This is a genomic window from Sphingomonas abaci (genome assembly GCF_014199625.1).
GTDB lineage: Bacteria > Pseudomonadota > Alphaproteobacteria > Sphingomonadales > Sphingomonadaceae > Sphingomonas > Sphingomonas abaci.
Window position 1 is genome coordinate 112659 of the sequence record NZ_JACHNY010000003.1, and the last position, 57020, is coordinate 169678.

At 69.4% G+C, this 57020-nt stretch carries 47 protein-coding genes (2 of these 47 cut by a window edge); 21 read left to right on the plus strand and 26 right to left on the minus strand.

All coding sequences use genetic code 11. The features are described 5' to 3' along the window. The 3 genes from GGQ96_RS08135 to GGQ96_RS08145 all read right to left on the minus strand — a co-directional run. Positions 1–31 carry the 5' portion of a hypothetical protein gene (locus tag GGQ96_RS08135; protein ID WP_184113443.1) on the minus strand. It extends 179 nt beyond the left edge of the window, so the window shows 31 of its 210 coding nt (coding positions 1–31); its start codon is at positions 29–31; the stop codon falls past the left edge of the window. Between the two features lie 100 nt (positions 32–131). Beyond that, positions 132–527: a response regulator gene (locus GGQ96_RS08140; RefSeq protein WP_184113445.1), complete on the minus strand. Its 396-nt coding sequence runs from the start codon at positions 525–527 to the stop codon at positions 132–134. Between the two features lie 136 nt (positions 528–663). Further along, complete coding sequence (locus GGQ96_RS08145; RefSeq protein WP_184113447.1) at positions 664–999, minus strand: glycine zipper 2TM domain-containing protein; 336 nt, start codon at positions 997–999, stop codon at positions 664–666. Positions 1000–1149: 150 nt separating this feature from the next. Between GGQ96_RS08145 and GGQ96_RS08150 the strand changes: the two genes are divergently transcribed. Beyond that, complete coding sequence (locus GGQ96_RS08150) at positions 1150–2133, plus strand: esterase-like activity of phytase family protein (RefSeq protein WP_184113449.1); 984 nt, start codon at positions 1150–1152, stop codon at positions 2131–2133. Positions 2134–2334: 201 nt separating this feature from the next. On the opposite strand, the gene rpmB is transcribed toward GGQ96_RS08150, so the two are convergent. Then, on the minus strand, positions 2335–2637 hold the full coding sequence (rpmB, locus tag GGQ96_RS08155; protein WP_184113451.1) for a 50S ribosomal protein L28: 303 nt from the start codon (positions 2635–2637) through the stop codon (positions 2335–2337). 178 nt (positions 2638–2815) lie between these two features. Between rpmB and GGQ96_RS08160 the strand changes: the two genes are divergently transcribed. Together GGQ96_RS08160 and GGQ96_RS08165 are read left to right on the plus strand one after the other, a co-directional pair. Then, positions 2816–3034, plus strand: coding sequence for a hypothetical protein (locus GGQ96_RS08160; RefSeq protein WP_184113453.1), 219 nt, complete (start codon positions 2816–2818; stop codon positions 3032–3034). 75 nt (positions 3035–3109) lie between these two features. After that, entirely contained in the window at positions 3110–3538 is a 429-nt protein-coding gene (locus GGQ96_RS08165; protein WP_184114161.1) for a nucleoside deaminase, read from the plus strand. 16 nt (positions 3539–3554) lie between these two features. On the opposite strand, the gene GGQ96_RS08170 is transcribed toward GGQ96_RS08165, so the two are convergent. Then, the gene (locus GGQ96_RS08170) at positions 3555–6158 is read right to left on the minus strand and encodes a TonB-dependent receptor (protein WP_184113455.1); all 2604 of its coding nucleotides are present in this window, start codon (positions 6156–6158) and stop codon (positions 3555–3557) included. A gap of 33 nt (positions 6159–6191) precedes the next feature. Continuing rightward, entirely contained in the window at positions 6192–7301 is a 1110-nt protein-coding gene (locus GGQ96_RS08175) for a YihY/virulence factor BrkB family protein (protein WP_184113457.1), read from the minus strand. A 180-nt stretch (positions 7302–7481) separates the two neighbouring features. Here GGQ96_RS08175 and GGQ96_RS08180 point away from each other — a divergent pair, with 180 nt between their 5' ends. Next, entirely contained in the window at positions 7482–7691 is a 210-nt protein-coding gene (locus GGQ96_RS08180; RefSeq protein WP_184113459.1) for a hypothetical protein, read from the plus strand. Between the two features lie 12 nt (positions 7692–7703). On the opposite strand, the gene GGQ96_RS08185 is transcribed toward GGQ96_RS08180, so the two are convergent. The 8 genes from GGQ96_RS08185 to GGQ96_RS08220 form a co-directional block, all read right to left on the minus strand. Continuing rightward, a complete protein-coding gene (locus GGQ96_RS08185; RefSeq protein ID WP_184113461.1) occupies positions 7704–9620 on the minus strand; it encodes an alpha-L-fucosidase in 1917 nt (638 codons plus the stop codon). Next, a complete protein-coding gene (locus GGQ96_RS08190) occupies positions 9617–11845 on the minus strand; it encodes an amidase (protein WP_184113463.1) in 2229 nt (742 codons plus the stop codon). The genes GGQ96_RS08185 and GGQ96_RS08190 overlap by 4 nt, the downstream gene beginning before the upstream one ends. A 180-nt stretch (positions 11846–12025) precedes the next feature. Next, positions 12026–14350, minus strand: a complete 2325-nt coding sequence (locus tag GGQ96_RS08195; protein ID WP_184113465.1) for a GH92 family glycosyl hydrolase — start codon at positions 14348–14350, stop codon at positions 12026–12028. Further along, positions 14347–15774: a glycoside hydrolase family 125 protein gene (locus tag GGQ96_RS08200; RefSeq protein ID WP_184113467.1), complete on the minus strand. Its 1428-nt coding sequence runs from the start codon at positions 15772–15774 to the stop codon at positions 14347–14349. Before GGQ96_RS08200 ends, GGQ96_RS08195 begins: the two co-directional genes overlap by 4 nt. After that, entirely contained in the window at positions 15771–18311 is a 2541-nt protein-coding gene (locus GGQ96_RS08205) for a glycoside hydrolase family 3 C-terminal domain-containing protein (RefSeq protein ID WP_343058967.1), read from the minus strand. Before GGQ96_RS08205 ends, GGQ96_RS08200 begins: the two co-directional genes overlap by 4 nt. Continuing rightward, entirely contained in the window at positions 18308–20896 is a 2589-nt protein-coding gene (locus GGQ96_RS08210) for a beta-mannosidase (protein ID WP_425506692.1), read from the minus strand. Before GGQ96_RS08210 ends, GGQ96_RS08205 begins: the two co-directional genes overlap by 4 nt. Beyond that, positions 20893–23211, minus strand: coding sequence for a beta-N-acetylhexosaminidase (locus GGQ96_RS08215; RefSeq protein ID WP_184113469.1), 2319 nt, complete (start codon positions 23209–23211; stop codon positions 20893–20895). Before GGQ96_RS08215 ends, GGQ96_RS08210 begins: the two co-directional genes overlap by 4 nt. Before the next feature lie 170 nt (positions 23212–23381). Then, positions 23382–26144: a TonB-dependent receptor gene (locus GGQ96_RS08220; protein WP_184113471.1), complete on the minus strand. Its 2763-nt coding sequence runs from the start codon at positions 26142–26144 to the stop codon at positions 23382–23384. A gap of 489 nt (positions 26145–26633) precedes the next feature. On the opposite strand from GGQ96_RS08220, the gene GGQ96_RS08225 reads away from it, so the two are divergent. Together GGQ96_RS08225 and galA are read left to right on the plus strand one after the other, a co-directional pair. Beyond that, the gene (locus GGQ96_RS08225; protein WP_184113473.1) at positions 26634–27371 is read left to right on the plus strand and encodes a GntR family transcriptional regulator; all 738 of its coding nucleotides are present in this window, start codon (positions 26634–26636) and stop codon (positions 27369–27371) included. A 26-nt stretch (positions 27372–27397) separates the two neighbouring features. Continuing rightward, entirely contained in the window at positions 27398–30298 is a 2901-nt protein-coding gene (gene galA / locus GGQ96_RS08230; RefSeq protein ID WP_184113475.1) for a beta-galactosidase GalA, read from the plus strand. Positions 30299–30506: 208 nt separating this feature from the next. Here galA and GGQ96_RS08235 read toward each other — a convergent pair whose 3' ends face one another. Beyond that, a complete protein-coding gene (locus GGQ96_RS08235) occupies positions 30507–32675 on the minus strand; it encodes a primosomal protein N' (protein WP_184113477.1) in 2169 nt (722 codons plus the stop codon). 95 nt (positions 32676–32770) lie between these two features. On the opposite strand from GGQ96_RS08235, the gene GGQ96_RS08240 reads away from it, so the two are divergent. Next, positions 32771–33664 (plus strand): tyrosine-type recombinase/integrase, encoded by an 894-nt coding sequence (locus GGQ96_RS08240; protein ID WP_184114167.1) that lies wholly within the window; start codon positions 32771–32773, stop codon positions 33662–33664. Between the two features lie 165 nt (positions 33665–33829). Here the strand turns inward: GGQ96_RS08240 and GGQ96_RS08245 are convergent, their stop codons facing one another. From GGQ96_RS08245 to GGQ96_RS08255, 3 genes are all read right to left on the minus strand, one after another. Beyond that, the gene (locus GGQ96_RS08245) at positions 33830–34432 is read right to left on the minus strand and encodes a DedA family protein (protein WP_184113479.1); all 603 of its coding nucleotides are present in this window, start codon (positions 34430–34432) and stop codon (positions 33830–33832) included. Between the two features lie 7 nt (positions 34433–34439). Continuing rightward, positions 34440–35396: a glutathione synthase gene (gene gshB, locus GGQ96_RS08250; RefSeq protein ID WP_184113481.1), complete on the minus strand. Its 957-nt coding sequence runs from the start codon at positions 35394–35396 to the stop codon at positions 34440–34442. A 70-nt stretch (positions 35397–35466) separates the two neighbouring features. Then, positions 35467–35850 (minus strand): YraN family protein, encoded by a 384-nt coding sequence (locus tag GGQ96_RS08255; protein WP_184113483.1) that lies wholly within the window; start codon positions 35848–35850, stop codon positions 35467–35469. Positions 35851–36151: 301 nt separating this feature from the next. Here GGQ96_RS08255 and GGQ96_RS08260 point away from each other — a divergent pair, with 301 nt between their 5' ends. Further along, positions 36152–37675 carry a GGDEF domain-containing protein gene (locus GGQ96_RS08260; protein WP_184113493.1) on the plus strand — a complete coding sequence of 508 codons (1524 nt, stop codon included), beginning with the start codon at positions 36152–36154 and terminating at the stop codon, positions 37673–37675. Between the two features lie 47 nt (positions 37676–37722). Here the strand turns inward: GGQ96_RS08260 and rsmI are convergent, their stop codons facing one another. Next, the gene (gene rsmI, locus GGQ96_RS08265) at positions 37723–38565 is read right to left on the minus strand and encodes a 16S rRNA (cytidine(1402)-2'-O)-methyltransferase (RefSeq protein WP_184113495.1); all 843 of its coding nucleotides are present in this window, start codon (positions 38563–38565) and stop codon (positions 37723–37725) included. A gap of 4 nt (positions 38566–38569) precedes the next feature. Between rsmI and GGQ96_RS08270 the strand changes: the two genes are divergently transcribed. Next, positions 38570–39775 carry a penicillin-binding protein activator gene (locus GGQ96_RS08270; protein ID WP_184113497.1) on the plus strand — a complete coding sequence of 402 codons (1206 nt, stop codon included), beginning with the start codon at positions 38570–38572 and terminating at the stop codon, positions 39773–39775. Positions 39776–39796: 21 nt separating this feature from the next. Here the strand turns inward: GGQ96_RS08270 and hemW are convergent, their stop codons facing one another. Further along, positions 39797–40960, minus strand: coding sequence for a radical SAM family heme chaperone HemW (gene hemW, locus GGQ96_RS08275; RefSeq protein WP_246360337.1), 1164 nt, complete (start codon positions 40958–40960; stop codon positions 39797–39799). A gap of 58 nt (positions 40961–41018) precedes the next feature. Here hemW and GGQ96_RS08280 point away from each other — a divergent pair, with 58 nt between their 5' ends. Together GGQ96_RS08280 and GGQ96_RS08285 are read left to right on the plus strand one after the other, a co-directional pair. After that, complete coding sequence (locus GGQ96_RS08280; protein WP_184113499.1) at positions 41019–41564, plus strand: CAP domain-containing protein; 546 nt, start codon at positions 41019–41021, stop codon at positions 41562–41564. Positions 41565–41702: 138 nt separating this feature from the next. Then, positions 41703–42815 (plus strand): hypothetical protein, encoded by a 1113-nt coding sequence (locus tag GGQ96_RS08285; RefSeq protein ID WP_184113501.1) that lies wholly within the window; start codon positions 41703–41705, stop codon positions 42813–42815. A gap of 9 nt (positions 42816–42824) precedes the next feature. Here the strand turns inward: GGQ96_RS08285 and GGQ96_RS08290 are convergent, their stop codons facing one another. Beyond that, positions 42825–43214, minus strand: coding sequence for a MerR family transcriptional regulator (locus tag GGQ96_RS08290; RefSeq protein WP_184113503.1), 390 nt, complete (start codon positions 43212–43214; stop codon positions 42825–42827). Positions 43215–43291: 77 nt separating this feature from the next. Between GGQ96_RS08290 and GGQ96_RS08295 the strand changes: the two genes are divergently transcribed. Together GGQ96_RS08295 and GGQ96_RS08300 are read left to right on the plus strand one after the other, a co-directional pair. Then, positions 43292–44047, plus strand: a complete 756-nt coding sequence (locus GGQ96_RS08295; RefSeq protein ID WP_425506696.1) for a MauE/DoxX family redox-associated membrane protein — start codon at positions 43292–43294, stop codon at positions 44045–44047. 40 nt (positions 44048–44087) lie between these two features. Next, positions 44088–44921, plus strand: a complete 834-nt coding sequence (locus GGQ96_RS08300; RefSeq protein ID WP_184113513.1) for a TraB/GumN family protein — start codon at positions 44088–44090, stop codon at positions 44919–44921. A 632-nt stretch (positions 44922–45553) separates the two neighbouring features. Here the strand turns inward: GGQ96_RS08300 and GGQ96_RS08305 are convergent. Further along, positions 45554–47824: a CDC48 family AAA ATPase gene (locus tag GGQ96_RS08305; RefSeq protein ID WP_184113514.1), complete on the minus strand. Its 2271-nt coding sequence runs from the start codon at positions 47822–47824 to the stop codon at positions 45554–45556. A 248-nt stretch (positions 47825–48072) separates the two neighbouring features. Here GGQ96_RS08305 and GGQ96_RS08310 point away from each other — a divergent pair, with 248 nt between their 5' ends. From GGQ96_RS08310 to GGQ96_RS08325, 5 genes are all read left to right on the plus strand, one after another. After that, on the plus strand, positions 48073–48957 hold the full coding sequence (locus tag GGQ96_RS08310; RefSeq protein WP_184113516.1) for a LysR substrate-binding domain-containing protein: 885 nt from the start codon (positions 48073–48075) through the stop codon (positions 48955–48957). Positions 48958–48964: 7 nt separating this feature from the next. Beyond that, positions 48965–49105: a hypothetical protein gene (locus tag GGQ96_RS21160; RefSeq protein ID WP_221239875.1), complete on the plus strand. Its 141-nt coding sequence runs from the start codon at positions 48965–48967 to the stop codon at positions 49103–49105. A 9-nt stretch (positions 49106–49114) separates the two neighbouring features. Then, complete coding sequence (locus GGQ96_RS08315) at positions 49115–49474, plus strand: GNAT family N-acetyltransferase (protein ID WP_221239876.1); 360 nt, start codon at positions 49115–49117, stop codon at positions 49472–49474. 235 nt (positions 49475–49709) lie between these two features. Next, positions 49710–51662, plus strand: coding sequence for a CocE/NonD family hydrolase (locus GGQ96_RS08320; RefSeq protein WP_184113518.1), 1953 nt, complete (start codon positions 49710–49712; stop codon positions 51660–51662). Between the two features lie 122 nt (positions 51663–51784). Continuing rightward, complete coding sequence (locus GGQ96_RS08325) at positions 51785–52270, plus strand: PilZ domain-containing protein (RefSeq protein WP_184113520.1); 486 nt, start codon at positions 51785–51787, stop codon at positions 52268–52270. 187 nt (positions 52271–52457) lie between these two features. On the opposite strand, the gene GGQ96_RS08330 is transcribed toward GGQ96_RS08325, so the two are convergent. Beyond that, positions 52458–52925 (minus strand): retropepsin-like aspartic protease family protein, encoded by a 468-nt coding sequence (locus tag GGQ96_RS08330; RefSeq protein ID WP_184113521.1) that lies wholly within the window; start codon positions 52923–52925, stop codon positions 52458–52460. 299 nt (positions 52926–53224) lie between these two features. On the opposite strand from GGQ96_RS08330, the gene xrtV reads away from it, so the two are divergent. Further along, the gene (gene xrtV, locus GGQ96_RS08335; RefSeq protein WP_184113524.1) at positions 53225–54181 is read left to right on the plus strand and encodes an exosortase V; all 957 of its coding nucleotides are present in this window, start codon (positions 53225–53227) and stop codon (positions 54179–54181) included. Beyond that, the gene (gene epsI / locus GGQ96_RS08340; RefSeq protein ID WP_184113526.1) at positions 54178–54915 is read left to right on the plus strand and encodes an exosortase-associated protein EpsI, V-type; all 738 of its coding nucleotides are present in this window, start codon (positions 54178–54180) and stop codon (positions 54913–54915) included. The genes xrtV and epsI overlap by 4 nt, the downstream gene beginning before the upstream one ends. A gap of 43 nt (positions 54916–54958) precedes the next feature. On the opposite strand, the gene GGQ96_RS08345 is transcribed toward epsI, so the two are convergent. After that, positions 54959–55201, minus strand: coding sequence for an XrtV sorting system accessory protein (locus tag GGQ96_RS08345; RefSeq protein ID WP_125992841.1), 243 nt, complete (start codon positions 55199–55201; stop codon positions 54959–54961). 106 nt (positions 55202–55307) lie between these two features. Between GGQ96_RS08345 and GGQ96_RS08350 the strand changes: the two genes are divergently transcribed. Then, on the plus strand, positions 55308–56147 hold the full coding sequence (locus tag GGQ96_RS08350) for an EpsD family peptidyl-prolyl cis-trans isomerase (protein WP_184113528.1): 840 nt from the start codon (positions 55308–55310) through the stop codon (positions 56145–56147). A gap of 58 nt (positions 56148–56205) precedes the next feature. On the opposite strand, the gene GGQ96_RS08355 is transcribed toward GGQ96_RS08350, so the two are convergent. Next, positions 56206–56949, minus strand: a complete 744-nt coding sequence (locus GGQ96_RS08355) for a WecB/TagA/CpsF family glycosyltransferase (RefSeq protein WP_184113530.1) — start codon at positions 56947–56949, stop codon at positions 56206–56208. Continuing rightward, positions 56946–57020, minus strand: the 3' end of a protein-coding gene (locus GGQ96_RS08360) for a tetratricopeptide repeat protein (RefSeq protein WP_184113532.1). Its footprint extends 1587 nt past the window's final position; only the last 75 of its 1662 coding nucleotides appear in the window; its start codon lies beyond the right edge, outside the window; its stop codon occupies positions 56946–56948. Before GGQ96_RS08360 ends, GGQ96_RS08355 begins: the two co-directional genes overlap by 4 nt.

The window sequence follows — 57020 nt, forward strand, 5'->3', positions numbered from 1 at the left end:
GGCAGGGGATGGCGGCACCGGGCCCGTTCACATCCCTGCCTTGGCGGGGTGGGCGAGCATCGCGCGAAGTCAATTGATAGACATGCGATGGTCCCGGCGCGGGCCAGGAATGCAATTGCCGGTTACAGGCGTCAAAAGGCCGGTTGCAGGGCCCGGCGCATATCGGCGGTGGTATAGGGTTTGGGCACGAAGATGCCGCCCTCCGGCAGGTCACCGTCACCGATCTCGCGCGTACCCGAGGTGATCACCATGCGCATGTCGGGTCGCGCCTGCCGCAGGGTAGCTGCCAGGTTCAGCCCGCAACGCTCGCCCGGCAGATCGATATCGGTGAACAGAGCAGCAATATCCGGACGGGCAGCGGCGGTTTCCAGCGCGCTCTTCGCGTCGCTGACGCCGATCACCTCATAACCCTCGTCCTCCAGCGTCATCGTCGCATGAAGCAGGATGAGTTGATCGTCCTCGACGACCAGCAGGACGGGTTTAGCTGCCATGCCCGTTGTAACAGGTGGCATTTTGACAGGTTCCAAATCTTAACCTTGTTTGTTCAACGCTTGGCCGCGGGGTTGGTTCAGCCGGCGAAGCGGCGCATGAACAAGGGGGCCGGCATCCGTCGACACCGGCCCCCCGCCCTCGATACGCTACGCGAGGGAACTCGTCAGTCGATCAGCGGCGGCAATAGCCGGGCCGGTCGGACCGGTCGATCGCCCGGCCCGCCAGCGCACCCGCGCCTGCGCCGACCAGCGTGCCGACGGTGCGGTCGCCGCGCGTGTCGATGGTCCGGCCAAGCAGGCCGCCGGCGATCGCACCGATGATCGCACCGCCCGTGCCGTCCTTGCACTTACGCTGGGCGCGATAGTCGCGCTCGCCATTATAATAGCCGCGCTCATAGGCATCGCCGCGATAGTGGCGATAGCGCTGAGCGTCCGCCGCGCTGACCGGAACCAGGGCCGACGCGCTCATCGCCAAGGCCGCTGCGGCGAGGGAAAAGGTCTTCATCATCGTTCGTCTCCCGATTACGTGGCGCGGCGGGCCGGGACCCGTCGTCCGATGACCCTCAACTGCCTGATTCGGCTTGACCGGACTCTGAATGCGGCCGTTATCGACGGTTCAGGCTTCTCGCCGCCGCCGCCTTGCGCCACAGGGGCGGCGATGACCCGCCCGCGCACTCTCGCCGTCCTGGCCGGCCTGTCGCTGTTCGTGAGCTGGTCGGGCGAGAATGGGATCGAGCGGGTCCGCCCCGCCGCGCGGGTCAGCGCCACGCCGGTGCCGCTGGCCGAATCCGGGCCCGGCCGACGGCGGGTCGGGGCGCTTGCCTATCTGGGCGGCGTCCGGCTGACCGCCGACGATCCGGCGTTCGGCGGCTATTCCTCGCTGATGGTCCAGGGCGACCGGTTCACCCTGCTGAGCGACCTGGGCGACGTGCTGCACTTCACCCTGGGGGCGGGCTGGCGGCCCCGCGCCGTGCGATTCGCCGACCTGCCGGCGGGGCCCCGCACCGGCTGGACCAAGCGCGACCGGGATAGCGAGTCGATGACGGTCGATCCGGCGACGGGCCGGGTCTGGGTCGGGTTCGAGCAGTTCAACCAGATCTGGCGCTATGGACCGGGCTTCGCGCCCCCGGCGCAGGGCGTCGCTCCGGTCGCCATGGCGGGGTGGAAGGACAATGGCGGCGCCGAATCGATGGTCCGCCTGCGCGATGGCCGCTTCGTGGCGATCAGCGAGACGACGCGCCCGCCGGGCGGGGGGACGGGGCGCGACGCGCTGCTGTGGTCCGGCGATCCGGTGGCGCAGCCGGTGCCGGCTTTCCGTTTCGTCTATCATCCCGCGCCGGGCTTCGACCCGTCAGACATGACGCAGTTGCCCGATGGTCGGCTGCTGGTGCTGGAGCGCCGCTTCCAGTTGCCGTTCCGCTGGTCGAATCGGCTGGTGCTGGTCGACCCGGCCGCGATCCGGCCGGGGGCGGCGGTGACGGGCCAAGCGGTCGCGACGCTCAAGGCGCCGCTCATCCACGACAATTTCGAGGGCGTCGCGGCGGTGCGCGAGGGCGAGGCGACGATCCTGTGGCTGGTGTCCGACGACAACCAGCTGCCGATCCAGCGGACCTTGCTGCTGAAGTTCCGGCTGGAGGCGTAAGGTCGGGGTTTGCGATCCGCCCGGCGGCGGGTGAATCCGGTCGAACGATCACCCATGCCCCTGCCCGCGCGGGTGCTTGCGCAGGAACGCCGCCGCCAACGTCGTTCCCCACCGCTTCGCGTGCTCGCGGCAGGCCTCAAACGCGAAAAGCCCGCCGGGCCATGCGGCCGGGCGGGCGATTCGATCGGTTCGGGCGAACCCTTAGGCCGCAGCGGCCTCGGTCGACGCGCGCTTCTTGATGATGTCGCGCTTCAGACGGCGGCAGCGCAGCGACAGCTTGTCGTCGCTGGTCTTGACCAGCCAGTTGTCGAGACCGCCATTATGCTCGACCGAGCGCAGGCCGTGCGTCGAGACGCGCAGCTTCACGCCGGTTTCGAGGGCGTCGGAGAGCAGCGTGACATTCTGCAGGTTGGGCAGGAAGGTACGCTTGGTCTTGTTGTTGGCGTGCGAAACGTTGTTTCCCACCTGCCGGCCCTTGCCGGTCAGCTCGCAGATGCGCGACATGATCGAATATCCTGGTTTCGGGGTTGCCCGGAAAGGCCGCGCGATTACGGGACGGCGGCGGATGAGTCAACCGAAAGGTGAATTCCACCCCGGCGATGACGGCCGACCGGTCATGCAACGCTTGGTCTTCCGGCGGCGTTGTTACGCGTACGATACCGATCACGAAAGGGTTTTCCGAATGCGCGCGTTGCTGGTCCTGGTTGCCCTGGTCGCGCTGATCGTCGCGGCGCTGATGTATTTCGGCATCATCTCGATCGACCAGACGCGCCCCGCCGTCGTCCAGGCGCCGGCCTTCCAGGCGGATGTCGCCAAGGTCACCGTCGGCACGGAGAACAAGACGGTCGCGGTGCCGACGATCAATGTCGAGAAGCCAGCGAACAGCCAGGCGCCCAACTAAGCCGCGAACCGCCACGGCTTTACGCGTCGCGGCGGACTGGGGCAGGGGGGCCGCATGATCCCCTTGCCCGAGCCGATGCGTCAGGCGCTCGCCGCCGCCGCCGCCGCCGCCGAGGCCGGCGAAGTGCCCGTCGGCGCGGTCGTCATGCGGGGCGGCGAAACGATCGCCGTGTCCGCCAATGCGCCGCGAGCGCTGCACGACCCGACCGCCCATGCCGAAATGCGGGTGATCCGCGACGCGGCGGCGCGACTGGGGCGCGAGCGGCTGGAGGAGTGCGACCTGTGGGTGACGCTGGAGCCCTGCGCGATGTGCGCGGGCGCGATCGCCCATGCGCGGATCGGCCGGCTCTATTATGCCGCCGCCGATCCCAAGGGGGGCGCGGTGGAGCATGGCCCCCGCCTGTTCGGCCAGCCGACCTGCCATCACCGGCCCGAGGTCTATGCCGGGATCGGCGAGGCCGCCGCCGCCGCCTTGCTGCGCGACTTCTTCGCGGCGCGGCGGTAGCGGCGGTCTCGGCGCGTCAGAAGAACAGCTTGCGCACCGACAGCCGCACCGAACGGCCCAGCGGGTCGAGATAGCCGGGCTGGTAGCTGACCGGCGTCACCCCGTCAGCGTCGCGCACCCGCTGGCGCTGGTTGAACAGGTTGGTGACCGCCAGCGACACGCGCGCCCCGCGCATCCAGGGATGCGCCCGCACCCAGTCCAGCCGCCCGCCCAGATCGGCGAACAGCCGCAGGTCGAGCGTGGTCAGGTCGGAAAAGGCCAGCGTCTCCGCCGAAGTCAGGCCGTTGACCCGGGTCGGGCTCTGGTAATTGACCGACAGGCGCGCACCCAGGCCGTTGTTGACATAGCCGGCCTGGCCCTCGACCTCGTGCCGCGACTGGCCGCCCGAGGCGCTGATCGCGTCGCCGTTCAACAGGTCGAGCGACGGGCCGCCATTGGCCACCAGCAGGCGATTGGTGAAGTTCCAGGTGTGATAGACCGCGAATTGCAGCCGCCCGCCGCCCTGGCCGCGCCCGCCGAAACCACCGCCACGGAAGCCGCCGCCACCTCGGAAACCGCCGCCGCCGCCGCGCGCGTCGGGAGGTGGCCCGTCGGGGCTGCCGGGGGGCGGGGGTGGCGGCGCATCGCCGCCGGGACGCGCGCCGCCGGGCGGGCGCAGGCCGGCGAACGGATTGGGGCCGGTGCCGGCGCGATATGCCTCCAGATCGCGCTGGATCTTCGACTTGATCGGCCTGGAGAAGTTGATCCCCCAGCGTAGCTGGCTGCTCTGCGCCCGCGCGAAATTGACCGGCCGCGTGTCGATGCGCAGCAGGTCGCCATCGGCATCGCGGGTGAAGCGATCGGGAAAGGCCGCCTCGATCGCGGCGGTGGCGACCGGGAAGCTGCGGATCGGATTGTCGGTGCGGGTCTCGACATAATTGGCGGTCAGCGTCAGGTCGGTCGCCGCCCAGGGCTTCACGGTCACGCCGACCTTCTTCACATGCCGCTCGTCGGAGACCAGCGCCGGGTTGCCCCCGGTCACCGTCGTCACCGTGGCGGTGGTGCCGCGCACATAGTCGAACACGCGCACGCCCGGCGTGGCGATGGTCGGGTTGCCCAGTTGCTGCGCGCTCGGCGCCTCGTCCTGGTCGGTGGCGGAGGCGATGATCCGCACCGCCGGGATGGGCGCCCAGTTGACGCCGTAGCCGGTGGTCACGAGCGTGCCGAAGTCGGACAGGTGGTTGACCGCCAGATTGCCGTTGAGCGAGAGGGTGCCGATCGCGCCCAGCACGCCGCGCGCCTTGCTGGCGATCGGCAGGTCGATATTGGCCTGGCCATTGGCGCTGTCGCGCGACACGCCGCCGCTGCTCGCCACGCCGCCCCGGAAGCTGGCGGCGCTGAAGTCGCTGGTGCTGGCGCCGGCGCGCAGGCTGGTCGTCACGTCGCCCGCCGGCAGCCGGAACGGGCTGCCGGTGACGAGCAGGTCGCCGCCGCCCTGGCTGGAGACGGAGCGGGCGCGATTGGCGGCCAGTACGTTCAGGTCGCCGGGCAGGAACGGGCCGTCGACGCCCACCATCCCCGCGTCCAGCCGGGCCTGGAAGCCGCCGGGATCGAGGCCGGTGTCGGTCAGCGTGGTGGTCGCCACGCGGTCGTAATTGCCGGTGAACGACCAATTCCATCCCGCCCCCAGCACGCCGTTCAGCGTGCTGCCCAGATGGGTGGTCCCGCTGCTCGTCCGCTGCGCCAGCGGCAGCACGCTGCCGTCGTCGGGATAGCGGGTCACCGCCGTGCCGTCCGGCGCGGTCAGCGTCACGCCGGGCAGACCGAACTGGCTGGTCGAGTCGCTCAGCTCGTAGCGGCCATTGAGCGTCGCCGAGACCCCCAGCACCGGCCGCGCGACGATGCCGTTGACGCTGAAGTCGCGGGTCGAGGGCAGCAGCGTGCGATAGGGCGTCTGGTTGAAATTGCTCGCGCCCGGATCGTCGCTCGCGCGTGGATCGATGCCGCGCTCCGCCTCGGTCAGCGATGTCGCGCGCTCATATTCCAGGTGCAGGTTGGTGCGCGTGTCGCGGCGGATCGCCAGCAGGTCGGCCTCGCCCTGCGCGTCGTTGCGGCCGCCGGCGGTCGGCACCCGGTCGGCCGCCTCCAGCGTCGCGGCGCGGAAGCGGCGGCGCAGGACGATGTTCACCACCTTCTGGTCGGCGGTATAGCCATATTTCAGCGACACCTCCTCGGGCAGGATCTCGACGCGCTGGATCGCCTCGGTCGGGATGTCGCGGATTTCCTGAAAGCCGGAAATGCGCCGGCCGTTGAGCAGCACCACCGGCGCGCCACCCTGGCCGCGCCCGCTGGTCGTCTGCGGCGACAATTCGTTGAGCAGGTCGGCTACCGAGTTGACGCCGTAGGAGCGGATGTCCGCTGCACCCAGGGTCTGGTCGGGCGGGATGTCGCCGATCACCGATCCGGGCAGCTTGCGCGAACCGGTGACCACGATGTCCTCGCCGGCGTCGTCGGCTTCCGGCTCGGCCGGCTCCGCCGCGGCGGCGGGCGTGGACGGACTCGCCGGCGGCGCGGCCTGTTGCGCGCGGACCGGATCGGAAATTGCGAGGATCGCGAGGGATGCTGCCCACCATCTGTTCATGGCCGCGCCCGCTAGCGGATAATTGTCGCAGGATTATGCCGAACCGCGATCCCGCTTCGTCCAGGCCGCCGCCGCGCCCGCCAGCACCAGCGCCCAGCCCCAGCCGCGCCCCCGGCGGAGCGCGCCCAGGCCCCCCGCGGTCGCGATCGAGGCGAGCAGCCCGGCCCGCCCGGCGATCCGATCCGCCGCGACGAAGCCGCCCAGGCCGGTCGCGTGCGGCCCCGGTGACGGGGCGGGGGCTTGCGGCGTGCCCAGCCCGCTGGCCTTCGGCGCGCCGGTGACGCTCCGCTCCAACCCGGCGATCAGCTCCGCGCCGAGCAGCACGACATAGGCTGACAGCCACAGCCAGGTCAGCATCACCACGATCGCCCCCAGCGAGCCATAGGTGGCGTCATAGCTGCCGAAATTCGCGACATAGAGGCCGAAGCCGACCGTCATCGCCAGCCAGCAGAGCGTCGCGACCACCGATCCCGGCGTCAGCCACGCCCAGTGCGCGGCGTGCCGATCCGGGCCGAAGCGATAGAGCGTCGTCGCCCCGCCGACCGCCAGCCCGGCCAACACCGCATAGGATGCCAGGGTGAGCAGGTGCGGCACGACGCTGGGGGCCCAGGGCGCGAGCGTGCCCAGCCAGGTCGCCAGCGCGATCGTCGCCATCGCGCCCAGCATCAGCACCACCGCGCCCGCCGTGATCGCCAAGGCCAGCGCATATTGGCGGATGATGCCGCGCGTCTCCGGCACCTCGAACGCAACGTTGAGCGCGGCGATCACCGCGCCCGCGCCCTTCATCGCGCCGTAGAGCGCCAGGCCCAGCGCGAGGATCAGGCCGAAGCCCTTCTTGCCGCCTGACGCCTCGACCACGGTCAGCAACTGCTCGCCGACCAGCCGGGCGACCTCGCGCGGCATCACGTCGGTCAGCGCGGCGATGCTCTTGCCCACGGTCTGCGGATCGGCGGCCAGGCCATAGGTCAGCACCACCGCGCCGAGCAGCGGCACGATCGACAGGAAGGCGTAGAAGGCGACGCCGGCCGCGATCAGCGAGATGTTGTCGCGACCCGATGCCGCCCAGACCTGCTTGAGCACATCCCACCAGCCCCCCGGCGGCCGCGCCCAGAGCGCGGCGATCCGCGACGTCGCGCGATCCATTGCTTTCCTCCCGAATCGTCCTGACGTTGCCCGACCAAACCGGCGGGAGGCCGAGAGCGTTCCGGCCCGGTTGCGTATACCGGCCATAGGGCGCATACCGGCCGCCACGTCAGTCGCTTGCCGACGGGAGCGTCAGTCCTGTGCGCCCCTGCCTCTCCCCTCTCGATCCGGAGCCTGACCATGGCCGACGATGCCCAATTCTACCGTGCCCGCGCCGAGCAGGAGCGCGCCAACGCCCAGGCCGCGCGGCTCGACAATGTCCGCGAGCGCTGCGACCGCGCCGCCACCACCTGGGAGGCGATGGCGGTCCGCGCCGAGCAGACCCAGGTCCGCCGCGCCGCCCGCGAAGCCGCCACCGCCGAAGCGCGGGCGGCGGCCCTGCAGGACTAGGCGGGGACACCCCTATCCCGCGAAAGCGCCGATGTCGGCGATCGCCAGCTTCGCGGCCGGCACGGCGGTCGCGGTGAAGGCGAAGCGCAGGTAGCGAAGGCGGCGCGGGGCGGGGAAGGGAATGCGCTGCGTTGCCAGCGCATAGGCGATGTTGGGAAATTCGCCCTCGCCCGCCGCCGTCCAGGCCTTGCCGTCCAGGCTGGTCTCCACCCGGTAATTGCGTGGTGGGGCGGCGTCGGGGCTGGGGTTGCGCTGGGGCGTCAGCGAGAAGCCGGCAAGGTCGCGCGGCTGTCCGAGGTCGAGCGTCAGCGTGGCGGGCGCGGCGGTGGTCGGCGCGGGGAGCGTCCAGGCGGTGGCGACGTCGTTGTCCAGCACCGCTGCGGCACCAGGCGCGGAGGCGGCGACCACGGTCCAGCCTTGGCCGGTCAGCAGCTGGTCCTCGCGCGTCGCCGGCGGCGCGACGGGCACTGGCGCGACCGCGCGGAACAGCGCCACCTCGCTGATCGCTGGGCAGACGGGCGCTTCCAGCACCATGACGCGCAGGCGGCGCGCGGTGACCGGCCGGGGCAGGCGGATGATGCGTTGCGCGCCGATGCACTCGTGTTCGGCCAGCCGCTGCCAGCGTCCGTCCGTCTCGGCCTCCACGGCGAAGCGCGTCACGCGTACGCCGAGTGGGAGATATTCACGCAGGCGGATCAGGTCGAAGGAGCGGTTCGGCGGCAGGTCGAGCGTCAGCGTCGGCGTGGTCACGCCATCGGGCGTCGACCAATAGCGGTCGTCGCGGCCATCGAGCACATTGGCGGGCGCGAAGGCGGGGCCGCGCACATGGCTGGCGCTCGCCACCGCGTCCCGGGCCAAGTCGGTCGCGAAGCTGGCCCGCTGTGCATCGCCAAAGGACTTCAGCACCGCCACGTCATGCTCGGCGAGCTGCCCGCGACGGTCGGGCGGCAGGTTGAGGTTGAGGTTGGTGCCGCGCCCGACTGACTCGTCGAACAGCGTCACCAGCCGCTCGGGGCTCTTCACCTTGGCGTCCTCGTCGGCATGGTAGAACCAGCCGGGCCGGATCGACACGTCGGTCTCCGCCGGCCACCAGAGCGCCGCGCCGCGCACGCCGCTATTGCCCTCCGCCTGGACGTAAGGGTGGTCGGGCATGGTCGGCCAGCAGGGATCGCCCGCCACGCCATTCTCGTTGCCGACCCAGCGGATGTCCGCGCCCAGGGGATCGAAGGTGCAGGCGTCGGGCTGATAGCGGTGGACGAGCGCGATCGTCCGGGGCCAGTCGTAATAGCGCGGCGCGTCGATCTTCCGTGTCTCGCGCGCGCCGCCATAATAGCCGTCGCCGCCATTGGCGCCGTCGAACCAGAATTCGAACAATTTGCCGTAGCGGGTGCAGAGCTCGACGATCTGCTTGCGGAAATAGTCGACATAGGCGGGCCGGCCATAATCGGCATGGTTGCGATCCCAGGGCGACAGGTACAGTCCGAAGGACAGGCCGGCGCGGCGGGTGGCGCGCTCCATCTCGCCGACCACGTCGCCCTTGCCGTTCTTGTACGGGCTGTTGCGGATGCAGTGTTCGGTCAGCATCGTCGGCCACAGGCAGAAGCCGTCATGATGCTTGGCGGTCAGGATGATGCCGGTCAGCCCGCCCGCCTTGGCCGCCGCGACGATCTGGTCGGGGTCGAAGTCGGTCGGGTTGAACAGCGCCGGGCTTTCGTCGCCCATCCCCCACTCGCGACCCGTGAAGGTGTTGATGGAGAAATGCACGAAGGCATATTGCTGGCGCTTGTGCCAGAGGAGCTGGCGCGGCGAGGGCGTAGCCCCCCAGGGACGCGGCGCGCCGGCGGCGGCGGCGGCGGGGCCGGCCAGGCTGGCGGCCATGCCGGTCGCCATGCCGGAGGCGATCAGGGAACGGCGGGACAGGTCGGTCATCGGGGTGCTCCGGCGTGGGAGGGGGAAGGAAGGGGGTCGGGGATCAACCAAGTCTCGGCGACCTGATGGCCGCGCCCGCTGCCGCCCAGGCCCGGCGGCCGCGTCCAGGCAAGGTCGAGCGTGCCGCCAGCGGTGGCGGCGGGCGGGATCGCGACCTCGACGGTCATCGGGTTGCTGGTGCGGTTGAAGGCGGACTGGAGCGTGAAGCGGCCGTTGGCGGTCAGCGTCATCGGCAGGGTATAGTCCTCGCCCGCATAGGTCGCGACCAGACGATAGCGACGATGCGGGTCGAGGCCGGTGTATCGGAGCCGGATTGGCCGGTCATAGAGCGTCTCCGCATAGTCGAGTGCGGGCAGCGGCCAGCCATCCTCGGCCGTGCGGTCGGCGATGCCGTCGATTGCCGTCTCGTACATCTGCGGATCGGCGGCGAAGCCGGCCCCGCGCACCAGATGCGGTTCGGCATCGGGGCGGCCGAGATCGTCGTAGAGCGCGCCCTCCGCCCGGCGGCTGCGGTCCGGCAGGGGAAAGCCCTTGGCGAGTTGCGCCAGGATTGCCCGGCGGCCGGTCAGGTCGATATCGGCCCGGTCCAGGTTCGCGCCGCGCTCGATCGTGGTCGCGCCGTAGCGCTGGACGCTCAGTTGCAACCGGGCTTGGCGCCATAGCCGTTCGGCGAGCGCGAACAGCCGGGCGCGAAGCGCCGCGACCGCCGGACCGTCCGGCTGGTCGAGCGCGATGCGGGCGGTGGCGGCGGCGGGTGCGGCCTGAACCGCTGCGATGCGCTGGCGGGCGGCGATGCTGCGGTGACGGACCAGCGCGTCATAGACCGAACGGTAGCGCAGGCTGTCGAGCCGCCAGTCGGCGAAGCGCGCGGGGCGGATGCGATCGGTTAGCGCCAGCGTGCGGTCGATGCCCGCGTTCTTCGCCGGATCGCCGACCCAGTTTCCCTCCAGCGCGAAGGGCAGGGCGGCGGCGGCGGGGTCGCCGATGAACATCCGTGCATATTGTCGCGCCATGGCCTGCGGATCGGTGGCGAGCGACCAGCCGAGCTGGAACCAGAGCAGCTGGTTGAAGTCGTCGTTGATCCCTTCCGAATAGGTCACGAACCCCTGGGTCAGCGGCAGGAAGCGGCGGGCGATCAGCGTATAGGCCGCCGGGCGCGGGTTGATCGGCTCGCGCCCCTCGGTCAGCGCGAATTCGGGCCACCAGCGCGGCACCGGGAACTGCGCGTGCATGGTATGCGCGATGTCGGGGTAGAGGATCAGCGGATAGCGTGCGGGGATGCGCCGGCGCTGCACCGGCAGCGGATCGCGCGTCTGCGGCCCCACGAAGACGCCCGCCAGCCAGTCCGGCTGCCGGTCGAGCTGGCGGTAGAAGGCGGCCAGCCCGGCGGCGTCGAAGCCTTGGGTGGAGAGGTAGACCGGCGCGCCCGGGTTCCGCTGGTGCAGCACCGCGGCTTGCCGCGCGACCAGCGGGAAGAGATGGTCGGGATCGGTGTGGCCGGGGTCGCCCCCGGGCACGTAGAGCGCGTCGACGTGCGGCAGGTCGGCGAGCACCCGAGCAAAGGCGCGCACCTCCGCCGCGACCTGCCCCGGCTTGGTATAGTCGCCGAGTTCGGGATAGTAGAGCGCGACGTCGAGGCCCAGCCGGTGCGTGATGCGCGCGATCCCCGCCAGCGTCTCGCGCGGCGGCGCGGGGAAGAGCGGGCCGGTCGCGTCGTCGTCGGAGACGGGCGCGATGATCTGCACGCCGCTCGCGCCCCAGAGCGCGAAATCCTCGATCCGCCGCTCGAACATCGGCAGCGTCCAGGCATCGTAGCTGTTGTTCTTGGGCCGATAGCCGATCTGGGTCAGCCGGGTGTCGAAGCGGGGGGAAAGGGTGACGTTGGCGGCGGCCGCGAGGCGGGGCGTGCCGTTCACGACGTCGAGATGGCGCAGCAGCCAGCCCACGCCGTACACCAGCCCGCGCGTGTCGCGGGCGGTGACGACGATGCTGGCGCCCACCGTCCGAACCGCATAGCTTTCGCGGCCAAGCGCGGGGACGCGCCAGCGGCGACGCCGGGCGACGGGCAGCGCGGCGCGGACACGGGGCGCGGGGGCGACCAGCACGTGCAGCCCGCCGCACCGGTCGATCCGCTCGGCCAGCCGGCGTTCGAGCAGCGCCGCCGCGACTTCGCCGCCAGGGGTGGAGGAGACGCAGGTGGTAGCGAGGGCCAGGGCGGTCAGCATGGCTGAGCGCTCAACCCCAAGCCCTTCCCCGGCGAAGGCCGGGGTCCAGTTGGGACGGCTTGGGTGACGGAGCGCCGTCCGTCGTCACTGTCGTCTCCCGATTGGGCCCCGGCCTTCGCCGGGAAACAGTTGGGGGTAAGCGCCCCCGCGCCCGGCATCATCGCGGCCCCCCAGCCCATGTCAGACGGCCATGCGGCCGTTGGACGGTGGCCGGTCGGCCTTGGCGCGACCGAAGGCACGATTGGGCTGCGCACCCATCAGGAAGCTCAGCGTGCCGCCCTGGGCCAGATCGGCATGGCGGATCCAGCTCTTGGTCCACGGCTTGCCGTTCCAGCGGACGGCGCGGATGTAGGGCGTCTCCGGCCCGTTGCCGGGCGCCTCGACCGTGAGCGTGCGCCCGCCGCCCAGCCGTACGCTCGCCCGCTCGAACAGGGGCGAGCCGAACACGTAGACCGCCTCGACCGGATCGACGGGGTAGAAGCCGAGCGCCGACAGCACGAACCAGGCGCTCATCTGCCCGCAATCGTCATTGCCGATGATCCCGTCGGGATCGTTCCGGTACATCTCGGTGCACAGCCGTCGCACCATCGCCTGGGTCTTCCACGGCGCGCCGACATAGGCGTAGAGATAGGGGGCGTGCTGGTCCGGCTCGTTGCCATGCGCATATTGCCCGACCAGCCCGCTGATGTCAGGCGGCGCATTGGCGGGCAGGGTCGAGGGCGCGGTGAACAGGGCGTCGAGCTTGGCCTCGAACTTCGCGTCGCCGCCCATCTGCGCGATCAGGCCGTACACATCGTGCTGGTTCAGGAAGGTCGCCTGCCAGCCATTGGCCTCGGTATAGTCGCGCCACCAGGGCTTGGGCATATGGCCGAGCTGGATCGGGTCATAGGGCGTCCACCAGCTTCCGTCGGCGAAGCGGGGGCGCGCGAAGCCGATCTTGCCGTCGATGACGTTGCGCCAGTTGCCCGACCGCTGGAACAGCCGGTCGGCCGCCGCGCCTTGCCCGGCGGCGCGGGCGAGATGCGCGGCCGCCCAGTCGTCATAGGCATATTCCTGCGTCCGGCTGACGCTTTCGAACCATTTGTCGGCGGGCACATAGCCCATCCGGTCATAGAGGTCGCGGCCCTTGCTGTTGTCGAGGTCGGGCGCGGACCAGTCGAAGCTGCGCCGGGCGATGGCGGGCCAGGCGGCGGCATAGTCGCCGGGAATGCCCTTGGCCTGCGCCTCCGCCAGAATCGGCACCGAATGCCAGCCGATCATGGTCCCCGTCTCCACCCCCTGGAGCGGCCAGACCGGCGGGCCATAGGCGCTTTGCTGGGTTTGGCGGATCAGGTCGCCGACCAGGCTCCGGACGCGGTCGGGCGCGACCAGGGTGAGGAGCGGGTGCAGCGCGCGGTACGTGTCCCAGGTCGAATAGGTCGAATAGGCGCGCTCGCCGGCGGCAAGCTGGTGGACCTTGCGGTCCAGTCCGACGTAGCGGCCGTCGACATCGGAGAAGAGCGTCGGGGCGAGCTGCGCGTGATACAGGGCGGAGGCCATGATCGTGCGCTGGTCGAGGGTGCCGCCGGTCACCTGCACGGCGTCCAGATGGCTGGCCCAAAGGTCTTGGGCCGCGCGGCGGGTGCGGTCGAAATCCCAATGCGGCGCCTCGGCGGCCAGGTTCCGGCGTGCGCCGGCCACGTCGACGCCGGAGATGCCGCAGCGGAGCAGGATCGGCGCCGCGCCGGCATCGTCATAATGCAGCACCGCCTTCAGCCGCTTGCCGGCCACGCCGCGCGATCCCGCCGGCTGCTGGGCATCGTCGTCGCCGTACAGGGTGATGCGATCCGGCGCGCGCGACGCCTGCATGGCGAAGAAGATGCGCCGTCCCTTGGCCCAGCGATGGACGGTGCGGCCGCCGCTCAAGCTGCCGTCGGCCCCGACCGTCAGCGTGGCATCGGTGACGAGCGGCGGATTGTCGGAACTGTCGTGGATCAGGTGCGACAGGTCGACCAGGATATGGCCCGGTCCCTTGGGGAAATGGTGGCGATGCCAGCCGGTCCGCTCGGTCACGGTCAGCTCGGACCGGACGCCCGATTCCAGCGTGACGGCATAATAGCCCGGCTCCGCCACTTCGTCCGAGAAGCGCTGGCGATAGCCGGTCTCCGGCGCGGCGAGCGTGCCGGGCAGCAGCTTCACCGGTCCCCGGGTCGGCACCACCAGCACGTCGAGCATGTCGCCGATGCCGGTGCCCGACAGATGGGTGTGGCTGAACCCCATGATCGACGTGTCGGTGCGGTGATAGCCCGAACAGGCGTCCCACCGCTCGACATCGGTGTCGGGGCCGAGCTGCACCATGCCGAAGGGCAGGGTCGGGCCAGGATAGGTATGGCCATGGCCGCCGGTGCCGATGAACAGGTTCGCCTTCGCCGGACCCTGCGCCGGCTTCGCGAAGGCGGGCAGCGGCAGGGCGCAGGCGGCGAGCGCCGACGAGGACAGGAGCGAGCGGCGCGACAACTGGGTCATGCGAAATCCTGGAGCAGGTGCGGTCGGGTGCGGGCGAGGGTGACGATCAGCTCGCCGAACAGGCCATTGGCCCAGGCGAACCAGTGGCGCGTGAATTTGGCGGGATCGTCCTGGTCGAAAGCCTCGTGGATGAAGCCGGTGCCGGCGTCGGTGTCGCGAAGCGTCTGAAGGCAGGCGCGGATCGTCCGGTCGTCGGTGGCGGACAGCGCGCGGACGATCAGCGACATCGGCCAGATCCAGCGCAGGCCGACATGCGGGCCGCCAATGCCTTCGCCCGCGCGGCCGCGGAAGAAATAGGGATTGGCTTCGCTCCATGCCGCCGCCTGCGTCCGTCGCCAGAGCGGATCGTCCAACGCGACGCAGCCCAGATAGGCCAGGCCCGACAGCGAGGGGACATTGGCGTCGTCCATGAACATCGCGTTGCCATAGCCGTCGACCTCATAGGCCCAGACCGGCGCGCCGTCCGGCAGCCGCATCGTGCCATGCTGGCGCAGCGCCGCCTCTACCTCGGCGGCCAGTGCGGTGGCGTCGCCGGCGAGCGCGGTATCGTGGCGCGCCTCGGCCGCGACCGCCGCCAGCTCGCGGAGCGTCGTCACCGCGAACAGGTTGGAGGGGATCAGATAGGGATATTGGCAGGCGTCGTCCGACGGGCGGAAGCCCGATTGGATCAGGCCGTTGGGCCGCGCCGGATTGCCCCAGCCGGACAACGGCATGGTCTCGGTGTTGCGGTTCGAGGTGCGCAGGAAGCTGTAGGGGCCGGGGCCGTCCTTCCTCTGCTGCTCGCGGAAGGTGCGCAGGATCGCCCGCGCCGCCGCCGCCCAGGTCGCGTCGAACGGCGTGGCGTCGCCGACCGCGCGCCAATATCCATAGGCCAGCCGCATCGCGTAGCAGAGCGAATCCACTTCCCATTTCCGCTCGGCGACGCCGGGCTTCATCTCGGTCGTGTCCTTCAGCGACCATTCGAGATTGGTCGGGGCGCTGGGGTCCTCCATGAAGGCGTTGGCGTACGGGTCGATCAGGATCGAGCGCGACTGGCGCGCGATCAGCCCCTGGAACAGCCGGCGCAGATCGGCATCGCCCTTGGCTAGATGCAGATACGGCTTCACCTGCGCGGCGGAATCGCGCAGCCACAGGCAGGGGATGTCGCCGGTGATGACGAAGGCATCGGGCCGTCCGTCCGCCATCCCCATCCTGACCGTGGTGTCGAGCGTGTTGGGATAGCAGTTGCCGAACATCCAGCGCAGCTTGGCGTCGCCGATCCGGGCGGATACCCGCGCCAGCTCCCGCTCCACCGCGCGACTGGTGAAGCGGCGGTCGGCGGGGGCGGGGCGCTTGCTGGCGAAGTCCGGCTGCGACGTCGCGAGCGCGGGCGTGGCGGCGAGCGCGGCGGTGCCGGCGATCAGCGAGCGACGCGAGACGATCATTTCGGCAGGTCCTGATCGGTGCCGGTCACCGCGAAGTCGAGCCACTGACCCGGCCCATCGCCCGGCTGGCCACCGCCGACCCACAGCCGGTACGCGCCCGGCGCGACATGGCGGCGGCCGTCGCGCTCGACGATGCTCATGCCGCGGGGATCGATGGTGAAGCGCACCCTGGTCCGCGCACCCTGGCCCAGCGACACGCGGCGGAAACCGACGAGCTGGCGTTGCAGCACCGGATCGGTCAGGCCGGGCGTGCCGGCGGCGGCGGGCGGCACCAGATAGGCCTGCACCACTTCGTCGCCACCGCGCGCGCCCGTGGCGGACACCTCGGTCTCGACGGTCAGGTCCTGCCCGGCGGCGATGCTGGCGGGCGCGCTCGGTCGGCCGTAGCCGAACGTCGCATAGCTCAGGCCGTGGCCAAAGCCCCAGAGCGGCGTGCCGGTGAAGTAGCGATAGGTCCGCTCCTTCATGCCGTAATCGACAAAGGCGGGCAGGTCGGAGGTCTGGCGATAGATCGTCACCGGCAGCCGTCCCGACGGGCTGACCACGCCGGAGAGGGCGTCCGCCAGCGCGGTGCCGCCGGATTCGCCGGGATACCAGAGCGACAGGATCGCATCGGCGCTATTCGGGTCGACCGACACCGCGCTGCCGCTCGCCAGCACCAGCACGATCGGCTTGCCCGTCGCCTTCAGCGCGGCAAGCAGCCGCTGTTGCGGCAGCGGCAGGGCGATGTCGGTGCGGTCGCCGCCCACGAAGCCGGGGACGGAGACGGACAGCGCCTCGCCCTCCAGATCGGGCGACAGGCCGGCGACCACCACCGCGACATCGGCCTGCTTCGCCGCCGCCACCGCCTCGGCGATCAGCGGCTCGGCCGGGGGCAGCCAGAGCAGGCGGAAGCTTTCATCCTCCGATTGATGATTCAGCTCGATCGTGAAGGGCTGGGCCATGCCGTCGCTGTCGACGGTCAGTTCCACCCGGCCCTTGGGCAGCGGGCCGTCGTGGAGCGTCTTGCCGCCCAGCGTCACGCGCGCGGTGTCGTGGGTCTTGCAGTCCTTCCAGCATTGCGCCTGGTCGAGCACCAACCGGTATTGGCCGGGGCCGGGGGCCACGAACTCGCCGCTCCAGCGCGCGACATAGCCGGTCGCGGGCAGGCCGGGCGCGGGCGCGGTACGGTTGATGTTGACGTCGATGCGCCGCTCCTGCCGGGTCAGCACCGTCTTGCCGCCGACGCTGTAGCTGGCGGCGAGGCCCGGCTGGCCGTTGGCGCGCAGCGCCGTCTCCGGCAGCACGACCGGCGCGCCGTCCGCCAGCACCGATCCTTGCGCATAGCGCACCGCGCCGAATCTGGCGCGCAGGCCCGCCAGCGGCGTGACGGGGGTGACGGCGGTGCCGTGGTAATTGCCCTCCAGCACGCCCAGGTCGTCCGCATCCGCGCCGATCACGGCGAGCTTTGTGGCGGGCCGGAGCGGCAGGCGGTTGTCCCGGTTCTGGAGCAGCACGATCGACTTGCGCGCCGCTTCCAGCGCCAGCGCGCGGTTGGCGGGAGTGGCGACCGCGCTCGGCTTGATGCGGCTCCACGGGCTGGTCGCGCCGAATGCGATGCCCAGTTGCTGGCGCGCGCGCAGCGTGCGGACCAGCGCCGTGTCGACCTCGGCCTGCGTCACCAGCCCGCGCCGCAGCGCCTCAGGCAACGCGGCATAGGTGGTGCCGCAGTTCAGGTCGTTGCCGCCCCGGATCGCGGCGGCGGCGGCGGCGGCGGCGTCCAGCTTGTAATGGTGGAACAGGTGGATGTTGGCGACCGCGTCGCAGTCCGACACCACGAAGCCCTTGAAGCCCCAGGCGCCGCGCACCCGATCGTTGAGCAGCGGCCCGTCCGCGCAGGCCGGGGTGCCGTGGATCGAGTTGTAGGCGCACATCAGCGACAGCGCCTTGCCCTCGGTCAGCGTGCGGCGGAAGGCGGGCAGATAGGTCGCCTCCACGTCGCGCGGCGAGGGATCGACGTCGAAGCTGTCGCGCCCCGCCTCCGGCCCGCTATGCACCGCCAGATGCTTGGGCGTGGCGATGACGCGCGGATGCGTCGGGTCCGGCCCCTGCAGGCCCTGGATGAAGCCGACGCCGAGCGAGCCGGTCAGATACGGGTCCTCGCCATAGGTTTCCTGACCCCGACCCCAGCGCGGATCGCGGAAGATGTTGATGTTGGGCGACCAGATCGTCAGCCCCTCATAGATGCGCCGGTCCGCGTTCGCCGGCCGGGCGTTGAACCTGGCGCGCGCCTCGGTCGAGACGACGGTGCCGACCCGCTGCATCAGGTCCACGTCCCAGGTCGCCGCCAGTCCGATCGCCTGGGGGAAGACGGTCGCCTGGCCGTTGCGGGCCAGGCCGTGCAGTCCCTCGTTCCACCAGTCATAGGCGGGCAGGCCGGCGGCGGCGTCGGCGGGCGCGGTGCTTTGCAGCTGCGCGGCCTTTTGTTCGGGCGTCATCGCCGCGACGGCGGCGGCGACGGGATCGGCGGAGCCGAGCAGCAGGGCGAGCATCATCATCGGGCAAGGGTCCGGATCGTCAGGGTTTTACGCGCGGCGGCGGGCAGGCGGACGGTGACGCTCTCGCCCGGCAGCAGGTCGAATCCATTGTCGGAGGGCTGGCCGCCGGTGAAGGCGCCGACATCCAGCATCACGCCCCGCGCCAGGTTGCGCGCAGTCAGCGTCACCTGGTCGCCCGACCAGGTCGTGGTGATGCCGGGATCGGGCAGCGCCATGTCCTTGGGGACCAGCCGGTCGACCAGCACGCGGCTGACGCGACGGTCGCCGACGAACAGCTCGGCGACCGCATAGCTGTGCGCCGGCGCGGCGCTGCCGAACAGCGTCGCGTCGGGAAGCGTCGCGACGGTGGCGGCGGACAGCGGGGCGAGCGTCGTTGCCGCCTCGTGCGTCGACAGCACGGCGCCGGCCATGTCGCGCACGCTCAGCCGCCAGCGGGCGGGTGTCGGCGTGGTGGCGTCGGAGACCAGGGTGACGCGGGTCGCGCCGTCCCTGTGTTCGGCGACGATGGTCTGGGCGGCGAAGAAGCGGCGCGCGGCATAATGGAGCAGCTTCCACCGCCCGTCATAGTCGACGCTGGCCCAGCTGATCGAGGGCCAGACGTCGTTGAGCTGCCAGTAGAGTGAGCCCATGGTCACCGGGCGGCAGGCGCGGTGGTGGCGGGCGGCGAGGTCGATCGCCTGCGCCTGGTTGACCTGGGTCAGGTAGACGAAGTCGGCGAAGTCCTTGGCCGGGCGCAGCCGCTGGTCGATGTAGAATTGCAGTCGGGCATTGCCCTCGCCGGCCAGGAATTTCTGGTGCGCCTTCATCACCGCGCTGTCGGCGGCGAGCACGCCCTTGCCCGCGAAGCCCCGGATCGTCGCCATCGCCGGCATCGACTGGAAGCCATATTCGGACATGAAGCGCGGACAGGAATCGAGGTAATTCTCGACCGGCTTGGAGCCGGACCAGACGTCCCAGAAATGCCGGTCGCCATTGGCGTCGGTATCGACCGGGCCTTCATAGTCGCTGGAGGGCGATCCGGGCATATAGGGGGTGCCGGGGCTGTTCGCCGTCACCGCGCCGCGCAGCACCCGGTCGAACAGCACCGCCATGCCAGCGCCGATCCGCTCCTGCCCGTCCGGGCCGATCGCCTTCTTATAGGCCTTGCGGTCGGACCAGTTCTCCCATCCCGACAGCACCTCGTTGTTGCCGGTCCAGATCACGATCGAGGGATGGTCGCCCAGCCGCGCGACCTGCTCGTCCGCCTCGATCCGGACATTCTCGCGGAAGGCGGCGTCGGGGGGCGTCACCGCGCCGCCGAACATGAAGTCCTGCCACACCATCAGGCCCATCCGGTCGGCCATCTCGTAGAAGCTGTCGTCGAGATAATAGCCGCCGCCCCAGACGCGGATCATGTTCATGTTCACGTCGCGCGCGGCGGTGAGCAGCGACTGAATCGTCTGCGGCGTCACCCGCGCGGGGAAGCTGTCGAACGGGATCAGGTTCGCGCCCTTGGCGAAGATCGGCGTGCCATTGACCACGAAGCCGAAGGCGCCGTCGCGGCGGTCGAGCGTCACGGTGCGCAGACCGATCTGGCGGCGGGCCTGGTCGATCGTCTCGCCCTTCGCCGCCAGCGTCGCGGCGACGGTGTAGAGCGGCTGCGCGCCGTAACCGACCGGCTGCCAGCGCCGGGGATCGGGGATCGACAGTGGGACGGTCACGTCGTTGCGGCCCGCCGCCACGTCTGCCTGCCGCTCGGCGGTCAGGGTGCGGCCGTCGGGGGTCGTGACGGTGGCGCGGATCGTCACCGTCTCCGCCCGGTCGGCGACGACGGTGGCATGGGCCGTCAGCCGGGCTTGCGTATCGGTCAGCGCGTCCTGCGCGACGCGGAACCGGTCGAGCCGGGCATCGTCCCACGCCTCCAGCCGCGCCGGCCGCCACAGGCCGATGGTGACGATGCGCGGACCCCAGTCCCAGCCATATTGGTATTTGGGTTTGCGGATATAGGGCGAGGTCTGCTTGCCCTTGGGCTCGTCGCCGAACGCGGAATCATATTCGCCGGGCAACGGGTGTTTGTCCGCCAGCACCATCGGCTGCAGGTGGCGGATCGGCGAGGCGATGGTGACCAGGATCACGTTCGCGCCGGGCTTCAGCAGCGCCTTGGCATCCGCCCGCCAGCGGCGATGGGCATTGTCGCCGGTCAGCAGCACCGTGCCGTTAACGCGCACGGTCGCGAAGGTGTCGAGCCCGTCGAACACCAGGTCGAGATGATCGCGCGCCAGCATCGCGGGCGTGACCGTCAGGCTGGTGCGGAATTGCCAGTCGGACAGGCCGACCCACTGGATCGCGCCCTCGTTGGTGCCGATGAACGGATCGGGGACGCGGTGCGAGGCGATCAGATCCTGCTGCACGCTGCCGGGGACGGAGGCGGGCAGCCAGCGCGCTTCCTTGGGGTGCGCCTTGATCGCGGCGGCATCGGCGGGGTCGAGCCGGACCTGCCAGCCCCTGTCCAGCGCCACATCCTCGCGCGCCGCCGCGAACGCGAGCGCGGGAGCGGCGAGCAGGGCGATCAGCCCGACCCCTCCCAGCAGGCGACCCGACTTCACTTGCGGCGCTCCAGCAATTGCATCTGCTCGATCGTATACAAGGGGTCGGATGTCGGCGAGGTGAACTGCATGCAGATATCTCCATCCGCCAGGCCGGCAGGCAGCGAGCCGGTGAAGCGGAAGCGGTTGGGCGCGGTGGCCGGATCGGGCAGGGGGAAGGTGGCGAGCACGGGCGGCCTCGGCCCGTCCGTGACCGGGCAGCCGGCGGTCAGGACCAGCTCGCCATGGGGCGTGACATTGTAACGCTGGCGGACCTTCGTGAAATCGTGCGCCAGCCCGAAGTTGCGCGGCGGCCGCGCGACCGCGACCGTGAACCCCGTCGCCAGCGACAGCGGCGCAGCGGGATAGACGGTGCAGGTGTCGAAGATGTTTAGATTGAACGCGGGCGCGTTCGCCGTCGCCTCGGTCGACAAGGGGATGCGCAGGCCGATGCTATCCGGCGACGGGCAGGCGGCGAACTGGCTGGCGTCGCGCGTCATCAGCGCGGCGCGGGTCGTGGCGAAATCGCGCGTGACGGCCAGTGCGCCGCCATCCGTGCCAAAGGCGGCAGCGCGAATCACCGTGCCGGGCGCGACGATCAGCGGCTCGGCATAGGCGCGGGCTCGCGGGGTCGGATCCTTGCCGTCCAGCGTGTAGCGGATCGTGCCATGGCGGGCCTGCGTTGCCAGTGCGACCGTCACCCGTCCGGCGCGCAAGGCGTCGGCGGCCCTGCCCTGGAGCGTATAGCCGACCGCGAAGGCGCTGTCCGCCACCTCCATCCCCGACCGCCGCCAGCGCGCGACCTGCGGCTGGAGTCGGTCGAGAAAGCCGGGAAAGTCGCGCGCCGCCTTGGGCGACCAGCCGATCTCCGCCAGCGCGGCGGCGCGTGGGAAGAGCGCGTGCTGCACCTGATAGGGGGTGACGAGATATTCGGACCAGCTGTTCGCCTGCGCGCCCAGCACGTGATGCGCCTTGTCGGGGGCGATGCCGGCGGGCATCGGTTCGTACCGGTACACGTCGGCCAGTGTCTGGATCGCGAGGCGGCCGGGCGGCTCGTCGTCGGACGCGCTTTGCAGATTGTCGAAATAGAGGATGGGGGCGGGCGACAGCACCACGTCATGGCCCTGATTGGCGGCCTCCACCGCGCCCTTGTCGCCGCGCCACGACATGACCGAGGCCGAGGCGGGCAGGCCACCCTCCAATATTTCGTCCCAGCCGATCAGCCGCCGTCCCTTGGACGCCAGATAGGCGCCGAACCGGTCGATCAGCCAGCTCTGCATCTGCATCTCGGTCTTGAGACCCAGCCTGTGCATCTGCGCCTGGACCTGCGGCGAGCGTTCCCACTGGTCCTTCACCGCCTCGTCACCGCCCAGATGGATATAGGTGCCGGGGAACACGTCTATCAGCTCGTCGAGGATATCTTCGATGAAGCGGACGCTCGAGTCTTGCGGGTTGAGGAGATAGGGGTTGACGCCCCAGTCATGGCCGACCGGCGGCCGGTCGCCCAGCACGCCATGCTCGGGATAGGCGGCGACCAGCGCCTGGGCATGGCCGGGCAGGTCGATCTCCGGCACGATGGTGACGCCGCGCGCCGCCGCATAGGCGACCAGTCCGCGCAACTCCGCCTGCGTGTAGAAGCCGCCGACGCGCGCGCCCGGGGCGCCGCCGCTCGACGGGGGCGTGCGCCACGCGCCGATCTCGGTCAGCTTGGGATAACGCTTCACCTCGAACCGCCAGCCCTGGTCGTCGGTCAGGTGGAGGTGCAGCGTGTTGAGCTTCACCGCCGCCATCTGGTCGACGACGCCGTACAGGAAGTCGATCGGCTGGAAGTGGCGGGACGGATCGATCATCAGTCCGCGCCAGGGGAAGCGGGGCGCATCGGCGATGGCGAGCGCGGGCACCGCCGCCGGCCGGCCGAAGGCGCGATCGGGGCTGATCAGCTGCGCTAGCGTCATCGCGCCGTAGAGCAGGCCGCGGTCGCCCGAGGCGGCGATGCGGATGCCGCGGGAATCCACGTCGAGGCGATAGGCCTCCGCGCCGGCCACGCCGGCGTCGCGGATGAAGCGGATCGGCGCGTCGCCCACGACCGGCGCGAGGGTCAGGCCGCGCTCGACCTTCACATGCGCCGCCAGCAGCCGCGCGGCGACGGCGGCGCCGGCGTCACCGGCTGGGGTGCCGAGGCGTGCGCCGTCGACGACCGTGAAGCTGCCGGCGGCGCGCGTCACCGATTGCGGCATGGGGATCAGGGGAAGGGGCTTGGCTGCGGTCTGCGCGCCGGCGGCGCCGGCCGACGCGAGCAACGTCGTAGCAAGGAGAAGCGACGCGTTGCGGATCATGACCGGCCCCCTGGTTTCGTTTTGGTATGGTCAGGTATCATGACGAAGCCAGACGGCCGCGTCCATGGCGTTGACGATTTTGCACAAAAAAAGGGCCCCGATGCGAACATCGGAGCCCGATTGTGGCCGGATCGTGCCTTGTCGAGCGATCCGGCCCCAGGGGAAGCGGATTACATGCGGAAGGTGGCGCTCGCCGCGAAAGTCCGCCCGTTCTTGTAGAAGGCGGTCGGGCGATCCGGGGTGGCGTTGTACTGGCGATAGGTCTCGTCGAGCAGGTTCTGCGCATTGACCGCGATCGAGAGGTCCTTGGTCAGGTTCAGGCTCGCGGAGAAATCGAGCTGGCTGTAGGGCGCCACCATCTCGCGCGAGTTGAGCCGGCCGATCGTGCGGAAGTAGGAGCTGCGATAATTGTAGCTCAGGCGCGCTTGGAACGGTCCGCTTTCGAAATAGGGGATCACGTTCACGGTGTGCTTCGACAGATAGGGCAGGTTCAGCTCCGCGCCGCTCGAGTCGACGGAGGAGGTGCTGCTGTCCTGGTAGCTGTAGTTCGCCTGGAGGCCGAAGCCGGCCCAGATCTCGCTCTGCGCCGACACCAGCACGCCGTTGACCTTGGCCTTGCCGCCGTTGATCGGCTGGTTGACGCTATAGGTCGTCAGGCGGTTCTGCAGCGAGTTGAAGAATTCGGCGTTGGTGCGCGTGTTGATGATGTAATTGCTGATCTCGCGACGGAACAGCTCGGCGGCCAGCAGCGTGCCGGCGCGCGGATAGAATTCCGCTGTCAGCTCGTAGTTGACCGACTCATAGGGCTTCAGGTTCGGATTGCCGCCACCGCCGTCAAGCGTCACGTCGTTGAGCGAGGTCGCCGCCGCCAGGTCCTGGTAGCGGGGGCGCGAGATCACCTTGGCCACCGCGCCGCGGAAGATCAGCTTCGAGCTGGCTTCATAGGCGATGTTGAAGCTGGGCAGGAACTTCAGATAGTCGGTGGTGGTGCGGGTCGGCACGGGCACCGGGTTGACCACGCCGCTCAGCGTCAGCGCATAGTCGGACACGTCCTGCGTGTAGACCAGCCGGCCGCCCAGATTGCCGCGGAAGCCGCCCTGGTCGAAGTTGAGCTGCGCATAGCTCGCCGCGACGGTTTCCTTGACGCGGGTCGACGCGCCGATCTTGTTGACGAGCGGGCTGTTGATCGCGTTCGCCAGGATGTCGATCACCGCCTGCTCGGGCAGGTTGAGGTAGCGGGTCGCGTTGCCGGTGCCGCCGCTGCCCGAGAAGACGCCGTCCGGGGTCACCAGCGTGGTGACGCCGAGCTGGGATGCCAGCTTCGAACTTTGGAGATAGGTGTTGATGCCGCGCGCGTCGACGCGATTGACGTGCTCGGTCACGCGCGAGCCGAGCAGCAGCTGGGTGAAGGGGCCGAACGACACCGGGATCACCGCGTCATAGCCGCCGAAGATGTCGCGATCGGTGGTGACGCTATAGTCCAGGCCGCCGATCTGGGCGGCATTGAGCTGCGCGCCGTTGACGATCACCGGACGTCCTTCGATCTGCGCCGGATTGTTGTTCGGGTTGGTGAAGTAGTTGGCCGGATTGGTCGGGTCGCCGACGAAGTTGACCTCGGCCGAGTCATTGGTGAAGGCGTAGCTGAACGGCAGCTTGGTCTGCACGTTGAACAGATATTCCGGGTTGCGGCCGCCGGTCGCCTTCGACCAGCCGCCCACGAAGCTGACCTTCGCGCCGTTGTCGCCTTCCCAGTCGCCGAAGAAGTTGATGTTGTCGGTCTTCAGCTTGGTATGACGGACCAGCGTGTCGAGCTGCGCGCTCTGGTTGGTCGCGGCGGCGAAGGTCGCCAAATTGACCACGCCGTTGGCGACGTTCGCCGTCTGAAGGACATTGCCGGTCCAGGCGACCGGGATGGTGTACATCGACTGGCTGTAATTGTTGTAGTTGCCGTCGATGTGGAGGCCGTTCAGCGTGAAGGTGAGCTGTTCGGTCGGGCGGAACTGGGCGGTGCCGGACACGCTCATCCGCTGGCGCTGCTGCTGGAAATAGGCGTAGTTGATGCCGAACGGCGCCACTGCCTTGATCAGATCCTCCTTGCTGCCGCCGGTGACGGTGGCGTTCGGGTTCTGCAGGATGCCCTGGCCCGACGCGTCGCGGCGGACGCTGCCGTCGGCGTTCTTCTGGAAGAAGTCCGCACCGCTCTGATAGCCGAAGAACTCCACGCCCGCGCGGGTCAGATTCTGCTTGTCGTAGGTGACCGCGCCCAGGATGCCGAACGTCTCGCTCCGGTTCTTCCAGCTATAGAGGCCGGACGCGCGGACATTGCCCTTTTCGGACCGGTCGTTGTACGAATAGCCGCCCGAGGCGAAGATCGAGTTGGCGGGCAGGTCGAGCGGCCGGCGGGTGCGGACGATCACGGTGCCGCCCAGGCTGCCTTCCTCGATCCGTGGCTCGGGCGACTTGTACACTTCGAGCCGGTCGACCAGCTCGGGCGCGAGCAGCGAATAGTTGAACGTGCGGCTGCTGGGGTCGTTGTCGTTGCCGCCCCAGTCGGCGGAGGCGAGCGCATGGCCATCGAGCAGCATGCGGTTGAGCGCCGGATCGGTGCCCAGGATCGCAACCTTCTCGCCCTCGCCGAAGCGACGGTCGATGCTGACGCCGGGGATGTGCGAGAGCGATTCGGCGACGTTGCGGTCGGGGAACTTGCCCACGTCCTCGGAGGTGATGACGTCGACCACGGCATTGGCCTGGCGCTTGACGTTGATCGCCTCGCGCAGGCTGCCGCGGATGCCGGTGACGACGATGTCGTCGCCCGCCTCGCTTGGCGTCTCGCTGGTCGCGGACGTCTCGGGCGGCGGCGTCTGTTGCGCGTGCGCCGCGCCCGCGAAGCCCGTCATGGCGGTGGTGAGCAAGATCAGATGCCGAAAGCGCATAGCATTCCCCAAATCCGGAGATGCGCCCAGTCGCGCCGCTCCCCCCAAAAGCCCTGTGTCATCCGCGACTGGCGGATGGTCGCCCCCTGATCGATCGTCCCGTCGGTCCATTGGGTGCGACCGGTAACATAACCAATCCATATCCACTCCGCTACCGAAAATTGCGGTTGTGTTACAAGGCTCGGTCGCCAAGCTAAGTATTTGTTTCAGTTGTGAATCAAGATGACATGTCGGCGCGCCGGTATCGATTGCGACCAATATTGGCGATAGGGGACTGATCCGGATGAAAACCCTGTAACCGGTTCACGGACGGGGGCGAGTCACGGCACCGCGATCCAGCCGCCGCTTCTTCACTGGCACGGGATCGGTCCGGAAAGGTCTTGACAAAGACGCCGATCCGACGCGCTTGTAGCATACCGGCTCTTCGAGCGGCGGTGATGCGGGTCCGACGATGTCGCCGGGCGACACGGGTAGAGGACGGGAGCAGGCATGGCATTTTCCGATCAGGTGGGGCAGATCCGGGAGGATCACCCGTCGCCGCTGTATCTTCAGCTCCAGCAGTTGATCCGCGATGCGATCGGTAACAATGTTCTGACCCAGGGCGAGGCGATCCCCGCCGAACGCGACCTGGCGACCGAATATGGCATCTCGCGCATCACCGTGCGCAAGGCGATCGAGGGGCTGGTCGAGGACGGTCTGCTGACCCGCCGGCGTGGCGCGGGCACCTTCGTCGCGGGACGGGTCGAGAAGAGCTTCTCCAAGCTGTCCTCCTTTTCCGAGGACATGGCCGCGCGCGGCAAGTCCGCGTCGAGCAGCTGGATCTCGCGCGCGGCGGGCACCGTTTCGCCCGAGGAGTCGATGGCGCTGGGCCTGTCGCCGGGCGCGCCGGTGTTCCGCTTCCAGCGTATCCGCTATGCCGACGACCAGCCCATGGCACTCGAATTCTCGACCATCGCCGGCTACTGCCTGCCTTCGGTCGGCGCGGTCGGGGAGTCGCTCTACAGCGCGCTGGAGAAATCGGGCTGCCGCCCGGTGCGCGCGCTGCAGCGGCTGCGCGCGGTGCCCTTCGGTCCGGACCATGCGAAGATGCTGGGCGTCGACAATGGGCAGCCGGGGCTGTTGATCGAACGACGCGGATTCCTGAAGGACGGCCGCGCCGCCGAATTTACCCGTTCCTATTATCGCGGCGATGCCTATGACTTCGTGGCCGAATTATCGGATATATAACGTGAATCGCCGGGAGACGTAACGCCATGAATCGACGCCAGCTTCTATCGGCCAGCGCGGGTCTCGGCGCACTCTCCCTGGCAGGGCGTGGCGACGCGGCCCCGCGCGGCCTGGCGATGGGGGAGGGCGGCGCGCTGCCGATGCCGGCGCCCGCCCGCGACCTGCCCGAGGCGCTGCCGGTGCAGGACCCGAACCGGACGCTGCTGGAGCGCGGCTGGCTGTTCCACCCCGGCGACATCGTGCCGCCGCCGGCGACGACGCATGAGGCGACCTATCTGCTCGCCAAGGCGGGCAATGCGCCAGGCGCGGCGGCGATGGCCTATGACGATTCGGACTGGCAGTCGGTGCGCGTGCCGCACGACTGGGCGTCGTTCCAGCCCTTTGTCGAGACCGCCAATGTCTCGCAGGGCTACCGCCCGCGTGGGATCGGCTGGTATCGCCGCACGCTGCGCCTGGACCCCGCCGATCGCGGCAAGCGGATCGAGCTGCAGTTCGATGCCATCGCCACCCACGCCACCATCTGGGTCAATGGCAGCCTGGTCGCGCATAACTGGTCCGGCTACAACACGATCAACATCGACCTGACGCCGTTCGCGCGCTTCGGCGACGAGACGAACGTCATCGCGGTTCGCGTCGATGCGGCGGCGATGGAGGGCTGGTGGTACGAGGGCGCCGGCCTCTACCGCCACGTCTGGCTGATCCGCCGCGCACCGGTGGCGATCGCGACCGACGGGGTGCATTGCGACCCGCGCAAGGGGGCCGACGGGCAATGGCGGGTGCCGGTCGCCGTCACCCTGTCCAGCGTCGCGCGCGAGGCCAGGACGGTGCGGGTCGAGGCGGAGCTGTTCGCGCCCGACGGCCGCAGCCTGGCCAACGCTGCGTCCGAGGCAACGGTCGGTTCGCTCGACGAGACGGTCGCGACCCTGACGCTGGCGGCGGGATCGCCGATGCTGTGGTCGGTCGAGCGGCCGACGCTCCACCGCGTTGTCACCCGCGTGATCGCGGACGGCGCGGCGGTGGACGAACGGCGCATCCCGATCGGCTTCCGCACCCTGCGCTTCGATGCGGACACCGGCTTCTTCCTCAACGACCGACCGGTCAAGCTGAAGGGCGTCTGCCTGCACCAGGACCATGCCGGCGTCGGCGTGGCGGTGCCCGATGCGCTGATCCGCTGGCGGCTGGAGCGGCTGAAGGCGATGGGCTGCAACGCGATCCGCTGTTCGCACAATGCCCCCGCGACCGAGTTCCTCGACCTGTGTGACCGCATGGGCTTCCTGGTGATGGACGAGAACCGCCAGTTCAATCCCGCGCCGGAGACGACGGCGCAGCTCGAATGGATGGTGCGGCGCGACCGCAACCATCCCAGCATCATCCTGTGGTCGGTCTTCAACGAGGAACCGATGCAGGGCACCGAGGCCGGTGCGGAGATGGTGCGGCGCATGGCCCATGCCGTCCACCGGCTGGACGACAGCCGCCCGGTGACGGCGGCGATGAACGGCAGCTTCTTCGATCCGGTCAACGTGTCGAGCGTGGTCGATGTCACCGGGTTCAACTATTATCAGGGCGATTACGACAAGTTCCACCGCCTCTACCCCCGGCGGCCGTTGACCAGTTCGGAGGATACCAGCGCGTTCGAGACGCGCGGCGCCTATGCCAGCGATCCGGCGAAGCACGTCATCACCTCGTACGACGACGAGGCCGCCTCCTGGGGCGGCACGCACCGCGCGACATGGCAGGCGATCGCTGATCGGCCGTTCGTGGCCGGGGGCTTCGTGTGGACCGGCTTCGACTATCATGGCGAGCCGACGCCCTATGCCTGGCCGACCGTGTCCAGCTTCTTCGGCATCCTCGACCTGTGCGGCTTTCCCAAGACCGCGTTCGACATCCACCGCGCCGCCTGGACCGACGATGCGCCGGTAGTCGGGCTGGTGCCGCACTGGAACTGGGCGGGGAAGGAGGGGCAGCCGATCCGCGTCTTCGTCGCCAGCAATGCCGAGCAGGTGCGCCTGAGCCTCAACGGCCGTGACCTGGGGACGCAAGCGGTCGACCGGCTGCAGGGCAATGCCTGGACGGTGCCCTATGCGCCCGGCCGGATCGAGGTGGTGGCGATCCGCGGCGGTCGCGCGGTCGCGCGCGCGGCGCAGGAGACGGCGGGGCCGCCGGTCGCGCTGCGCCTGACCCCGGCGCGGACGGTGATGGCGGGCGACGACGAGGATGCGCAGCCGGTCACGATCGACGCGGTCGACGCGGCGGGACGGCATGTGCCGACCGCGAACCTGGCGACCCGGTTCACGGTCGAGGGCGCGACCATCATCGGCGTCGGCAATGGCGACCCCAACAGCCACGAGGCCGAGAAGGGCGGTGCCAGGTCGCTGTTCAACGGTCTGGCGCAGGCGATCCTCCAGGCCGGCACCGGTCGCGGTTCCATCGTGATGCGGGCCGAGGCGGATGGGCTGAAGCCGGCGCGGCTGGTGATCGACCGACTGGCGGTGCCGCCCCGCGCGCAGGTACCGGCGACCCCGGCAGCCCAGGGCCTGCGCGAATGGCGGCGCTCGGCGGCCTTTGCCGCGCGGCCCGCGATCGACCTGGCCCCGGCGGACGGCGACAACAACAGCTGGGCCTTCCAGCGTGGCAGCCTGGCGGTCCCGGCCGACCCGGCGGGGCGCTGGCGGCTCTATCGCGGCGCGGTGACCCCGTGGCGGCGCATGGCGGCGGAGGGCGGGATGCTCCGCTTCGCCGAAGTCACGGGCCGGGCCGAGCTCTGGGTCGATGGCCGCAAGGTGGCGGTCAAGGACGCGCCCGCCCCGGCGCCGTTCGAAGGCGCGCTGCCCGCCGGTCCGGGCGAACGCCGCGTCGTGCTGCTGGTCGAGGCGGCGCCCGGCGCGCCCTCGGGGATCACCGGCGGGGTGATGCTGACGGGGCGCTGACTCCCACCCCGGCGGGGGCCGGGGTCCAGTCACGGAACGATTGTTGCAACCCGCCAGCGTCTCCCAACTGGATCCCGGCCTTCTCCGGGATGGTAGGCGGGGGCTTTGGCGGAGGTTTCGTCTTCGCTGAGATGCAGAAAAGGGGATGATACAGCTTCGTCGTCGTTTCATTGCGCTCGCAATGACCAAGCAACCGAACAGCCAGCGTCTACAGGAAACTATAGGGGTCGACGTCCACCGTCACCCGCGCCTTGGGCGACCAGTCGAGCGTGCCCAGCCAGTCGCGGATCACGTCCTGCACGTCGAGCGCGCGGCGGGCATGGACGAGCAGGCGGAACCGGTGGCGGCCGCGCAGCATCGCCAGGGGCGCGGGCGCGGGACCATAGACCATCATCCCCTCCACCTGCGGCGCGCTGCGGCCGACCAGCCGGGCCGTCTCCTGCGCGCACGCCTGGTCCTCCGAACTGACGATGATCGCGGCATAGCGGCCGAAGGGCGGCGCGCCGGCATCGCGCCGCGCCTCCGTCTCTGCCGCGTAGAAGGCGTCCGAATCGCCCGTGACCAACGCCTGCATCACCTGCGCGGAGGGGCTGTGCGTCTGGATGTAGACATGACCCGGCTTGGTCCCGCGCCCGGCGCGGCCGGAAACCTGGCGGATCTGCTGGAAGGTCCGCTCGGCGGCGCGCAGATCGCCGCCCTCCAGCCCCAGATCGGCATCCACCACCCCGACCAATGTCAGATTTGGGAAGTGATAGCCCTTGGTGACCAGCTGCGTGCCGACGACGATGTCGATATCGCCCGCCTCCATCCGCCCGACGAACTCCGCCGCCTTCGCCGGCGACCAGATGGTGTCGGAGGTGACCACCGCCACCTTCGCCTCGGGAAACAGCGCGGTCACCTCGTCGGCGATCCGCTCGACCCCGGGGCCGCAGGCGACCAGCGACTCCTCCGCCTGGCATTCCGGGCAGGCGCGCGGAGTCGGCAGGACATGGCCGCAATGATGGCAGGCCAGCCGGCGCACCAGCCGATGCTCCACCATCCAGGCGGTGCAATTGGGACATTGGAACCGGTGGCCGCAATTGCGGCAGAGGGTGAGCGGTGCATAGCCGCGCCGGTTGAGGTAGAGGAGCGATTGTTCGCGCTTCTCCATCCGGTCCTGGATCGCCGCGACCAGCTTGGGCGCCAGCCAGCGGCCGCGCTCTGGCGGCTGGCTGAGCAGGTCGATCGCCTCGATCGTCGGCATTTCCGCGACGCCGTAGCGGCCGGGCAGCTTCAGTTCGGCATAGCGGCCGAGCTCCACCTGCTGGCGCGTCTCGATCGCCGGGGTGGCGGAGGCGAGGATGACCGGGCAGCGCTCGAACAGCCCGCGCATCACCGCCACGTCGCGGGCGTGGTAATGCACGCCCTCCTCCTGCTTGAAGCTCGTCTCATGCGCCTCGTCGACGACGATCAGGCCGAGATCGCGATAGGGGAGGTAGAGCGCCGAGCGCGCGCCGACCGTCACCAGCGCCTCGCCGCTGGCGATCGCCCGCCAGGCGCGGCGGCGCTGGGTCGAGCGCAATCCGCTGTGCCATGCCACCGGCTCGCAACCGAACCGGTCGTGGAAGCGCTTGAGGAACGGCTCGGTCAGCGCGATCTCGGGCAGCAGCACGATGGTCTGCCGACCCTGGCGGATCGCCTCCGCCACCGCCTCGAAATAGACCTCGGTCTTGCCCGACCCGGTGACGCCGTCGAGCAGGGTCGGCTGGAAGGCGCGGGCGTCGACATTGGCGACCAGGATATCGGCGACGGCGCGCTGGTCGTCGGACAGGGTCGGCGCGCCGTGATCGGGGTCGGGCCGGGGATAGGGGCTGTCGATATCGACCTCCACCGCCTCGATCGCCCCGGTCTTGACGAGGCCGCGGATCACCGCGTCGGACACCTCGGCGATGGTCGCGAGCTCGCGGATCAGGCCCTGGCGGTCGGCGATCCGCTCCAGCGCCTGTTCGCGCTGCGGCGTCAGGCGCGGCGGCACCTGGCCGGTCGCGCGATATTCGGTGACGCTGCGCGCGCCCTCCAAGGCCGAGGTGGAGGACAGGCACATGCGCAGCACCGCGGCGGGCGGCGCGAGATAATAGTCGGCGGTCCATTCGACCAGCCGGCGCAGCGCGTCGCCCAGCGGCGGCACCGGCGCGGCGGCGAGCAGCGGGCGCAGGCGGTTGTCGCCGACCTCCGCGTCGGACGGCATCCGCTCCGGCTCCCACACCACGCCCAGCAACTGGCGGGGGCCGAGCGGCGCGACGACGATCGAACCGGGCTCGACCGTCATGCCGTGCGGCACGCGGTAATCGAGCGGACCCAGGGCGGCATTGAGCAGGAGGACGCGGGTGCGGGACATATCGGCCGCCATATGGGGGTTTGGCGTCGGCCCGCAAAGCGCTGGCGCTGGCGGTGGCGCTGGCGCGGCGGCGGGCGGGATGGCACAGGGGTGGGGTGACGCCCGCGCTCCCGCATCCGCTTGCCGCCCGCTGGGCCGCGTATCTGACCGACGTGCGCCGACGCTCGCCGCATACGGTGCGCGCCTATCATGCCACCGCCGACCGGCTGCTCGCCTTTCTGCGCGACCATTGGGGGGAGCCGGTCACCTCGACCCGGCTGGCCGAACTGACCAGCGCCGACCTGCGCGCCTATCTGGCGGCGCGGCGGGGCGAGGGGCTGACCAATGCATCGGCCGCACGCGAATTGTCGGCGGTGCGGGGCTTCCTGGAATGGGCGGAGATCGAGCCGCCACGCCTGCGCGCGCCCCGCGCGGCCAAGTCGGTGCCGCGCCCGGTCGCGCCCGCCGACGTGCTGGCGCTGGCGGAAGAGGTGGCGGACGAGGCGCGCGAGCCGTGGATGGCGGCGCGCGACTGGGCGTTGCTGCTGCTGCTCTACGGCGCGGGGCTGCGGATCGGCGAGGCGATGGCGCTGACCGGCCGCGCCCTGCCGCTGGGCGAGACGCTGACCGTGCAGGGCAAGGGCGGCCGGACGCGGATCGTGCCGCTCCTGCCGCAGGTGCGGGGCGCGATCGACGCCTATGTCGCGCAATGTCCTTGGGCGATGACGAAGGACACGGCGCTGTTCCGGGGTCTGCGCGGCGGGCCCTTGTCGCCGACGCTGATCCGCCGCGCGATCCGGGGCGCGCGGGTGCGGCTGTCGCTGGGCGAGCGGACGACACCGCACGCGCTGCGCCACAGTTTCGCGACGCATCTGCTGGGGCGCGGGGCCGACCTGCGCGCGCTGCAGGAGTTGCTGGGCCATGCCAGCCTGTCGTCGACGCAGATCTATACTGCGGTGGACGCGGCGCATCTGCTCGACGTGTACCGCCATGCGCATCCTCGGGCTTGAGCGTATCGGTTCACGCGAAGCGCAAGAAGATGGTTCAGAGAAGGCGCGAAGGCGCAAAGCTGTTGGGTCCGGACGGTTCGTCTCCCTTCTTTAGCGGCGGGAAACGGAAGGTGCGCTGGCGCTCAAAAATCCTCTTTGCGCCTTCGCCCCTTCCCTGAACTACATCTATTCCTCACGCGGCTTCCAGGTCACGACCCGGTAGACATAGTAAGCGAGCACCGCGACCATCGTCGCGATCGCCAGCGGACCGATATAGCGGTCGAGCTGCTCGAAATTCTGGTCGAGCAGGATGCCAGCCCCCGCCAGGATGATGTTCCAGATCGTCGTGCCCGCCGTCGTCGCGACCAGAAAGCGCCAGCGCGGCATGTGCGCCATGCCGGCGGGCAGCGAGATGATCGTGCGGAAGCTGGGCATGAAGCGGAACACGAAGATCACCCAGCCGCCGCGATCGTGGAAGAAGCGGGTGATCGCCTCCACATCCTGCCAGTCGACGGTCAGCCAGCGGCCCCAGCGGTCGACGAACGGCTTCAGCCCCTGATAGCCGAACTTCCGGCCGAGCGCGTACCAGACATAATTGCCGATCACCGAGCCGATCGTGCCGGCCAGCAGCAGCCAGCCGAGTTGCATCCGCCCGCGCGCCACCGCCATTCCGCCCAGCCCCATGATGACTTCGGAGGGGATGGGCGGAAAGATATTCTCCAGCGCCATCAACGCGACGATGCCGAAATAGCCGCCGCGCGCGATCCATTCGAGGATGAAGTCGGTCATGCCCGGCTCAACGCCGGGCGGCGACCTTGGCTTCGATCGAATCCCAGATCAGGCCGGCGACATCGGTACCGTCGAACTTCTCGATCGCGACGATGCCGGTCGGCGAGGTGACGTTGATCTCGGTCAGCCACTCGCCGCCGATCACGTCGATGCCGACGAACAGCAATCCGCGCCGCTTCAGCTCCGGCCCCAGCTCCGCGCAGATCTCGCGCTCGCGATCGGTCAGCTCGGTCTTCTCCGCCGACCCGCCGACCGCCAGATTGGAGCGAATCTCGCCTTCGCCCGGCAAGCGATTGATCGCCCCCGCCACCTCGCCATCGACCAGCACGATGCGCTTGTCGCCCTTGGCGACCGCCGGCAGGAACGCCTGGATCATGTGCGGCTCGCGCCAGGTCTGGTTGAACACCTCGATCAGCGCCGACAGGTTCGCGCCGTCCGACCCGACGCGGAAGATCGCCTTGCCGCCATTGCCGTGCAGCGGCTTGACCACGATCTCGCCGTGCTTCGCCAGGAACGCACGCGCCTCGTCCAGCGAGCGGGTGACGAGCGTTGGCGGCATGAAATGCGCATAGTCCAGCACGAACACCTTTTCGGGCGCGTTGCGGACGCTGCGCGGATTGTTGACCACCAAGGTCCGCTCGCTGATCCGTTCCAGCAGGTGCGTCGCGGTGATATAGCCCAGGTCGAACGGCGGGTCCTGCCGCATCAGGATCACGTCGGCCTCCTCGCCCAGGTCGAGCCGGACCGCTTCGTCGAAGCGGAAATGATCGCCCGCGACGCGCTGCACCGTGACGGGGTGCGCGCGCGCCGTCAGTCGCCCTTCGGACCAGTTGAGGTCCTCCGGTCCGTAATGGAACAGGCGGTGCCCCCGCGCCTGCGCCGACAGCATCAGCGCGAAGGTCGAATCACCGGCGATGTTGATGCCGGCGAGCGGGTCCATCTGGACCGCGACGGTAAGGGACATGGGCACTCCGATCGGACTTGAGGCTGGTAAGAGGAGACGGGGGGCTGTGAAGGCGGGATGTAGGCGCGTCTCAGCCGCCGATCCAGGCATTCTCGATATGGCGCGGCCGGCAGCCGGGCGCGAGCAGCAGCACGTCGACGCGGATATCGTCGCCCGGCCCTGCATAGCGTGGCATCAAGAGCTCCGCCGCCGCCGCGACCCGCGCCAGCCGGCGCTCATCGATCGCCCAGTCGAGATCGGCGGCGGCGGCGCGCGTCTTCACCTCGATGAAGGCGACGAGGCGCCCCTTGCGCGCGACCAGATCGACCTCGCCGGCAGGGGTGCGAACGCGCCGATCCAGTACCTGCCAGCCCTTCAGGCGCAGCCACCACCCCGCCAGCCGCTCGCCGCGGCGCCCGGCCTGTTCGGCCTCCTGGCGATGGGCGGCGGTCCGGGGGCGGGGCGGGCGGGGCATGGCGGCAAGCGTGGCGGGACACGGGTCGGCTGGCAAGGGCAGGACTGTCGATTGGGTTCTCGGCACAAGGCTATGCAAGTCAACCGGCTGTAAAATGCGAACAACACACAAACCTTCCGGTCCGATTGGGGGGGGCAAGATGTGGAAAGCATCCGATGATCGGAAATCGATGTGTATATCATTGATGTTGCAAGAAATCTGCTTTCGCTGGCAAAGGTCATGCCATTGCGTGACGGTAAAACCGGCACGCAGACGGGATCGTGGTTTCAAACTTTAACCATTGCCCGTCTAGGCATGGATTATGCCCGAAACGACCGACGATGCCTGTCGGGTCCGCGCCGTCGCTGCGCTAGACCTCGCCGGAAGCCCGCCCCAAACGGAGTTTGAAGCCCTGGCCGCACTGGCGGCGCAATTGCTTGACTGTCCGATCGGCATGATCACGCTCCTCGACCGCGACCGGCAATGGGTGGCGGCGTCCTGCGGCACCGATATCAGTCAAACGCCCCGGTCCGAGGCCTTCTGCAACTACACGATCCGCTCAAATCACGTGATGGAGATCAAGGACGCCACGATCGACCCGCGCTTCGCCAATGTCCCGCTAGTCACCGGGCCGATGGCGGCACGTGCCTATGCGGGCCTTGCGGTATCCGCGCGCGATCCGCAGACCGGCCGGGTCGTGCCGGTCGGGGCGGTCTGCGCGTTGGACACCCACGTTCGCGATTTTGCCGCTGCGCACCGGGATGCGCTCACCCATCTGTGCAAGCTGACCGAGGCGCTGTTCGCCGTGCGCGCGCTGAAGCGACAGGCGGAAATCCAGGCGGATCATCTGCGTCGTAGCGACCAGATCTTCCGTCAGGCGGAGCGGATGGCTGAGATGGGATCATGGCGTCTGGACTTTGAAACCGACACATTGGTCTGGTCGGACGGGGTGTACGGCATCTATGATCTGCCCTTAGGGGCACCGATGGCGCGGCAGGTGGCGCTGAGCCATTTTCCGGCACCAAGCCGAGCCGTCGCGGTGGCGGCGATGACCGACACGATGCGGACCGGCGTGCCGTTCGACCTTGAACTGGATTTCGTCAGCAATTCAGGCGTGCGACGGCGTGTCCAATCGGTGGGTGAATTGGAAACGAGCAACGGGCGCCCGGTGGCCTTGGTCGGTGTGCTTCAAGACGTCACTGCCCGCCACGATCTGGAGGAAAGCCTGCGCCGCTCCGCCGCGATCGATGATCTGACCGGCGTCGCCAATCGCGCCGCATTCAATGAAGCGCTGGCGCATTGGACCGATGTCGCGCGCGACGATGGCACGCCGCTGCAACTCGCGCTCATCGACCTTGATCGCTTCAAGCTGATCAACGACTGTCACGGTCATCTGGCGGGGGACGCGGTACTCCGCGCGTTCGGCCGACGCTTGCAGCGGGTTCACGCAGTGGATGCCTTTCCGGCGCGGATCGGCGGTGACGAATTCGCCTTGATCCTGCGCGGCGCGACGGCCCTTCAGGCGCCCGAGCTGATCCCGAGGCTGCTGGCCGCATTGAAAGTGCCGGTTCGCACCGATGCCGGGATCATCCCGGTTTCGGGCACCATCGGATACGCGCCCTTCGACCTGGCTGAGGATAGCTTGCACGGTTTCATCCACCGGGCCGACAGCGCGCTCTATCAGGCCAAGCGCACCAAGCGTGGTTCCGCCCGGGCCTGGACGCCGCGGCTTGAGGGTCACGGATCGCTGAAGACCGATCCGCCCCTATCGGCGATGGAGCTGTCCGCATGGCCGGGCCAAATGCCGGGAGCGTCCGTGTTTCAAGATCGTCCGTCGGCGGCCTGATGGCCATCTGCCCCCGACGCCTGCCGGTCGGATGTCCGGCGTGACATCTATGCTGATCCCCCCGCCTTCATCGCCAGCGCGCGCGCGTAGAGCGCCTTGCGGTCCAGTCCCAGCCGTTTCGCCACTTCTCCGGCAGCCTTGGCGGCGGGGAGGCGGGTGAGGGCTTCGGCCAGCGCCGCATCGCCTTCCTCCACGCTGGCGGGCGGGGCCTCGCCGGGGGGGGCGACGACGACGACGATCTCGCCCTTGGGCGGGGCCTCGGCATAGCGGTCGGCGAGCATCGCCAGCGTGCCCGTCACCGCTTCCTCGAACCGTTTGCTGATCTCGCGCGTCACCGCCGCCTCGCGGTCGCCCAGCACCGCCGCCAGCGTCGCCAGGCACGCGCCCAGGCGCGGACCGGATTCGTAGAGGACCAGTGTCGCGCGGACCGCCGCCACCTCGGCGATGGCATCGGCGCGCGCCTTCTCCTTGGGCGGCAGGAAGCCCAGGAACAGGAAGCGGTCGGTCGGCAGGCCGGCGAGCGTCAGCGCCGCCACCGCCGCGCAGGGGCCGGGAATGGTGACGACCGCATGGCCCGCCGCGCGCGCGTCGCGGACCAGCTTGTAGCCGGGGTCGGAGATCAGCGGGGTGCCCGCGTCGGACACCAGCGCCACCGCCTCCGTGGCCATCCGCGCGATGAGGCCGGGGCGGACCCCTTCGGCATTATGGTCGTGATAGGGAACCATCGGGCGCTTCGCGCCGATATGTCGCAGGAGGCCGGCGGTGACACGGCTGTCCTCCACCGCGATGACGTCGGCACGCGAAAGAATGTCGGCCGCACGGGGGCTTAGGTCGCCAAGATTGCCGATCGGCGTCGCGACGATGTAGAGTCCGGGTTCAAGAGGAGACATGGGGATGCACATGGCAGAGGCGATGGGGTCGCCGCAACGGGGGCGTGTCGGACGCTGGTTCGCGCTTGCCGCCGCCGCGCTACTCGGCGCCTGTTCGACGGTGGTGCCGCGCGGGGTCGAGCCGCCCGCGCCGCCGCCGCCCACCACTGCGCCCGTGGTCCGACCCTCGACCGGCGTGGAGCCGGGGCTGCCGCGCGACGAGGCGCGCAACCGCGTCGCGCTGCTGGTGCCGCTCAGCGGGGCCAATGCCGGGGTCGGCCGCTCGATCGCCAATGCGACGATGCTGGCGCTGCTCGACACCCAGGCCAAGTCGGTGCGGATCACCAATTACGACACTGCGGGCGGTGCGGCGGCGGCGGCCAGCCGTGCGATCGCCGAGGGCGCGCAGCTGATCCTCGGGCCGCTGCTGGCCGAGGATGCGCGGGCGGTCGCGCCGATCGCGCGCGCCGCCGGCGTGCCGGTGCTGTCCTTCTCCAACGACACCAGCGTGGCGGGGCAGGGCACCTATGTGATGGGTTATGTCCCGGCGCAGTCGATCGCGCGGGTCGTGGACTTCGCGCATGGGCGCGGCGTCACCAGCTTCGCCGGTCTGGTTCCCAATGGCTTGTATGGCGAGCGCGCCTCCACCGCCTTCCTGCGCGCGGTCGAGGGGGCGGGCGGCCAGGTGGTCTCGCTCCAGACCTATGGCCGGGCGGGCGGCGCGGTCGGCGCGGCGGCGCAGCGGCTGGTCGCCAAGGCGCCCTATGACGCGGTGCTGGTCGCCGACAGCGCGTCGGTGGCGGCGGTGGCCGCGCCGGTCATCAAGCGGGCGAGCGGCGCGGGCACGCATCTGCTCGGCACCGAACTCTGGAATTCGGAAAACGGGCTGGCGGCGAAGACGGCGCTGGCCGGAGCCTGGTATGCCTCGGTGTCCAACACCCTCTACCGCCAATATGCGATCAAATACCGGGCGCGCTACGGCGCTTCGCCCTATCGCCTGTCGAGCCTCGGCTATGACGCGGTGCTGCTGACCGTGCGGATCTCGCGCGACTGGGCCACCGGCCGGCCCTTCCCGGAGGCGAAGCTGCGCGATCCGGACGGGTTCGCCGGGATCGACGGCGCATTCCGCTTCGGTCGCGACGGCGTCGCCGAGCGCGCGCTGGAGGTGCAGGAGGTGCGGCCGGGCGGCAGCATCGTCGTCTCTCCCGCGCCGGCCGGCTTCGGGGGGTGATGGTCGCGGGACGCCAGCGCGTCAGCCGTCGCTGACCACCTCGGTCAGGATCGCATCGAGCAGCAGCGCCCCCGCCTCGGTCACGCGCAGCCGGCCGGGTTCCGCCGCCACCAGCCCCTGGGCGGACAGGCGCGCCACCGCGCGCGCGTCGATCGGGGCGATGCCGCCGGCCAGTGCCGCGACGCGGCGCGTATCGATCCCCTCGCCCAGGCGCAGGCCCATGACCAGCGCCTCGGTCGCGCGTTCGTGCGGGGTGAGCGGCGTCTCGCTCTGCGCGCCATGGCCGTTGCGGGCGACCGCGCTCAGGAAATTTTCCGGCTTCTTGTGACGCACCGTCGCCAGCCCACCGCGCCGGCCATGCGCGCCCGGTCCGACCCCGGCATAGTCGCCATAGCGCCAATAGGTCAGGTTGTGGCGGCTCTCCGCGCCGGGACGGGCATGGTTCGAGGTCTCATAGGCGGGCAGGCCGGCGGCGGCGGTCATGGCGCGCGTCGCCTCGAACAGGTCGGCGGCGGTGTCGCCGTCGGGGATCACCAGCCGTCCCGCCTGCGCCTCGGTAGCGAAGCGGGTGCCCGGCTCGATGGTGAGCTGGTAGAGCGACAGATGCTCGGTGCCGAGCGCGATGCCGCGCGCCAACTCCGCCTCCCAGTCGGCGAGCCGGTGGCTTGGCCGGGCATAGATCAGGTCGATGCTGACCCGCGCGAAAACCGACTGGGCGGTCGCCACCGCGCGCAAGCCCTCCGCCACGCCATGCGCCCGGCCCAGGAAGCGGAGCGCGTCGTCGTCCAGCGCCTGCAGCCCCAGCGACACGCGATTCACCCCGGCGGCGGCGATATCGGCGAAGCGCGCCGCCTCGACCGATGAGGGATTGGCCTCCAGCGTGATCTCGACACCCGGCGCGAAGCCCCAATGCCGCTCCGCTGCCGCCAGTACGGCGGCGACCGTGGCGGGCGGCATCAGCGAGGGCGTGCCGCCGCCGAAGAAGATCGATCCGATTCGCCGGCCGGGTAGCGCCTGCGCCTCATGGGCGAGGTCGGCGAGCAGCGCGGCCTGCCATGCCCCCTCGTCCACGGTCGCGCGGACATGGCTGTTGAAGTCGCAATAGGGGCATTTCGAGACGCAGAAGGGCCAGTGGACATAAAGGGCCAGGTCGTCAGTCATCGCTCGTGTTCGGAACTCGTTCATCTTGGCTCGTTATGGGGCCGGCGGGGAGCCGGGGGAAGCCGTGCGGACGAAATCGATCATGGCCGGGCTTCTTCGCGCGGGTCTCGGATGGTCGTGCGCTTCGGCCGTCGGTGCGGCGGGGCCGGCCCCGCCCGCGCCGGTCCAGCCGGGCGCGCCGCCGGCCGATGATCCGCTGGAAGACACGATGCTGGCGATCCACAATGCGGCGCGGGCGCGGGTCGGCGTGCCGCCGCTCGCCTGGGACGCCGGTCTGGCGGAGGCGGCGCGGGCCTATGCCGAGGACATGGCGCGGTCCGACCTCTTTCGCCATGCGCCGCCGGCGCTGCGGCGGGGTCAGGGGGAGAATCTGTGGAGGGGGTCGCGCGGGGCCTATGGGCCCGATGCGATGGCGACGGCCTGGACGGACGAGGCGCGGCTGTTCGTCAACCAGCCCACGCCGCTGTTCAGCACCACCGGCCGCTGGCAGGATGTCGGCCATTACAGCCAGATCGTGTGGCGATCCACCACGGCGCTGGGCTGCGCGATGGCGAGCAGCGCCACCTTTGATTATGTCGTCTGCCGCTATGGCCCGGCGGGCAATGTAATCGGCCGGACCGCCTTCTGAACACCGGCCGGGCCAGGGCCGCCGACAATCGTATCCGGAATGAACCGACCACGCATCCGGACTGGTGGCATCCGGCCGAACGCCATAGGTTGCGGAGATACCGTCGCCCCGTAAGGGCCACTATGTGGAGGTCGGCCGATGATCGCATTGCTGCTGCTCGCCCAGGTGCAGACCCCCGCCATCGTGGTGCAGGGCGAACGCCTCTCCCAGGCTCTCCGGCAATGCGAGGCGCGGCAGTGCACCGTGCGGCGGGACGCGCAGGTCTCCATCGCGTCGGCGGAGATGCTGTTCCGCAAGGGGGACTATCTCAAGGCGAAGCTGTTGCTGGCCGCCGCGATCGACCGCAATCGCCGGCACGAGGCGACGAGTCCCAAGCTCGTGTCTTCGCTCTACGAAGCCTATGCGACCGTCTCGTTGCACGAGGGGGACGAGGATGGCTTCCGTCGCGGCACGCGGCAGCAGGTCCGGATCCTGCGCGATCACCTGCCGGCCGACGATCCGGCGGTGGTGGCGAAGCTGACGGCGCTCAGCGACATGTGGCTGAAGCTGCGCGACTACCGCCAGGCCAAGCTGTCCTACGAGGCCGCCGAGCAGAAGGCGGCGCGGGCCGGGCAGGCCGAGATGGCGGCGCTGGCGGCGATCCGTGTCGCCTGGCTCACCGCCATCGCGGGAGGCCGGTCGGCCAGCCGGGCCATGCTGGACGAAATCGCCGCGCGTCCGGTCGCGCAGACGGGCGATCTGCCGGACGTGATCAAGGTCATGCGCTTTCGGATCGATGCGTCTGAACTCACCGACGCGGAGATGCTGCGGCGCGCCAGGAGCATCGGCGGAGCATATCGGGAGACCCCCTTGCTGGTGGTCAACCCGTCCTATGACTTCATCGACTCGGCCGCGTTGAATCAGGCGGCCAGCCGGTTCGAGATGGTGACGCCGATCCCCGTCCGGTCGAGCGACGTCAGCAGCGTGCAATGGGTGGATGTCGGCTTCTGGATACGACCCGATGGACGGACCGATGAGGTGGAAATCCTGCGCGGGACCCGATCCGAGTCCTGGGCGCGGTCGATCGTCCGCCAGGTGGAAGGGCGTGTCTACAGCCGGTTCCTGCCGGTCGATGAAGCGAAGAGGACGGCCGGCCAGTACCGGGTCGAGCGCGTGACCTTGCGGCAGCGCTACGTGGTGCCGGTCGGCAGCCTGACACCGCGCCGCGTTCCGATCGGCGGCGTCGAGACGCTGGACCTGACCGCGGCCTGACCAAGGTCTTCAATCAAAGGCGGCGAGGATAGGGCAGGGTCCGTCGTCGCTTTCGGCGCAGGCGCTCGCCAGGCGGCGCAGCGCGGTGCGCGCCGCCTCCAGGTCCGCGATCTTCCGGTCGAGCGCGGCGAGACGGTCCGCCGCCAGCGCCCGCGCGCGCGGGCGATCCTGTGTCGCATCCAGCCGCAGGAGTTCGCCGATCTCCTCCAGCGTGAAACCCGCGCCTTGCGCCGAACGGATGAAGCGCAGCGTCCGCAGATGTTCGGCCTCATAGCGCCGAATCCCCCGGGTCAGGCCGGCCTGGCCGCGCGCGGGCGTGCCGACCAGGCCGCGCCGCTGGTAGAAGCGGATCGTCTCCACCCCAAGCCCGGCGGCGCGGGCGAGTTCGCCGATCGTCATGCTTGACTCCGTACCATGGTCCGCATTCCATATGAGGCCCGTGCCCCTGTCAGCCAAGGACCGGACCGATGCCCGCCATGCCCGATGATCGCCCCGTCGCCACCCTCTATCGCATGGTGATGCCGACCCATGTCTGCCCCTTTGGCTTGAAGGCACGTGCGCTGTTGCGGCGCAGGGGCTATGCGGTCGACGATCACTGGCTGACCAGCCGGGCCGAGACGGACGCGTTCAAGGCAAAGCATGACGTGAAGACGACGCCGCAGGTGTTCATCGATGGCGTGCGGATCGGCGGCTATGACGACCTGCGCCGTCATTTCGGCCTGACGGTGCGCGATCCCAATGCGACCAGCTATCGACCGGTGCTGGCGGTGTTCGCGGTGGCGGCGCTGATCGCGCTGGCGATCAACGGCCTGACCGCCGCGCCGCCGATCGGCCTGCTCGGCGCAGAGCGGTTCGTGGCGGTGACGATGATGCTGCTGGCGATGCTGAAGCTCCAGGATGTCGAGCGGTTCGCGACGATGTTCCTCGGCTACGACCTGCTGGCCCGGCGCTGGGTTTCCTATGGCTATGTCTATCCCCTGCTGGAGCTGGGCGCGGGCACGCTGATGCTGGCGCGGCTGTGGCCCTGGCTGTCGGTCCCGGTGGCGCTGGCGATCGGCGGGATCGGCGCGGTGTCGGTGGTGAAGGCGGTCTATATCGACAAGCGCGCGCTGAAATGCGCGTGCGTCGGCGGCAGCGGCAATGTGCCGCTCGGCTTCGTGTCGCTGACCGAGAATGTGATGATGGTGGCGATGGCGCTGTGGATGGCGCTGGGGGTGGCGGGGACGATGTGATAGCGTAACGCCCTCGACGGGCGTGCCGGGGGAGGTTCAGATGCTGATGGCGGCTTTGGCTTTGGCGGCAGGGGGCGGTCTGGCGCCATGCCCGGTCCCGTCGGGCGCGGAAACCTTGTGGCGACCATCGACGCGCTATCTTCTGGTCGGCGAGATACATGGCACGGTAGAGACGCCGGCCGCCTTCGCCGATCTGGTCTGCGCGGCGGCGCGAAGCGGACGGCCGGTCACGGTCGCGCTGGAATATTCGGCGGACTATCAGCCGGTGGTTGATGCCTTTCTCGACTCCAATGGCGATGCCGGGGCCCGTGCGGCGCTACTGACTTTGCCGATTTGGAATGACGAATGGCAGGACGGACGCAGCAGCACCGCGTTCCTTGCGCTGTTCGAGCGTTTGCGCGTCCTGAAGCAGGCGGGACTGGTCCGACATGTCGTCTGTAGCGACACCGGCGAGAATGACCCGAAGCCTATGAAGCGGGACGCAATCATGGCCCGCAACTGGCAGGCCGTGCCGCTTGGTGCCGACGGATTGCTGATTGCATTAGCCGGTAACGTTCACATGATGCGCAAGCCGGTCGAGCGACCGGGAGTGACGATCCATACGGCGGCTTCGCTGATGCCACGCGGCGCGACGATGACGGTCGATGTCGACTACAATGGCGGTACGACCTGGTCCTGTCAGCAGGATGGTTGCGGCCTTCATTCAGGTGGCCAAGCCAGGACGGTCGCGTCGGGGCTGGTCCCGACGACCGATCCGGATGCACCGTTTGATGCCGTGCTGGAGCTTGGCAAGCCGGTTCATGCGGCGCTGCCGGCACTGCCGGAACGACGCGATTTCAAGCCGGTGACGGAGCCTATCCGCGTCACCGGATGAGGAAGGGGGCAGCAAGACGAGGCAAGGCTTCGGTGGTCGGCGCGTGCGATCCGCCATCGTGCCGGCGGGCGCCGGCCTGCGTGTCCTGCGCCACGGGCCCGCCCGCGCCGCCGCCCATGGTCTTTGGGGGGCTGCCGGTCGCGGGTGACCGGGCGCTGGTCAAACGTCATGGTTTCGATCGATGCGTCGACATGGACGCGATCCCTGTCCGTTGCAAAGGCGCCGGCGCGATGCTGTTCAGGCAGGGGCGGTACGAGGCCGGCGTCGCTATCAGCGGCAGCCTATTCAACGGACCCGGTGGAGCGACGCGGACGATGACCGCGTCTGCACTATCATCATCGCGCTGCTCCGACGCGGCTGGACCGATCGCGATACGGGCACCGAGACGGCGGGCGAACAGGCGATTGTCATCCACCGGGCCGGTCCGGATGTCGATGGCCATCCGCTATTGGAGCATCCGCCGCTTGCGCATCATCCCGCAATCGGATCGCCAGGGGCCGGACCAGCCTGCACCGCCGATACCGGTCCGGCTCGCTTCGGTCCCGCGGCCGCACCGGCGGCGCGGCGGCCGGAACAGGGCGTAGAACCCCGCGCCCGGCCGGTGCCGGGACACGGGGGCCTTTGCGAACCGATCACCCCGCCCGATCGGGAAAGGCGAAGCCGATCGGCTGGATCGCCGCCGCATCCTGTTTCAGCCGGGCGGCGATCTGTTCATAGTCGCGCTCCATCTCGGGCGTGACGCTGGCGCGGCTCTCGGTGAGCGCCTGTTCGAAGTCGCTCATATAGACCTCGCGCGCGCCGAGCGAGCGGCGCAGCGCGACCAGGCCGGCGCGGCGCACCACATCGCCCAGGTCCGCGCCGGTGAACCGGTCGGTCCGCCGCGCCACCGCATCGAGATCGACATCGTTGGCCAGCGGCATCTTCTGCGCCTGGATGCCGAGAATGCGGCGCCGGCCGGCTTCGTCGGGCACGCCGACATAGATCAGCTCGTCGAACCGGCCCGGTCGCAGCAGCGCCGGATCGACCAGATTGGGCCGGTTGGTCGCACCGATCACCACCACCGACTGGAGTTCCTCCAGTCCGTCCATTTCCGCCAGGATGGTGTTGACCACCCGCTCGGTCACCTGCGGCTCGCCCAGGCCGCCACCGCGCGCGGGCACCAGCGAGTCGAGTTCGTCGATAAAAATGACGGTCGGCGCGACCTGGCGGGCGCGGGCGAACAGCCGGGTGATCTGCTGCTCGCTCTCGCCATACCATTTGGACAGCAGGTCGGAGGATTTGGTGGCGATGAAGTTCGCCTGGGCCTCGCGCGCCACCGCCTTGGCGAGCAATGTTTTGCCGGTGCCCGGCGGGCCATAGAGCAGGAAGCCCTTGGCTGCGCGGATGCCGATGCGGCGGAACGCGTCCGGATCCTTCAGCGGCAGTTCGACACCTTCCTTCAGCCGCTCCTGCGCGGCGTCGAGGCCGCCGACATCCTCCCAGCGCGTGGTCGGCGCCTGCACCATCACCTCGCGCATCGCCGAGGGCTGGACGCGCTTCAGCGCTTCCAGGAAATCCTCGCGCGTGACCGAAAGCGTGTCGAGCACCTCGGCCGGGATGGTCCGCTCCTCCAGGTTCAGCCGGGGCATGATCCGGCGCACCGCCTCGATCGCGGCCTCCCGCGCCAAGGCCGCCAGGTCGGCCCCGACAAAGCCGAAGGTGGTGCGCGCCAACTCGTCCAGGTCGACCTTGTCGCCCAGCGGCATGCCGCGCGCATGGATGCCCAGGATTTCACGCCGGCCGCGCTCGTCGGGCACGCCGACGATGATCTCGCGGTCGAAACGACCGGGTCGGCGCAGCGCCTCGTCGATCGCCTCGGGCCGGTTGGTGGCGGCGATCACGACCAGATTGGCGCGCGCCTCCAGCCCGTCCATCAACGTCAAGAGCTGGGCGACCAGCCGCTTCTCCGCCTCACCCTGCACCTGCCCGCGCTTGGGCGCGATCGAATCAATCTCGTCGATGAAGACGATCGAGGGCGCGGCCTTACTCGCCTCCTCGAAGATTTCGCGCAGCCGCGACTCCGACTCGCCATAGGCGGAGCCCATGATCTCGGGACCGTTGATCAGGAAGAACTGCGCGTCCGATTCATTGGCGACGGCGCGCGCCAGCCGGGTCTTGCCGGTGCCCGGCGGCCCGTGAAGCAGCACGCCCTTGGGCGGCTCGACGCCCAGCCGCTCGAACAGTTCGGGATAGCGAAGCGGCAGCTCGACCATCTCGCGCAACTGATCGATCGTTGTCGCCATACCGCCGATATCATCATAGGTGACGTCGGCGCGGCGGCTTTGCTGCGGCTCCTGATATTCCGGACGCAGCTCGACCTCGGTATGCTCGTCGATATGGACCACGCCCTTGGGGCTGGCGGAGACGACGACGAGGCGGATCTCCTGCAGCGCATAGGCGGGCGCGTTCATGAACTGCTGCACGCCCGGCGGCATGTTGCCGACCCGCTGGTGGCCGGCGGTGGCGACCACGTCGCCCTGGCAGAAGGGGCGGCCGATGAAAGTGCGCTTCAGCGCCTGCGACGATCCTTGGAGACGCAGATTCTGCTGCGCCGGCGCGAAGACGACGCGGGTTGCGGGCTTCGATTCGATCTTCCGGACCTCGACGAAGTCGCCCGAGCCGACGCCGGCATTGGCACGTTGCAGGCCGTCGATGCGCAGCAGCTCCAGCCCCTCGTCCTCCGGATAGGGACCGACCGCACGCGCCGGGGTGGATTGCTTGCCGACGATCTCGATCACGTCGCCCTCGCCGACGCCCAGCGTCGCCATCAGCGAGCGCGGCAGATGCGCCAGGCCACGCCCCGAATCTTCAGGCCGGCTGTTGGCGACCTGGATCCTGCGCGCGGGGGTCTCACTGTCGGCCATCATCATCCTTTCACGCGCCGTTTGCCGGGGAAGCGCGCAAGGTAGGAAGCCGGTTCCACCCCTGCGAGAGGGTGTGAACGCAAAAAAAGAGCCGCGTCAGACGACACGGCTCGTGAAAGTTTTTAGGAGAGGATGCCTGAAAGGCCCGCTCTTTTTGCGCTGCGATGGTTCATGTTGCAAGTGCGAAAAGAGACAGTAGAATTGCAAATGCGGCAATCGTTGGTATCGATAACGGACAAGAGAGGATTATGCGCAGGTTGCCACCATTGGGGTCGATCGAAGCGTTCGTCCAGGTCGCGCGCCTGGGCTCGATCAAGGCCGCCGCCGAGGAACTGGCATTGTCGGCGCCCGCGCTCAGCCGCCGGGTCCAGTCGCTCGAACGTTTCCTGTCCAAGCCGCTGTTCGCGCGCCGCCACCAGGCGATGGTGCTCAACGAGGATGGCGAGCGGCTGCTGACCCAGATCGCGCCGGTGCTCGACCAATTGTCCGACGCGGTGGAGGCGATGACGGCGGGCAAGGAGCTGGTGCGGCTGCGGCTGGGCGTGCTGCCGCTGTTCGCGGCGCAGCGGCTGTTTCCCAAGCTCGGCGACCTGCGCCGCGCGCATCCCGAACTGCATCTCGACATCGACACGGCGGGCCATGGCGTGTCGCGGCTGGGCGACGGGCTGGACGCGGTGGTGGCATTGGCCCGCGATATCGATCCGGCGCTCTATTCGAAGCTGCTCGACCGCAATTCGGTCTATGTCATCGGCCAGCGCGCGCTGGTCGAGGGACCGCGCCCGCTGACCCATCCCCGCCAGCTTGGGTCGATGACGGCGTTGCTGCACCGCGAAATGCCCGACACGATGGCGGCGTGGAGCGAAGCGGCGGGGCTGGGCGTGATCAAGCCGCAGGCGATCGATCTGTTCGATTCGGGTGGGCTGATGCTGGAAGCGGCGGCGCAGGGCCTGGGCGTCGCCTTCATGCATGCCAGCCACTATAACCACGCCAATGATCCGCGGCTCGTCCGGCTGTTCCCGCAGATCGAAGTGACCAGCCCGTACAGCCACTGGTTCGTCTGCCGACCGCGCGCGCTCCAGACCAAGCCGGTGCGGCTGTTCCACGACTGGATGTTCGCGAACCTGGCGGAATAGGGTGGACATGACCGACAGGGCGCGGCCCTGTGCGGTGGGCGACCGGGCGGCCTGTCTGGCGCTGTTCGACGGCAAAGTTCCGCATGTCTTCACCGAGGCGGAACGGGCCGAGTTTGCCGCGTTCGTCGATGCGGATGCCGCCGAATGAGCCTCTCGGGTGATCGAGCGGGACGGCGCGGTGGTCGCCTTTGGCGGGGTGGCGCTGGGCGCGGACGGCCGGACCGCCGGGCTGTGCTGGGACATGGTGGCGCGCGACCGGTATCGCGCCGGGCTGGGGCGAGAACTGACGGAGGCGCGGCTGGCGGCCGCGCGGGCGCCGGGCGCGATGCAGGTGCGGCTGGATACCAGCCAGCATTCCCAGGGCTTTTACGTGCGGCTGGGCTTCGTGGTCGAGCGGGTGACGGCGGACGGCTATGGCCGGGACTGGATCACCGGGACATGGCGGCGCGACTGGAGGGAGATTGCCCCTACTCGTTCCCCGCCGAGGGCCGGGGCTCAGTTGGGAAGGCGGACATAACGGAGCGCTGCGCCCTATCACTGGCGTCCCCCAACCTGGACCCGGCCTGCGCCGGGGAGCATGGTATTGGAAGATGCGATGCTCGTTCATGCGCTTCGCGCACGGGATCGGATACCAGCCACCGCTCCGATCAGCCAATGATATTCTATTACATCGTTACCGACACCCCATTGCCATGGGTGCGAGCGCCCGGCACAGATAGGGCATGACGTCTGCCCAAAGGGATGGTTCTTCCATGCGTTTACGTTCGCTGCTGTGCCTGTCCACGATCCTGATCGCTGCCGCCGCGCCGGCGCAACAGGCACCCTCCAGCGAGAAAGGCGGCGCGATCGGCTGGCCCGCGCATGGCGACATCCCGGCGAAGTTCACGCCGCCGACCGACCGGTACGACTATGTGAAGCGCGAAGTGATGATCCCGATGCGCGACGGGGTGAAGCTGCACACCGTCATCGTCATCCCCAAGGGCGCGACCAACGCGCCGATCCTGCTCACCCGCACCCCCTATAACGCCAGCGGCCGCGCCAGCCGCGCCGACAGCCCGTCGATGCTCGCCACGCTGCCGCAGGGCGACGAGGTCTTCGTCCGTCACGGCTATATCCGCGTGTTCCAGGACATTCGCGGCAAATACGGGTCGGAGGGCGACTATGTCGTGACCCGGCCGGTGGTCGGGCCGCTCAACCCGACCAAGGTCGATCACACCACTGACGCCTATGACACGATCGACTGGCTGGTGAACAAGGCGAACCTGCCCGAATCGAACGGGCGCGTCGGCATGGTCGGCTCTTCCTATGAGGGGTTCACCGTGGCCATGGCGCTGCTCCACCCGCATCCCGCGCTCAAGGCGGCCGCGCCCGAAAGCCCGATGATCGACGGCTGGATGGGCGACGACTGGTTCCATTACGGCGCTTTCCGCCAGGCCAATATCGGCTGGATCGGATCGCAGACCGGCTACAAGGGCGCTGGCGAGGAGCCGCCCTCGGGCATCTATGACGACTATACCCAGTTCCTCCGGGCCGGGTCGGCCGGCGACTGGGCGAAGCGGTCGGGCTATGACCAGCTGCCTTTCTGGGAGCGGTTCGTGTCGCATCCGGCCTATGACGCCTATTGGCAGGGCCAGGCGCTCGACAAGCTGCTCGCCGCCAATCCCTCCAACGTGCCGACCATGTGGGAGCAGGGGCTGTGGGACCAGGAGGACATGTACGGCACCATCACCGCCTGGGAGGCGCTGAAGGCCAAGGGCAAGCTGGGCAACAACTATCTGGTCATGGGGCCGTGGCGGCACAGCCAGGCCAATTACGACGGTTCCTCGCTTGGCGACTTCAAGTGGAACGGCGACACCGCGACCGAATGGCGCGAGAAGTATCTCTTCCCCTTCTTCGACCAGTATCTGCGCGACGGGCAGCCACGCTTCACGCCGCCCCAGGCGCTGATCTACAATACCGGCGAGAACCATTGGGACAAGCTGGCCAACTGGCCACTGGCGTGCGAGTCGGGCTGCGAAACACCGCTCAAGCCGCTCTATCTCCAGGCGAATGGCGGGCTGGGGTTCGAGCCGGCGGCATCCGGCGGCGACTCCTACGTCTCCGATCCCGCCCGGCCGGTGCCGCACCTGCCGCGCCCGGTGAACTTCAACGACGGGCGCTGGGGCGCATGGCTGGTCAGCGACCAGCGCGGCGTCGACGGGCGGACCGACGTGATGACCTATCAGACGCCGGTGCTGACCCAGCCGCTGCGCGTCTCCGGCGCCCCGTTCGCCGACGTCTTCGCCAAGACGACGGGAACGGACGGGGACTTCGTGGTCAAGCTGATCGACGTCTATCCCGACGAGGTGCCGACCGATCCCAAGAAGGGGGGCTATGAGCTGCCGATCAGCCTCGACATCTTCCGCGGCCGCTACCGCGACAGCTTCGCCAAGCCGTCGCCGATCCCGGCCAACAAGGTGCAGCGCTATCGCTTCCGCCTGCCGACGGTGAACCATGTCTTCCAGCCGGGGCACCGGATCATGGTGCAGGTGCAGTCGTCGCTGTTCCCGCTGTACGACCGCAACCCGCAGACCTATGTGCCCAACATCTTCCTGGCCAAGCCTGCCGACTACAAGTCGGCAACCGTGACGATCCAGCGCGGGGCCGGCGGGGCGAGCGCGGTATGGCTGCCAGTGGTGCCGGTGGCGCAGCCCACCCTGCCGTGACGGCAGAAGCCGCGATGGAAAGCGTCCGGTGGTATTTGTTACCGCCGGATTCACCGTTGCGCTTTACGCCCCCCTAACCAGCTAGCGGCTATGCCCGGAGGCCTCGAACGAAAGGGCGTGCCATGGCACTGACCGCGAAACTCTATCGCGAAGACGATCACCGGACCGCCGAACGGCATGAGGTCCATCTCGACGCGACGCTGCGCGGGCAGGACCAGCGCCCCATGGACGTGGTGGTCGACCAGCTCTCGATCACCGGCTTCCGCATGTCCTGCGCGGACTATCTGCCGATCGGCGCGTCGGTGTCGCTCGGCATCGCCGGGATCGGCCGGCAGAGCGCGCAGGTCGTGCGCCGTGCGGGCGACCGCTATGGCTGCCGGTTCGACGTGCCGCTGGCCTCGCACCCGCTGGCGCTGCAAGCCTCGCCCAGCACGGTGGTCGAGGCGGCGTTCGGCCCGCCGGAGATGATCCGCTACACCGCCCCCGAGACGCCGCCGCTCGACGCATTCGAGCAGAGCGTGCGCAAGTTCCGCGGCGTCATCATCCTGACCGGCCTGGCCCTGCCCTGGATGGCGATCGTCGCGGCGGGGCGCCTGCTGCTCGGCTGACGGGCACTTGATCTAAACAAGCCCCTGCGTCTCTGCGAATGCGGAATTCGCGCAGAGATCGCAGGGTGGCCGTGATGCACCGCCATGGTGGCTTGCCGACCCAGGCGGCCGGGGCGAGAGACACCTTCTCCTCTGGATTAGCCCTATCCATGCGTGGACCATGGGCGCGAGAAGCGCCCGCGGCTGGTCAGCGCAGCTCCAGCCGATCGCCGCGCAGCGTCACCGACTCGATCTGTCCCAGCACATTCTGGCCCAGCAGCGACGCCGGCGCGCCAGGCGCGATCACCGCGCGGAGCGGGCCCAGGCGGCGGCCGGCGATCGACAGGCCCTCGATCCGCGTCTCGACCATTGCCGAATCGCCGGCCGCGGTGCGCAGCCGCTGTCCGCTTGCCGCCAGCGGGCGTGCGCCGATCCGCGCCGCGTCCCGCGGCGTCAGCACCACGACGTTGGCGCCGGTGTCGATGACGAACCGCACCGTCGCGCCGCCCACCGGCAGACTCAGACGGAACAGTCCGTCCGGCGCCTGCGCGACCCGCAGCACGGGGCCGGCGCGGTCCGGTCGCGAGAGGGAGGCAACGCCCCCGGCGGGCGCGACTCCGCCCGTCAGCGAGGCGACGAGCACGGGCAACAGGCGCAAGGGGAGGGGCAGCGACATGGCCCGACCATGCGCCACCGGCCGTAAAGGAAGCGGTCGGGATCATGGTTGCCGCTTCGTTAAGCCCGGCCCCGCCCGGCCGGAACGGGACAGGGCGCGAACGGGCCGGCCATTGCCAAGGTGCGGCCGCGACCCTAGAGATCGACCCTGAGGGGAAGGATGGCGACGCCGGTAGGCAGTGGGCGGGGCAGCTTCCCGCCCGATCGATCGCGCCGGCGCTTCCGGATCATAATGACGCCCTTAACCTTTGCTGGGTCATGATTGCCGGGATTATGAATCTGAGTTCGTCGCCACACGCCATGTCGGCCACCCCCGTCGAGGATGGTGAAGCCGCCCCCGCAGAGCCTGTCGCGGGCAAGCGCATCGCGCCCGCCCGGCAGAATCCGGACCTGCTCGCGCTCGTCGCGGTGGTCTGGAACCGCTTCCGCCGTAATCCGGTCTTCTGGCTCGGCATGATCGCGCTGGTCGCGCCGACGCTCTACGACGTCGCCTCGCGCGGCTGGGGCACCGACCAGGCCGCCCATGCGCCGATCGTCTTCGCCACCGCGATCTGGATCTTCGCGCGCAGCGCCCGTCGCGCCGCCATCGTGGCGGTGCCGCCCAAGGCCTGGGCGGCGGCGCTGGCGCTGGCGCCGCCGCTCCTGCTCTATATCGCGGCGCGCGTCACCGGGCTGATGGAGGTGCGCGGCCTTGCTGCCTATCTGGCGGTGATCGCGGTGCTCTATGCGGTCGGCGGCGCGCGCACGCTGGGCGTGCTGTGGTTCCCGATCCTCTACTCGATCTTCCTGATCCCGATCCCCGACACCTTCGTCGACATCGCAACCCAGCCGGTGAAGCTCGGCATCTCCAAGGCGGTGGTCGGCCTGCTCTCGGCCCTGGGCCTGCCGGTCGCGACCTCGGGCGTCAGCATCTATATCGGCCAGTTCGAACTGCTGATCGCCGCCGCCTGCGCCGGGCTCAACTCGCTGATCAGCCTGACCGCGATCGGCAGCTTCTACGTCTATCTGCGCCACAATGCGAGCTGGCGCTACACGCTGCTGCTGATCACCCTGATCTTCCCGATCGCGGTCTTCGCCAATTTCCTGCGCGTGATGATCCTGGTGCTGCTCACCTATTATGCGGGCGAGGCGGTGGCCCAGGGCTTCCTGCACGAGGCCGCCGGGCTGTTCATGTTCGTGGTGTCGGTGCTCACCATCTTCCTGATCGACAAGGTATTGACGATGATCGGCACCCGCATGGGCTGGATGACCGCATGAGCGCCGCCGCCACCCCGCCCTTCGATCCCGCCCAGCCCAATGCGGTGCCGGTGCGCGACGGCGACCCGATCTCGCGCCGGAAGATGATGATCGGTCTGGCGCTGGGCGCCACGGTCGCGGTGTCGGAGCTCTATGTGCCCCGGCGCAGCGTGCCGCGCATGACCGACAAGTCGTTCGCCGCGCTGTTCCCCGACAGGGTCGGGCCCTGGACCTATGTCACCGCGTCGGGCCTGGTGCTGCCGCCGCAGGACCAGTTGTCGCGCTTCCTCTACGAACAGCTGCTGACCCGCATCTACGCCGAGGACAACGGGCCGCAGGTGATGATGGTGCTGGCCTATAGCAGCGTGCAGGAGGGCCGGCTGCAGGTCCACCGGCCGGAAGTCTGCTATCCCGCGGCCGGCTTCACCATTCTCGACAACGAGCCGATGGCGATCCCGATCAGTCCGTCCTTCGCGATCCATGGCCGGTTCCTGGTCGCGGACCGCGGCGCGCGGCGGGAATATGTCTTCTACTGGACGCGGGTCGGGCCGAACATGCCGATCCGCTGGTTCGATCAGCGGTTGTTCATGGCCAAGGCCAATCTGCAAGGCTATATCCCCGACGGCCTGCTCGCGCGCGTGTCGGTGATCGCCGAGGATCGCGAGGAGGCGGTCGCGGCGCTGACGGATTTCGTCCAGACGATGGTGAAATCGGTCAACCCCGCCGGTCGCAAGATGCTGATCGGGCCGCATTGATCGCCGCCGGCCCGTCGCGACGGGCCGGCCCGCCCCGCCGGGATCAGGCGCGGGCGAACGGCTTCAGGAAATACCAGGTATAAGCGAGGGCGGCGACGAAGACGAGGACGGCGAAGATGTCGTAGCCGTTGTTGCCCAGCCAGTTGGTCACCGCGCAGCCCAGCGCCGGGGCGATATAATGATACATCGAATCCTGCGATTCCTCCGGTCCGATCGAGCGCTGGAGCAGCAGCACGACCAGGCCCGCGAAGAACGCCACCGTAACCCAATCGTAGATAGTCTGCATCTAGGCGTTCCTTCCAAATCGTCGAATCGGCCTGTACAGGCAGTGCGGTAAAGTTTTCTAGGCTTCGTCCCGGTTAGTGGACGATGGTGGGGAGTGGAAGAAGGTTATGCGTTCCAAAATGATCACGGTCGCGCTGCTGGCGACGGCCGCCGTCTCGATCTCCGGTTGCAAGCGCGCCGCGACCGGCCAGGTCGTGGCGGTGGTGAATGGCGAGGAGGTCTCGCTGTCCGAACTGAACAGCGAGCTGCAGAACGCCCCCCAGGGCGGCGACAAGACGGCGCTGCGCGCGGCTGCCCTCCAGAACCTGATCAACCGCAAGCTGATGGTCCAGCAGGCGCATGACCGGGGCATCGACAAGGATCCGGAGTTCCTCCAGCGCCAGCGCCGGATGAACGACGAGCTGATGATCTCGATGCTCGGCAACCAGGTGACCAAGAACGTGCCGGTGCCCAGCCAGAGCGAGATTGACCAGTATATCGCCGCACATCCCGACATGTTCGCCGGTCGCACCATCTATCCGGCCGACCAGATCGTCTTCGCCCAGCCGGAGAATCCGTCGCGGCTGAAGGCGCTTGAGGCGGATCACACGCTCGACGCGGTGGCGGCGCGCCTGACCCAGATGGGCATCCAGTTCGCCCGCCAGAAGGGGCAGCTCGACACTGCGGCGACGCCCCCGGAACTGCTCGCGCAGCTCAAGCGCCTGCCGGCGGGCGAGCCCTTCGTCCTCGCCGCCAATGGCCGGGTGATCGTCAGCGTGCTCGGCGCGCCGCAGGTCCAGCCGATCACCGGCGACCAGGCCCGCCGCATCGCCGCCGAGGCGATCCGCCGCCAGGCCGTGTCCGACATCGCCAAGAAGCAGGTCGAGCAGGCCCGCGCGTCGGCCAAGATCGAATATCAGCCGGGCTTCGCGCCGACCGACGCCAAGGGCGGCGCGGCGAAGAAGTAAGCGACCGCTTGCCGCGACGCGGAGGAGGGGCGTGCCACGCGGCGCGCCCCTTTTTCGTTCAGCCGCCTAGCCGGTGACGGCGGGCGAGGAGGAAGATGCGGGGCCCCTCGACCAGATAGCGCCGCCACATCCGGCGCGGATTGCCAAGCAGCCGGTGCGCCCATTCGAGATGCAGGCGCTGCATCAGCTCGGGCGCGCGCGTCTGTTCGCCGACCACGAATTCGACCGCCGCGCCGACGCACAGGCCGATGCCGGTCGCGCCCGGCTGCGCGGCGATGCGGGCGGCGAGCAGTTCCTGCTGGGGCGAGCCGACCGACAGGAACAGGAAGCGCGCGCCCGTGCCGGCGGCGAAGCGCGCGGCCGCTTCAAGCGCGGCGGCATTGCGACGCAGGCCCATGGGCGGCGCGTGATGGACGATGTCGAGCGCCGGATAGCGCGCGCGCAGCCGCTCGGCGGTTTCGGCCCGACCGCCGATGATCGCGATCCGGTCGCCCGGCCGGCAGAGCCGCTCGAGGATCAGCGCGGTCAAGTCGCTGCCCGGTGCGACCGGCAGTGCGATCCCCTGGCGCCGGGCGAGCGCGGCCAGGATGCGGCTGTCGCATACGCACCATTCCGCGCCGCGATAGGCGGCCCAGACCGCGTCGCCGTCGGGCATCGGGTCATGCAGCCGCACGACATGGTCGACATTGGGCGTGACCAGATAGGCGAAGCGCGCCGCCGCCGGCCGCTGGGCGAAGCGATCGAGCAGGTCGTCCAGCGTCAGCGGGTCGTAGTCCACGCCGATGAAGCGGGTCCGGGTCATGGCGTCGAATCTCCGTCATCGGCTGGGGGCGCGGAATAATCGGGGGAGCCGACCGTCTCGTCCGGCGGCGG

Excerpts from the sequence above, each read along its gene's own strand:
- GGQ96_RS08145 (WP_184113447.1), bottom strand. The coding sequence starts at position 999 with ATGATGAAGACCTTTTCCCTCGCCGCAGCGGCCTTGGCGATGAGCGCG.
- GGQ96_RS08150 (WP_184113449.1), top strand. The coding sequence starts at position 1,150 with ATGACCCGCCCGCGCACTCTCGCCGTCCTGGCCGGCCTGTCGCTGTTC.
- rpmB (WP_184113451.1), bottom strand. The coding sequence starts at position 2,637 with ATGTCGCGCATCTGCGAGCTGACCGGCAAGGGCCGGCAGGTGGGAAAC.
- GGQ96_RS08160 (WP_184113453.1), top strand. The coding sequence starts at position 2,816 with ATGCGCGCGTTGCTGGTCCTGGTTGCCCTGGTCGCGCTGATCGTCGCG.
- GGQ96_RS08165 (WP_184114161.1), top strand. The coding sequence starts at position 3,110 with ATGCGTCAGGCGCTCGCCGCCGCCGCCGCCGCCGCCGAGGCCGGCGAA.
- GGQ96_RS08170 (WP_184113455.1), bottom strand. The coding sequence starts at position 6,158 with ATGAACAGATGGTGGGCAGCATCCCTCGCGATCCTCGCAATTTCCGAT.
- GGQ96_RS08175 (WP_184113457.1), bottom strand. The coding sequence starts at position 7,301 with ATGGATCGCGCGACGTCGCGGATCGCCGCGCTCTGGGCGCGGCCGCCG.
- GGQ96_RS08180 (WP_184113459.1), top strand. The coding sequence starts at position 7,482 with ATGGCCGACGATGCCCAATTCTACCGTGCCCGCGCCGAGCAGGAGCGC.
- GGQ96_RS08185 (WP_184113461.1), bottom strand. The coding sequence starts at position 9,620 with ATGACCGACCTGTCCCGCCGTTCCCTGATCGCCTCCGGCATGGCGACC.
- GGQ96_RS08190 (WP_184113463.1), bottom strand. The coding sequence starts at position 11,845 with ATGCTGACCGCCCTGGCCCTCGCTACCACCTGCGTCTCCTCCACCCCT.
- GGQ96_RS08195 (WP_184113465.1), bottom strand. The coding sequence starts at position 14,350 with ATGACCCAGTTGTCGCGCCGCTCGCTCCTGTCCTCGTCGGCGCTCGCC.
- GGQ96_RS08200 (WP_184113467.1), bottom strand. The coding sequence starts at position 15,774 with ATGATCGTCTCGCGTCGCTCGCTGATCGCCGGCACCGCCGCGCTCGCC.
- GGQ96_RS08205 (WP_343058967.1), bottom strand. The coding sequence starts at position 18,311 with ATGATGATGCTCGCCCTGCTGCTCGGCTCCGCCGATCCCGTCGCCGCC.
- GGQ96_RS08215 (WP_184113469.1), bottom strand. The coding sequence starts at position 23,211 with ATGATCCGCAACGCGTCGCTTCTCCTTGCTACGACGTTGCTCGCGTCG.
- GGQ96_RS08220 (WP_184113471.1), bottom strand. The coding sequence starts at position 26,144 with ATGCGCTTTCGGCATCTGATCTTGCTCACCACCGCCATGACGGGCTTC.
- GGQ96_RS08225 (WP_184113473.1), top strand. The coding sequence starts at position 26,634 with ATGGCATTTTCCGATCAGGTGGGGCAGATCCGGGAGGATCACCCGTCG.
- galA (WP_184113475.1), top strand. The coding sequence starts at position 27,398 with ATGAATCGACGCCAGCTTCTATCGGCCAGCGCGGGTCTCGGCGCACTC.
- GGQ96_RS08235 (WP_184113477.1), bottom strand. The coding sequence starts at position 32,675 with ATGTCCCGCACCCGCGTCCTCCTGCTCAATGCCGCCCTGGGTCCGCTC.
- GGQ96_RS08245 (WP_184113479.1), bottom strand. The coding sequence starts at position 34,432 with ATGACCGACTTCATCCTCGAATGGATCGCGCGCGGCGGCTATTTCGGC.
- gshB (WP_184113481.1), bottom strand. The coding sequence starts at position 35,396 with ATGTCCCTTACCGTCGCGGTCCAGATGGACCCGCTCGCCGGCATCAAC.
- GGQ96_RS08255 (WP_184113483.1), bottom strand. The coding sequence starts at position 35,850 with ATGCCCCGCCCGCCCCGCCCCCGGACCGCCGCCCATCGCCAGGAGGCC.
- GGQ96_RS08260 (WP_184113493.1), top strand. The coding sequence starts at position 36,152 with ATGCCCGAAACGACCGACGATGCCTGTCGGGTCCGCGCCGTCGCTGCG.
- rsmI (WP_184113495.1), bottom strand. The coding sequence starts at position 38,565 with ATGTCTCCTCTTGAACCCGGACTCTACATCGTCGCGACGCCGATCGGC.
- GGQ96_RS08270 (WP_184113497.1), top strand. The coding sequence starts at position 38,570 with ATGCACATGGCAGAGGCGATGGGGTCGCCGCAACGGGGGCGTGTCGGA.
- hemW (WP_246360337.1), bottom strand. The coding sequence starts at position 40,960 with ATGAACGAGTTCCGAACACGAGCGATGACTGACGACCTGGCCCTTTAT.
- GGQ96_RS08280 (WP_184113499.1), top strand. The coding sequence starts at position 41,019 with ATGGCCGGGCTTCTTCGCGCGGGTCTCGGATGGTCGTGCGCTTCGGCC.
- GGQ96_RS08285 (WP_184113501.1), top strand. The coding sequence starts at position 41,703 with ATGATCGCATTGCTGCTGCTCGCCCAGGTGCAGACCCCCGCCATCGTG.
- GGQ96_RS08290 (WP_184113503.1), bottom strand. The coding sequence starts at position 43,214 with ATGACGATCGGCGAACTCGCCCGCGCCGCCGGGCTTGGGGTGGAGACG.
- GGQ96_RS08295 (WP_425506696.1), top strand. The coding sequence starts at position 43,292 with ATGCCCGATGATCGCCCCGTCGCCACCCTCTATCGCATGGTGATGCCG.
- GGQ96_RS08300 (WP_184113513.1), top strand. The coding sequence starts at position 44,088 with ATGCTGATGGCGGCTTTGGCTTTGGCGGCAGGGGGCGGTCTGGCGCCA.
- GGQ96_RS08305 (WP_184113514.1), bottom strand. The coding sequence starts at position 47,824 with ATGGCCGACAGTGAGACCCCCGCGCGCAGGATCCAGGTCGCCAACAGC.
- GGQ96_RS08310 (WP_184113516.1), top strand. The coding sequence starts at position 48,073 with ATGCGCAGGTTGCCACCATTGGGGTCGATCGAAGCGTTCGTCCAGGTC.
- GGQ96_RS21160 (WP_221239875.1), top strand. The coding sequence starts at position 48,965 with ATGACCGACAGGGCGCGGCCCTGTGCGGTGGGCGACCGGGCGGCCTGT.
- GGQ96_RS08320 (WP_184113518.1), top strand. The coding sequence starts at position 49,710 with ATGCGTTTACGTTCGCTGCTGTGCCTGTCCACGATCCTGATCGCTGCC.
- GGQ96_RS08325 (WP_184113520.1), top strand. The coding sequence starts at position 51,785 with ATGGCACTGACCGCGAAACTCTATCGCGAAGACGATCACCGGACCGCC.
- GGQ96_RS08330 (WP_184113521.1), bottom strand. The coding sequence starts at position 52,925 with ATGTCGCTGCCCCTCCCCTTGCGCCTGTTGCCCGTGCTCGTCGCCTCG.
- xrtV (WP_184113524.1), top strand. The coding sequence starts at position 53,225 with ATGTCGGCCACCCCCGTCGAGGATGGTGAAGCCGCCCCCGCAGAGCCT.
- epsI (WP_184113526.1), top strand. The coding sequence starts at position 54,178 with ATGAGCGCCGCCGCCACCCCGCCCTTCGATCCCGCCCAGCCCAATGCG.
- GGQ96_RS08345 (WP_125992841.1), bottom strand. The coding sequence starts at position 55,201 with ATGCAGACTATCTACGATTGGGTTACGGTGGCGTTCTTCGCGGGCCTG.
- GGQ96_RS08350 (WP_184113528.1), top strand. The coding sequence starts at position 55,308 with ATGCGTTCCAAAATGATCACGGTCGCGCTGCTGGCGACGGCCGCCGTC.
- GGQ96_RS08355 (WP_184113530.1), bottom strand. The coding sequence starts at position 56,949 with ATGACCCGGACCCGCTTCATCGGCGTGGACTACGACCCGCTGACGCTG.